Annotated in this window: 52 protein-coding genes and 2 tRNA genes (2 of these 54 running past the window's edge); 12 read left to right on the forward strand and 42 right to left on the reverse strand. The window is 69.8% G+C overall.

The genetic code is table 11. The features are described 5' to 3' along the window. Positions 1-1,215, reverse strand: the 5' portion of a protein-coding gene (gene leuC, locus DEU37_RS12715) for a 3-isopropylmalate dehydratase large subunit (protein WP_121191007.1). Its footprint begins 231 nt before the window's first position; only the first 1,215 of its 1,446 coding nucleotides appear in the window; its start codon is at positions 1,213-1,215; its stop codon lies beyond the left edge, outside the window. A 150-nt stretch (positions 1,216-1,365) separates the two neighbouring features. After that, complete coding sequence (locus DEU37_RS12720) at positions 1,366-2,364, reverse strand: TerC family protein (protein ID WP_121191008.1); 999 nt, start codon at positions 2,362-2,364, stop codon at positions 1,366-1,368. A 220-nt stretch (positions 2,365-2,584) separates the two neighbouring features. Between DEU37_RS12720 and DEU37_RS12725 the strand changes: the two genes are divergently transcribed. Both DEU37_RS12725 and DEU37_RS12730 read left to right on the forward strand, forming a co-directional pair. Continuing rightward, positions 2,585-3,148, forward strand: coding sequence for an RNA polymerase sigma factor (locus tag DEU37_RS12725; RefSeq protein WP_121191009.1), 564 nt, complete (start codon positions 2,585-2,587; stop codon positions 3,146-3,148). Continuing rightward, entirely contained in the window at positions 3,145-4,275 is a 1,131-nt protein-coding gene (locus DEU37_RS12730) for a DUF4349 domain-containing protein (RefSeq protein WP_121191010.1), read from the forward strand. Before DEU37_RS12725 ends, DEU37_RS12730 begins: the two co-directional genes overlap by 4 nt. A gap of 62 nt (positions 4,276-4,337) precedes the next feature. Here the strand turns inward: DEU37_RS12730 and DEU37_RS12735 are convergent. Further along, positions 4,338-4,413, reverse strand: a tRNA-Glu gene (locus DEU37_RS12735). A gap of 120 nt (positions 4,414-4,533) precedes the next feature. Between DEU37_RS12735 and DEU37_RS12740 the strand changes: the two genes are divergently transcribed. Then, complete coding sequence (locus tag DEU37_RS12740; RefSeq protein WP_183043687.1) at positions 4,534-5,172, forward strand: MBL fold metallo-hydrolase; 639 nt, start codon at positions 4,534-4,536, stop codon at positions 5,170-5,172. A gap of 68 nt (positions 5,173-5,240) precedes the next feature. Here DEU37_RS12740 and DEU37_RS12745 read toward each other — a convergent pair whose 3' ends face one another. From DEU37_RS12745 to DEU37_RS12765, 5 genes are all read right to left on the reverse strand, one after another. Then, positions 5,241-5,513, reverse strand: a complete 273-nt coding sequence (locus tag DEU37_RS12745; RefSeq protein WP_005050170.1) for an HPr family phosphocarrier protein — start codon at positions 5,511-5,513, stop codon at positions 5,241-5,243. Between the two features lie 41 nt (positions 5,514-5,554). After that, entirely contained in the window at positions 5,555-7,588 is a 2,034-nt protein-coding gene (locus DEU37_RS12750; protein ID WP_121191012.1) for a fructose-specific PTS transporter subunit EIIC, read from the reverse strand. Positions 7,589-7,626: 38 nt separating this feature from the next. Then, positions 7,627-8,574, reverse strand: coding sequence for a 1-phosphofructokinase family hexose kinase (locus tag DEU37_RS12755; RefSeq protein WP_121191013.1), 948 nt, complete (start codon positions 8,572-8,574; stop codon positions 7,627-7,629). Next, positions 8,571-9,353: a DeoR/GlpR family DNA-binding transcription regulator gene (locus DEU37_RS12760; protein WP_005050165.1), complete on the reverse strand. Its 783-nt coding sequence runs from the start codon at positions 9,351-9,353 to the stop codon at positions 8,571-8,573. The genes DEU37_RS12755 and DEU37_RS12760 overlap by 4 nt, the downstream gene beginning before the upstream one ends. A 146-nt stretch (positions 9,354-9,499) precedes the next feature. Then, a complete protein-coding gene (locus DEU37_RS12765) occupies positions 9,500-10,273 on the reverse strand; it encodes a hypothetical protein (protein WP_121191014.1) in 774 nt (257 codons plus the stop codon). Positions 10,274-10,408: 135 nt separating this feature from the next. On the opposite strand from DEU37_RS12765, the gene DEU37_RS12770 reads away from it, so the two are divergent. Together DEU37_RS12770 and DEU37_RS12775 are read left to right on the forward strand one after the other, a co-directional pair. Continuing rightward, a complete protein-coding gene (locus tag DEU37_RS12770; RefSeq protein ID WP_121191015.1) occupies positions 10,409-12,448 on the forward strand; it encodes a DUF262 domain-containing protein in 2,040 nt (679 codons plus the stop codon). An 11-nt stretch (positions 12,449-12,459) separates the two neighbouring features. After that, positions 12,460-13,995, forward strand: coding sequence for a bifunctional phosphatase PAP2/diacylglycerol kinase family protein (locus DEU37_RS12775; protein WP_121191064.1), 1,536 nt, complete (start codon positions 12,460-12,462; stop codon positions 13,993-13,995). A gap of 1 nt (position 13,996) precedes the next feature. On the opposite strand, the gene DEU37_RS12780 is transcribed toward DEU37_RS12775, so the two are convergent. Continuing rightward, positions 13,997-14,677, reverse strand: coding sequence for a response regulator transcription factor (locus DEU37_RS12780; protein WP_121191016.1), 681 nt, complete (start codon positions 14,675-14,677; stop codon positions 13,997-13,999). Beyond that, positions 14,668-16,395, reverse strand: a complete 1,728-nt coding sequence (locus DEU37_RS12785) for a sensor histidine kinase (protein WP_121191017.1) — start codon at positions 16,393-16,395, stop codon at positions 14,668-14,670. The genes DEU37_RS12780 and DEU37_RS12785 overlap by 10 nt, the downstream gene beginning before the upstream one ends. Positions 16,396-16,530: 135 nt before the next feature. On the opposite strand from DEU37_RS12785, the gene DEU37_RS12790 reads away from it, so the two are divergent. Further along, positions 16,531-18,192: a serine hydrolase gene (locus tag DEU37_RS12790; protein WP_121191018.1), complete on the forward strand. Its 1,662-nt coding sequence runs from the start codon at positions 16,531-16,533 to the stop codon at positions 18,190-18,192. Positions 18,193-18,266: 74 nt separating this feature from the next. Next, positions 18,267-18,980, forward strand: a complete 714-nt coding sequence (locus DEU37_RS12795) for a HEAT repeat domain-containing protein (protein ID WP_121191019.1) — start codon at positions 18,267-18,269, stop codon at positions 18,978-18,980. Here the strand turns inward: DEU37_RS12795 and DEU37_RS12800 are convergent. The 6 genes from DEU37_RS12800 to DEU37_RS12825 all read right to left on the reverse strand — a co-directional run bounded on the left by DEU37_RS12800 (position 18,965) and on the right by DEU37_RS12825 (position 23,753). Continuing rightward, positions 18,965-20,893 (reverse strand): glycosyltransferase family 39 protein, encoded by a 1,929-nt coding sequence (locus DEU37_RS12800; protein WP_121191020.1) that lies wholly within the window; start codon positions 20,891-20,893, stop codon positions 18,965-18,967. The genes DEU37_RS12795 and DEU37_RS12800 overlap by 16 nt on opposite strands. Before the next feature lie 74 nt (positions 20,894-20,967). Continuing rightward, positions 20,968-21,981, reverse strand: a complete 1,014-nt coding sequence (locus tag DEU37_RS12805; RefSeq protein ID WP_121191021.1) for an aldo/keto reductase — start codon at positions 21,979-21,981, stop codon at positions 20,968-20,970. A gap of 41 nt (positions 21,982-22,022) precedes the next feature. Continuing rightward, on the reverse strand, positions 22,023-22,250 hold the full coding sequence (locus DEU37_RS12810; protein ID WP_121191022.1) for a hypothetical protein: 228 nt from the start codon (positions 22,248-22,250) through the stop codon (positions 22,023-22,025). 39 nt (positions 22,251-22,289) lie between these two features. Continuing rightward, positions 22,290-22,931 carry a zinc ribbon domain-containing protein gene (locus DEU37_RS12815; RefSeq protein WP_121191023.1) on the reverse strand — a complete coding sequence of 214 codons (642 nt, stop codon included), beginning with the start codon at positions 22,929-22,931 and terminating at the stop codon, positions 22,290-22,292. Further along, positions 22,928-23,557 carry a TetR/AcrR family transcriptional regulator gene (locus DEU37_RS12820; protein WP_121191024.1) on the reverse strand — a complete coding sequence of 210 codons (630 nt, stop codon included), beginning with the start codon at positions 23,555-23,557 and terminating at the stop codon, positions 22,928-22,930. Before DEU37_RS12820 ends, DEU37_RS12815 begins: the two co-directional genes overlap by 4 nt. A gap of 124 nt (positions 23,558-23,681) precedes the next feature. After that, positions 23,682-23,753: transfer RNA gene (locus tag DEU37_RS12825), tRNA-Gln, on the reverse strand. Positions 23,754-23,887: 134 nt separating this feature from the next. Between DEU37_RS12825 and DEU37_RS15160 the strand changes: the two genes are divergently transcribed. Then, positions 23,888-25,981, forward strand: coding sequence for a glycosyltransferase family 39 protein (locus DEU37_RS15160; RefSeq protein WP_310790704.1), 2,094 nt, complete (start codon positions 23,888-23,890; stop codon positions 25,979-25,981). Between the two features lie 18 nt (positions 25,982-25,999). On the opposite strand, the gene gltX is transcribed toward DEU37_RS15160, so the two are convergent. Further along, complete coding sequence (gene gltX, locus DEU37_RS12835; RefSeq protein ID WP_121191026.1) at positions 26,000-27,514, reverse strand: glutamate--tRNA ligase; 1,515 nt, start codon at positions 27,512-27,514, stop codon at positions 26,000-26,002. Positions 27,515-27,610: 96 nt separating this feature from the next. Next, a complete protein-coding gene (locus DEU37_RS12840) occupies positions 27,611-28,573 on the reverse strand; it encodes a LysR family transcriptional regulator (RefSeq protein ID WP_121191027.1) in 963 nt (320 codons plus the stop codon). A 48-nt stretch (positions 28,574-28,621) separates the two neighbouring features. On the opposite strand from DEU37_RS12840, the gene DEU37_RS12845 reads away from it, so the two are divergent. Next, entirely contained in the window at positions 28,622-29,683 is a 1,062-nt protein-coding gene (locus DEU37_RS12845) for an aminotransferase class V-fold PLP-dependent enzyme (RefSeq protein ID WP_121191028.1), read from the forward strand. A gap of 357 nt (positions 29,684-30,040) precedes the next feature. Here the strand turns inward: DEU37_RS12845 and DEU37_RS12850 are convergent, their stop codons facing one another. The 5 genes from DEU37_RS12850 to DEU37_RS12870 form a co-directional block, all read right to left on the reverse strand. After that, entirely contained in the window at positions 30,041-31,255 is a 1,215-nt protein-coding gene (locus tag DEU37_RS12850) for an MFS transporter (protein WP_121191065.1), read from the reverse strand. Positions 31,256-31,272: 17 nt separating this feature from the next. Continuing rightward, complete coding sequence (locus DEU37_RS12855) at positions 31,273-32,040, reverse strand: fumarylacetoacetate hydrolase family protein (protein ID WP_121191029.1); 768 nt, start codon at positions 32,038-32,040, stop codon at positions 31,273-31,275. Next, positions 32,037-33,167 (reverse strand): branched-chain amino acid aminotransferase, encoded by a 1,131-nt coding sequence (locus DEU37_RS12860; protein ID WP_121191030.1) that lies wholly within the window; start codon positions 33,165-33,167, stop codon positions 32,037-32,039. Before DEU37_RS12860 ends, DEU37_RS12855 begins: the two co-directional genes overlap by 4 nt. A 49-nt stretch (positions 33,168-33,216) precedes the next feature. Continuing rightward, positions 33,217-34,269, reverse strand: a complete 1,053-nt coding sequence (locus DEU37_RS12865) for a 3-isopropylmalate dehydrogenase (RefSeq protein WP_121191031.1) — start codon at positions 34,267-34,269, stop codon at positions 33,217-33,219. A 68-nt stretch (positions 34,270-34,337) separates the two neighbouring features. Next, positions 34,338-35,888: an MFS transporter gene (locus tag DEU37_RS12870; RefSeq protein WP_121191032.1), complete on the reverse strand. Its 1,551-nt coding sequence runs from the start codon at positions 35,886-35,888 to the stop codon at positions 34,338-34,340. A 64-nt stretch (positions 35,889-35,952) separates the two neighbouring features. On the opposite strand from DEU37_RS12870, the gene DEU37_RS12875 reads away from it, so the two are divergent. After that, on the forward strand, positions 35,953-36,495 hold the full coding sequence (locus tag DEU37_RS12875) for a TetR/AcrR family transcriptional regulator (protein WP_005050126.1): 543 nt from the start codon (positions 35,953-35,955) through the stop codon (positions 36,493-36,495). Between the two features lie 116 nt (positions 36,496-36,611). On the opposite strand, the gene serA is transcribed toward DEU37_RS12875, so the two are convergent. From serA to DEU37_RS12925, 10 genes are all read right to left on the reverse strand, one after another. Beyond that, positions 36,612-38,216, reverse strand: coding sequence for a phosphoglycerate dehydrogenase (gene serA / locus DEU37_RS12880; protein WP_121191033.1), 1,605 nt, complete (start codon positions 38,214-38,216; stop codon positions 36,612-36,614). 104 nt (positions 38,217-38,320) lie between these two features. Then, on the reverse strand, positions 38,321-38,674 hold the full coding sequence (locus DEU37_RS12885; RefSeq protein WP_121191034.1) for a bacitracin resistance protein: 354 nt from the start codon (positions 38,672-38,674) through the stop codon (positions 38,321-38,323). Beyond that, positions 38,671-39,186, reverse strand: coding sequence for a DNA polymerase III subunit gamma/tau (locus DEU37_RS12890; RefSeq protein ID WP_121191035.1), 516 nt, complete (start codon positions 39,184-39,186; stop codon positions 38,671-38,673). The genes DEU37_RS12885 and DEU37_RS12890 overlap by 4 nt, the downstream gene beginning before the upstream one ends. Next, positions 39,183-39,908, reverse strand: coding sequence for a copper homeostasis protein CutC (locus tag DEU37_RS12895; RefSeq protein WP_121191036.1), 726 nt, complete (start codon positions 39,906-39,908; stop codon positions 39,183-39,185). The genes DEU37_RS12890 and DEU37_RS12895 overlap by 4 nt, the downstream gene beginning before the upstream one ends. A gap of 103 nt (positions 39,909-40,011) precedes the next feature. Further along, the gene (ilvC, locus tag DEU37_RS12900; RefSeq protein WP_121191037.1) at positions 40,012-41,037 is read right to left on the reverse strand and encodes a ketol-acid reductoisomerase; all 1,026 of its coding nucleotides are present in this window, start codon (positions 41,035-41,037) and stop codon (positions 40,012-40,014) included. Between the two features lie 71 nt (positions 41,038-41,108). Then, positions 41,109-41,618, reverse strand: a complete 510-nt coding sequence (gene ilvN / locus DEU37_RS12905; RefSeq protein ID WP_036290481.1) for an acetolactate synthase small subunit — start codon at positions 41,616-41,618, stop codon at positions 41,109-41,111. A 1-nt stretch (position 41,619) separates the two neighbouring features. Beyond that, positions 41,620-43,419, reverse strand: coding sequence for an acetolactate synthase large subunit (locus tag DEU37_RS12910; protein WP_121191038.1), 1,800 nt, complete (start codon positions 43,417-43,419; stop codon positions 41,620-41,622). Between the two features lie 60 nt (positions 43,420-43,479). Further along, on the reverse strand, positions 43,480-45,186 hold the full coding sequence (ilvD, locus tag DEU37_RS12915) for a dihydroxy-acid dehydratase (protein WP_121191039.1): 1,707 nt from the start codon (positions 45,184-45,186) through the stop codon (positions 43,480-43,482). Between the two features lie 9 nt (positions 45,187-45,195). Further along, positions 45,196-45,972, reverse strand: a complete 777-nt coding sequence (gene otsB / locus DEU37_RS12920; RefSeq protein WP_121191040.1) for a trehalose-phosphatase — start codon at positions 45,970-45,972, stop codon at positions 45,196-45,198. Then, positions 45,969-47,363 (reverse strand): trehalose-6-phosphate synthase, encoded by a 1,395-nt coding sequence (locus tag DEU37_RS12925; RefSeq protein ID WP_183043688.1) that lies wholly within the window; start codon positions 47,361-47,363, stop codon positions 45,969-45,971. Before DEU37_RS12925 ends, otsB begins: the two co-directional genes overlap by 4 nt. 70 nt (positions 47,364-47,433) lie before the next feature. Here DEU37_RS12925 and DEU37_RS12930 point away from each other — a divergent pair, with 70 nt between their 5' ends. Then, positions 47,434-47,688, forward strand: coding sequence for a hypothetical protein (locus tag DEU37_RS12930; RefSeq protein ID WP_005050100.1), 255 nt, complete (start codon positions 47,434-47,436; stop codon positions 47,686-47,688). Between the two features lie 21 nt (positions 47,689-47,709). Here the strand turns inward: DEU37_RS12930 and DEU37_RS12935 are convergent, their stop codons facing one another. From DEU37_RS12935 to DEU37_RS12950, 4 genes are all read right to left on the reverse strand, one after another. Further along, a complete protein-coding gene (locus tag DEU37_RS12935) occupies positions 47,710-48,150 on the reverse strand; it encodes a GNAT family N-acetyltransferase (RefSeq protein ID WP_121191042.1) in 441 nt (146 codons plus the stop codon). A gap of 67 nt (positions 48,151-48,217) precedes the next feature. Next, positions 48,218-49,402 carry an acetyl-CoA C-acyltransferase gene (locus DEU37_RS12940; protein ID WP_121191043.1) on the reverse strand — a complete coding sequence of 395 codons (1,185 nt, stop codon included), beginning with the start codon at positions 49,400-49,402 and terminating at the stop codon, positions 48,218-48,220. Further along, positions 49,399-50,052, reverse strand: a complete 654-nt coding sequence (locus DEU37_RS12945) for a 3-oxoacid CoA-transferase subunit B (protein WP_005050087.1) — start codon at positions 50,050-50,052, stop codon at positions 49,399-49,401. The genes DEU37_RS12940 and DEU37_RS12945 overlap by 4 nt, the downstream gene beginning before the upstream one ends. A gap of 1 nt (position 50,053) precedes the next feature. Beyond that, positions 50,054-50,854, reverse strand: coding sequence for a CoA transferase subunit A (locus tag DEU37_RS12950; protein ID WP_121191044.1), 801 nt, complete (start codon positions 50,852-50,854; stop codon positions 50,054-50,056). A 106-nt stretch (positions 50,855-50,960) separates the two neighbouring features. Here DEU37_RS12950 and DEU37_RS12955 point away from each other — a divergent pair, with 106 nt between their 5' ends. Next, positions 50,961-51,749: an IclR family transcriptional regulator gene (locus DEU37_RS12955; protein ID WP_121191045.1), complete on the forward strand. Its 789-nt coding sequence runs from the start codon at positions 50,961-50,963 to the stop codon at positions 51,747-51,749. 114 nt (positions 51,750-51,863) lie between these two features. Here DEU37_RS12955 and DEU37_RS12960 read toward each other — a convergent pair whose 3' ends face one another. The 5 genes in view from DEU37_RS12960 to DEU37_RS12980 are tightly spaced (at most 22 nt apart) and all read right to left on the reverse strand, a layout consistent with a single transcriptional unit that may run on beyond the window. Continuing rightward, positions 51,864-52,772 carry an alpha/beta fold hydrolase gene (locus tag DEU37_RS12960; RefSeq protein WP_121191066.1) on the reverse strand — a complete coding sequence of 303 codons (909 nt, stop codon included), beginning with the start codon at positions 52,770-52,772 and terminating at the stop codon, positions 51,864-51,866. Then, a complete protein-coding gene (locus DEU37_RS12965) occupies positions 52,769-53,521 on the reverse strand; it encodes a 3-hydroxybutyrate dehydrogenase (RefSeq protein WP_121191046.1) in 753 nt (250 codons plus the stop codon). The genes DEU37_RS12960 and DEU37_RS12965 overlap by 4 nt, the downstream gene beginning before the upstream one ends. Beyond that, positions 53,514-54,191 (reverse strand): TetR/AcrR family transcriptional regulator, encoded by a 678-nt coding sequence (locus DEU37_RS12970; protein ID WP_121191067.1) that lies wholly within the window; start codon positions 54,189-54,191, stop codon positions 53,514-53,516. The genes DEU37_RS12965 and DEU37_RS12970 overlap by 8 nt, the downstream gene beginning before the upstream one ends. Further along, positions 54,178-55,842 carry a class I adenylate-forming enzyme family protein gene (locus tag DEU37_RS12975; RefSeq protein WP_259457288.1) on the reverse strand — a complete coding sequence of 555 codons (1,665 nt, stop codon included), beginning with the start codon at positions 55,840-55,842 and terminating at the stop codon, positions 54,178-54,180. The genes DEU37_RS12970 and DEU37_RS12975 overlap by 14 nt, the downstream gene beginning before the upstream one ends. A 22-nt stretch (positions 55,843-55,864) precedes the next feature. Further along, on the reverse strand, positions 55,865-56,896 hold the 3' portion of the coding sequence (locus DEU37_RS12980) for a branched-chain amino acid ABC transporter permease (RefSeq protein WP_121191048.1). Its footprint extends 111 nt past the window's final position; only the last 1,032 of its 1,143 coding nucleotides appear in the window; the start codon falls outside the window, past its right edge; it ends in the stop codon at positions 55,865-55,867.

Raw genomic sequence — 56,896 nt, forward strand, 5'->3', positions numbered from 1 at the left:
CGCGGTGAAGACCTTGTCGAGCCCCTCCGCCTCCGCTTCCAGACGTACCCGCGCCGAGCCGGGGACGACCATGACGCGGACGCCGTCGGCCTTGTGGCGGCCCTCGATGACCGAGGCGAAGGCGCGCAGATCTTCGATGCGGCTGTTCGTGCAGGAGCCCATGAAGACGGCATCCACCGTCACGTCCTTCAGCGGTGTCCCGGCGGCGAGGTCCATGTACGCGAGGGCGCGCTCGGCGGCCGCGCGCTCGTTGGCGTCCGCGAAGGATGCCGGGTCGGGCACGACGTCACTCAGTGAGACGCCCTGGCCGGGGTTGGTGCCCCACGTGACGAAGGGCTCGAGCTCGTTGGCGTCGAGGAAGACCTCGGCGTCGTAGGCCGCGCCCTCGTCGCTCGGGAGAGTCCGCCAGTAGGCGACGGCGTCGTCCCAGTCCTGACCCTGCGGAGCGTGCGGCTTGTCCTTGACGTAGGCGAACGTGGTCTCGTCCGGGGCGATCATGCCGGCGCGGGCCCCGGCCTCGATCGACATGTTGCACATCGTCATCCGGCCCTCCATCGACAGCGACCGGATGGCGCTGCCGCGGAACTCGAGCACATAGCCCTGGCCACCGTTCGCGCCGATCTTGGCGATGATGGCGAGGATGATGTCCTTCGCGGTCACTCCCGGCTTCAGCTCTCCCTCGACCGTGATGGCCATCGTCTTGAAGGGCTTCAGCGGCAGCGTCTGCGTCGCCAGAACGTGCTCCACCTCGCTCGTACCGATACCGAACGCCATCGCTCCGAAGGCGCCGTGCGTCGAGGTGTGGCTGTCGCCGCAGACGACCGTGATGCCCGGCATCGTCAAACCCAGCTGAGGACCGACGACGTGGACGATGCCCTGCTCCTTGTCACCCAGCGAGTGCAGCCGCACCCCGAACTCGTCGGCGTTGCGTCGCAGCGTCTCGATCTGCGTACGACTGGTGAGATCGGCGATCGGCTTGTCGATGTCGAGCGTGGGCGTGTTGTGGTCCTCGGTCGCGATCGTCAGATCGAGCCGCCGCACCGGACGACCCTCGGCGCGCAGACCATCGAATGCCTGGGGGCTAGTCACCTCGTGGACGAGGTGCAGGTCGATGTAGATGAGGTCGGGCTCACCGTCTTCACCCTTGACGACGAGGTGGTCGTCCCAGACCTTCTCGGCGAGGGTCCGCGGACGGTCGGGAATCATGGTGCTCATGCTGTCTCGTTCTCCAGATAAGGGGATCAAGCCCGCGACGGACTCCGCGACGAGAGAGGGCTCAGAACGAGGTCTCGTCGCGGCGGCTAAGGAGAAGGCGAGCGATCCGCACGGGCTCAGACTACCACCGCACCGATCGGCGCCGGATCGTCACGACTCGTCGGTCGCTCCCAGGCGCCGGTCCCGCCGCGCGGCGACGAGGCTCGCACCGGTGGCCACGAGCATCGAGATGACGATCACGCCGAGCGACATCCATGTCGAGATGTCGGGCGCCCACGAGATGTTCTCGCCGCCGTTGATGAAGGGCAGCTCGTTCTCGTGCATCGCGTGCGCGATGAGCTTGACGCCGATGAAGGCGAGGATGAAGGCGATGCCGTAATGCAGGTACTTCAGGCGGTCGAGAAGATCGCCGAGAAGGAAGTAGAGCTGGCGGAGACCCATCAAAGCGAAGATGTTCGAGGTGAAGACGATGAAGGGGCTCTGCGTGATGCCGAAGATCGCCGGGATCGAGTCGAGTGCGAAGAGGAGATCGGTCATTCCGATCGCGACGAACACGATGATCATCGGCGTGAACATCCGCTTGCCGTCGACCACGGTGCGAACCTTCGGTCCGTCATAGTCGTCGGTGATGTCGACCGTGCGACGCAGCAGCCGCACCACGAAGGACTCCTTCTTGATCTCGTCGTCGTGGTCGCCGCCGGGAAACGCCTGCTTCCAAGCGGTGTAGATGAGGAACGCACCGAAGATGTAGAACACCCAGCTGAACTGCTCGATGATGGCGGCGCCGGCGAGGATGAACAGGCCTCGGAGGACCAGGGCGATGATGATGCCGACCATCAGCACCTTCTGCTGGTAGCGGCGCGGCACGGAGAACTGGCTCATGATCAGCACGAAGACGAACAGGTTGTCGATCGACAGGCTGTACTCGGTGAGCCAGCCGGCGACGAACTGACCCGCGTACTCCCCACCCGCGAAGAACCACATCAGCCCCGCGAAGACGAGCGCGAGTGCGACATAGAAGGCGACCCACAGACTCGACTCCTTGGGCGTCGGGATGTGCGGCCGCTTCGCGATGAGCGTCAAGTCGGCGACGAGGATCAGGACGAGGACGATCAGCGAACCGATCTCGAACCAGACGGGGAGGTCCATGCAGGCCTTTCGAGGGAGGACGAAACGTCGAAAGTCTCTCCCCCGCCAGCGGTGCTGCGGCGCGTGCCCGGGGTCCCGACGTCGGGCCCGTGATGACGGACACGCGAGAACGGGATACTCCCTCTCGCAGCGACCACGATACCGGCATCCATGACGCGCCGTGTTCTGAGACGATCCTCCTCTCGCCGACACTCCCCCAGTAAGAGACGATGAGGACACCATGACCGACCACTCCGGAGCGCGCACCGACGCGGAGCTGGTCGCGGCGGCGGCCGCGGGCAGCGACCTCGCCTTCCGCGCTCTCTACCGCTCGCACGTACGTGCGGTGTATGCGCTGGCGCGTGCGATGGTGGGCACGGCCACGGATGCCGAGGACGTCACACAGGAGACGTTCTTGGTGGCGTGGCGAAAGATGAGCGGGCTCGAGTTGGAGAGCGAGTCGCTCCTGCCCTGGCTCGTCACGATCTGCCGGTTCCAAGCTGCCAACCGAATACGGCGTCAAAAGCGCGACCGTGAGCATCTGGCTTCTGCGCTCGATGAGAGCCTGCCCGCGGGGGCCGATGTCGAGCAGGCGGTGATCTCCTCGGAACTCGTGGGGCGGATCAGCGGACAGCTGTCGACCCTCAGCACACTCGACCAGGAGATCTTCCGCCTGTGCGCCGCCGAAGGCTACGGGTACAGCGAGGCCGCCGCCCATCTCGGGGTCAGTCATGGCGTCGTCCGCAATCGCCTCTCCCGCATCCGCAGCGCGCTGCGCGCCACCATCACCTCGGAGGGGTCATGACGACCAACGACAGCACTGTCCACGAACTCACCGACGACCGCATCGACGCCATCGAACAGGGTCTGTTCGGCCGAATCGCCGAGGAGCGCGCCGTGCAGGTGCGGGACGCAGAGCGCCAGCGCGTGCGAGCGGTGCGCCGCGGACGCGTGTGGATGGGCGGCACTGCAGCCGCCGCGCTCTTGGCCCTCGCGGCTATCATCGGCCCGACCGTTCTCCAGGCGCTCGGCGGCGCCTCGACGGCATCGTCTTCATCCCTTCCCGCCGTGTCGCTCGAGGGCACCGGAGCCATGGTGCCCGCACCGGAAAGTCGTCTCGGCGCCACGAGTGGATCCGGCGCGGCGGGCGGCGCGGCCTCGGATGGCGCCACAGGCGCGGCGAGCGGGGCCGACCGCGAGATCGCGGTGAGCGCATCGGCCACCGTCGAGGTGAAGGACGCGGCATCCGCTGCCCAGGCGATCGCGGCAGTGGCAACCGCATCGGGAGGGTACGTGGAGTCGCAGAGCACGGGCACGACACCGGTGATGTCCGTCGTCCCGCCCACCGACACCTCGATGATGGCGCCGGCGCCCTCGAGCGCGTGGATCACGGTGCGCGTGCCCGCCGACGGACTGTCGAAGGTCGTGACCGGTCTGTCGGAGCTCGGCACGGTCACGGCGTCGGAGACGTCTCGACGGGATGTCACGACCGAGACGCTCGACCTGCAGGCTCGCGTCTCCGCCCTGGAGAGCTCCGTCGCACGGTTGACAGAGCTGATGACGCAGTCGTCCTCGACGGCGGATCTGATCGCCGCGGAAGCCGCGCTCGCCGCGCGCCAGTCGGAGCTGGACTCGCTGCGCCAACAGCTGGCGTGGACCCAGTCGCAGGTGGCGATGTCGACGCTGACGGTGTCGCTGGTCGAGCCCTCACCGGCCGTCAGCGCCGATCCCGCCGGGTTCGGCGACGGACTCGCGGCCGGATGGAGCGGACTCATCGTGACCCTCAACGGCCTCGTCGTCGCGATCGGGTTCCTGCTCCCGTGGCTCGGCGTCGCCGCGGTGATCGCGGCCCTTGTGGTGCTCATCGTGCGCGTGCGCCGGCGTCGCCACAGCCGACGGAACGCACCGGCCGGTTCCGTCGAGAATCCGTGACCGCGCACGCGAACGGTCGACGACGCACAGAAGCCCGGTCCGTGTGGACCGGGCTTCTGTTGTGGTGACCCCAGCGGGATTCGAACCCGCGTTACCGCCGTGAGAGGGCGGCGTACTAGGCCGCTATACGATGGGGCCGTACTTTTTCGCTGCGTAAGCAACCGTTCGATTATGCCATGACGATCGACGCCTCGCCAAATCGAGGCTCGCATGCGCGCTCGGCTTGCCCGGATCGCACGACAGGCGTTGACTGACGGCATGCGCGTCACCAAACACGAACACGCCTGCCTGCGCCTGGCGCGAGAGGGCAGCCAGCTCATCATCGACCCGGGCAGCTTCACTCTTCCGCTGCAGGATCTCGCCGGCACAGTGGGGGTCGTGCTGACCCACGAGCACCCCGACCACTGGACGCCCGAGCACCTGCGCCGGATTCGCGAGCACGCGCCCGCCGTGCCCATCTACGGGCCCCAGGGCGTCGCCGACGCGGCGGCGGAGTTCGACGTCACCGTCGTGACCCCCGGCGACAGCGTGAGCGTCGGGCCCTTCTCGCTCCGCTTCTTCGGTGGACGGCATGCCGTGATCCACGAGTCGATCCCCGTCATCGACAACGTCGGCGTCCTGGTCGACGACGCGTTCTACTACCCCGGCGATTCGTTCTCGGCGCCCGAGGGGGTAGACGTGCGGTTGCTCGCCGCTCCGGTCGGCGCTCCGTGGCTGAAGGTCGGTGAGGCGATGGACTTCGTCCTCGCCGTGCGCCCCGAGCACGCTTTCGCGACCCACGACATGACGCTGTCCCGCATCGGCCTCGACATGCACCGCGCACGGCTGCAGTGGGCCACGGAACAGGGCGGGGGACGGTTCCGTCCGCTCGAACCGGGCGACGCGATCGATCTCTGACCCCCGAAACGCCGGATGCCGCGACTCCTGGTCACTCCAGGGTCGCGGCATCCGTTCGTGTGAGCCGATCAGGCCTCGGCGTCGTGGTCGGTCTCCAGGAACGCGACGAGCGCGTCGAGCGCGGCATCCGCACCCTCGCCCTCGGCCTTGAGCGTGACGACGGTGCCCTGCGTGGCGCCGAGACCCATCAGCGTGAGGATGCTGCCGGCGTTGAGGTCAGGACCGCCCTCGACCGCGATCGTCACGGGGACGCCGGTCTGCTGAACGGCCTGCACGAAGAGCTTCGCGGGGCGCGCGTGCAGACCCGAGCTGCTGGCGACGGTGGCCTGGCGTTCTGCCATGGGATCCTCCTTGGATCGGTCGTTTTCTTCTGTCTTCGAGCCTAGGCGCTGACGGCTTCGGGAGAAACCGCGTTGGCGCCGGACATACCCTCGTTGGCGGCCGATCCGCGGCGCGCGAAGCGCTTGAGAGCGACGACCGAGAAGGCCGCGACGACCGTACCCGCGGCGATGGCGACGAGCCACAGCCAGAAGTTGTCGATCGCGAAGAAGACGAACACGCCGCCGTGAGGCGCCTTGCTCGTGACGGCGAACGCCATCGAGAGGGCACCGGTGACCGCGCCGCCGAGCATCATGGAGGGGATGACCCGGAAGATGTCGGCCGCGGCGAACGGGATCGCGCCCTCGGAGATGAACGCCGCGCCCAGCAGCCAGGCCGCCTTGCCGTTCTCGCGCTCCGGCTCGGTGAAGAGCTTGCGGTCGATGACGGTCGAGGCGAGGGCCATTGCGAGCGGCGGGACCATGCCGGCAGCCATGACGGCGGCCATGATCTGCAGGTAACGCTCGTCACCGGCGATGCCGGCGGCGAGGTTGCCCGTCGCGAACGCGTAGGCGACCTTGTTGACGGGGCCACCGAGGTCGAAGCACATCATGAGGCCGAGGATGATGCCGAGGATGATCACGCCGGCGCCGGACAGGCCCGACAGCCAGTCGTTCAGAGCCTTGGTCAGCCACGCGATCGGGCCACCGAGAACCAGGAGCATGAGCCCCGAGGCGAAGATCGAGCCGAGCAGCGGGATGATCACGACGGGCATGAGACCGCGCAGCCAGCGCGGCACGTCCAGACCGTTGAGCCAGCGTGCCGCCACACCGGCGAGCAGACCGCCGACGATGCCGCCGAGGAAGCCCGCGCCCATGAAGCCCGCGACCGCGCCCGCGACGAAACCGGGGGCGATACCCGGTCGGTCGGCCATGCCGTACGCGATGTAACCGGCGAGGGCAGGAACCAGGAAGCCGAACGAGAGCGCACCGATCTTGAACAGCACGGCACCGAGGTAGACGATCAGCGAGGTGTCACCGAGGTTCCACAGCGTCGAGGCGCCGAGGATCTTGTCCGCATTGAACGCGATCTCGTACCCGCCGAGCAGGAAGCCCAGCGCGATGAGCAGACCGCCGCCGGCGACGAAGGGGATCATGTAGCTGACGCCGGTGAGGAGCGCCCGCTTGATGCTCGCGCCGTACGACTCCCCCGCACCCGACGTCGCGGTGGATGCCGCGGCCGCCGAACCGCTCACGCGCGCGGCGTTCGGGTTCTTCGCGGCGGCGATCGCTTCGGCGACCAGCTGAGCCGGCGCTTCGATGCCGCGCTTGACACTCGCGCGCACGACGGGCTTGCCCGCGAAGCGCTGCGGCTCGCGCACGTCGACGTCGACGGCGAAGATGACGGCATCCGCCGCCTCGATGATCTTCGGGTCGAGCGCCTTGTATCCGCTCGAGCCCTGCGGCTCGACGATGAGGTCGACGCCGTCCTTGCCGCCCTGCGCGGTGAGCGCGTCGGCGGCCATGAAGGTGTGCGCGATGCCGGTGGCGCAGGCGGTGACCGCGACGATGCGCGCGGGGCGCCCGTCGATGAGGTGGGCGCTGTCCGCGGCTGCGGCTGCGGCGGGCGCCGCGGCCGGTGCCGCGGTGCCGGAGACGGCGGCCGTCACGAGGGCGACGACGTCTTCGGCCGTCGCGGCCGAACGAAGACCCGCGGTGAAGTCCTCGCGCATGAAGCTGCGGGCCAGCTGCGACAGCACGGCCAGGTGCTCCTCGGCGGCGGTGTCGGGGGCCGCGATGAGGAAGACGAGGTCGGCGGGGCCGTCGTCGGCGCCGAAGTCGATGCCGGGCTTCAGCCGCGCGAACGCCAGCGTCGCCTCGCGCACCGCTGCGCTCTTGGCGTGCGGGATCGCGATGCCGCCCGGAAGGCCGGTCTCGTCGGTCTGCTCGCGCTTCCAGGCGTCGGCGGCGAGGGCTGCGGCATCCGTCGCCCGTCCCGTCGCCGCCACGCGGGCGGCGAGGGCGTCGATGACGGCCCGCTTGTCGGTGCCGAGCGACTCGTCAAGGCTGACGAGCGCCGGCGTGATGATCTCTGACACGGTGACCTCCAGTGGTCGTTTGGGTACAGGGTGGGTTTTCAGAGGGCGAGAGGCCTCACCGGCACGTCGCCGGGGAGGAGATCGGTGGGGGTGGGGGCCTGTGTTCCCGGCAGGGCGGCCGCCGCCGACCCGTAGCGGATGCCGCTGCGCACCCGCTCGTCGGGAGCAGCGCCGGCGACGTCGGCGAGCAGGAACCCGGCCAGCGAGCTGTCCCCCGCACCCACGGTGCTGCGCACACGCGTGGGCGGAGGGGTACCGAACCAGGCGCCGTCGGGGTCGACGAGCACGGCGCCGTCGCCGCCGAGCGTGACGAAGGCGGCCCCGACGCGGGTCGGTACGAGCTGGCGCGCGACGGCGAGCACCGCCTCGGGCAGCGGCAGCTCCGCGTCGAGGGCGACGCCGGCCAGCTCCGCCAGTTCCTCATCGTTGGGCTTGATGAGGTCGGGGCGTCCGCGCTCGACGACCGCGCGCAACGCGGGCCCCGACGTGTCGACCGCGATACGGGGAGCGGATGCTCCCGCGGCACGAACGGCGGTGATCACGTCGACGTAGAAGTCCTCCGAAAGGCCCGGCGGGAGCGAGCCGGCCAGCACGAGCCAGTCGGCATCTGCCGAGGCGCGCACGGTCGCATCGATCAGCGTCGCCGCGTCCTGCGCGGTGCGCGTGACGCCCGGAAGGTTGATCTTGGTCGTCACGCCGTCGCTGTCGGTGAGCGTCAGGTTCGCGCGCGCGGCGCCCGGCAGCGGCACCGCGAGAACCGGCACGTGAGCGGAACGCAGCACGGCGGCGAACGGGTCGTCGGCGTCCAGCGGGAGAACGGCGCGCGTCGCGACGCCGGAGCCGGCGAGCACGCGGGTCACGTTGATGCCCTTGCCCCCGGCATCCTCGCGGACGGAGAGCGCGGACTGCACTTCGCCCACGCGCAGCGCGTCGGACAGCGTCACGGTGCGATCGAGAGACGGATTGGCGGTCAGGGTGACGATCATGCGATCCACACCTCCACATCGGCGTCGCCGAGGGCGGCGACGAGGTCGGCAGGGGGCTCGGCGTCGGTGACGAGGATGTCGAGGTCGGCCAGACGACCGAAGGAGACGAGCAGTTCGCCGTCGAACTTCTCCGCGTCGGCGAGGACCACGATCCGGCGGGCCGAGGCGATGACGGCGCGCTTGACGGCCGCCTCGTCGGGGTCGGGGGTGCTGAGCCCGAACGCGGCCGACAGTCCGTTCGTGCCGATGAAGGCGAGGTCGGGTCGAAGGCGCGAGATCGCATCGACGGTCTGCGCGCCCACCGCGGCGGCCGTCAGACCGCGAACGCGGCCGCCGATCGCCGTGAGGTTCAGCGCCGGTGCTCCGGCGAGCAGGTGCGCGACGGTCATCGAGTGCGTGACGACCTCGAGCGGGTGCGCCGTCGTGGCGCGCTGAGCCAAGAGTCCCGCCAGCGCGGCCGTGGTGGTGCCCGCGTCGATGTAGACCGAGCCGTCACCGTGGGTGCCGATGGCGTCCAGCGCGCGCGCCGCGATGGCGAGCTTCGCATCGGTGCGACGCTGAGTGCGCTCGACGAAGGAGGTCTCCGCGGTACTGACGCGGGTGCGGGCGACGGCTCCCCCGTGCACGCGACGCACGAGGCCCGCCGACTCGAGCTGATCGAGGTCGCGGCGAACCGTCTCGGTAGTGACGCCGAAGCGGCGGGCGAGATCGATGACGACGACCCGACCCTCAGTGGTGATCAGCTGCTCGATGAGCTGCTGTCGCTCCGTTGCGTACACGGTTCCTCCTTGAATAGCCACACATTACAACACAAACACAGCCGCATCAACACACCAGCCCGGGAAAAACCACATCACGCACAGAAGGGCCCCGATCCGAAGACCGGGGCCCTTCTGTCGCGCGGCGCGCGGAGAGATGCCGAGGCTCAGGCCTCGCTCATCACCGTGACTTCCTGCTGACCGCGTGCAGCCAGAGCGGCGGCGCGAGCGGCGATGCGACGCTCCTGTTCGACCTGACCGGCATCCAGCGTCTCCTGGTCGACGGGGTAGCTGTCCACCTTGTTCACACCGTTGTACTTCGCGATGTAGGCGTCCAGCTCCGGGCCGGACTCCCACGAAGTGATGAGGCAGTAGCGCGGCTCCGCGCCGTAATGGGCGGCGGCGTGCCACAGCCGCTGCGTATCGACGATCAGCTGCGCGCCCGCCGGCAGCGCGATCCGCGTCTCCTCGCTCGGATCGGTGCGGTTCTCACGCAGGACGAAGTAGCTCGTGGTGTCGTCCGTGAGGTTGAAGAACCCGCGCACCACCCACCCCGTGCCATCGGGGTTCAGACGGTTGTTGTCGTCCTGGTGCAGGTTGTAGAGGCAGTCCGCGTACGTGTTGGGCTGCAGCTCGATGATGCGGCAACGTCCGACGTTCGCACCCGGCTCCATCGCGCGCGCTGTGAGCGTCGGCGCGATGGCGGTCTGCGAGTCGATCCAGACGCCGTCCTTGTCGGTGCGCGGCGGCTTGTGGTTCCAGAAGCCGTTGCACTCGATCTCACCCTTGGCCGAGGCCAGCGGTGCGAAACGGGTGTCGCCCGAGGACTTCCAGTCGACGTATTCGACGTCGAGCCATTCCTTCGGATCGATCTCGTTGTTGTAGCGGTCGAGGACGACGTAACCGGTCTCCTCGAGAGCCGCGCTCTTGATGTAACCCATGACGGATTCAACCTTTCTGCCGGACAAGCGAAGTTTTTACAGGCCCGGCCGAGGCAAGCCTACAGAGCGCCCATGTGAACGCGATTAGACTCGACGGCGGTCATCGAGAGCGAGCGCGGAGGCGACACGGACAGTATGAACAGCGGTACGCATCTCGCCCCCTCGGTCGCGGCGGCACACGTCTCGGCCACCGCTGTCGCAACGATCCGCTGGCTCTCGGCATCCGACACGACCATCGTCGTCCCGGTGTATCAGCGCCAGTACCGATGGGACATCGGCGGGTGCGAACAACTGCTCGCCGACGTGCGCGCCGTCGCCGATGCCGGCGCCGGACAGACGCACTTCATCGGTTCGATCCTGTCGACGGCGTCGAGCTCCTCGGACGACGATGCGCACCTGGTGCTCATCGACGGACAGCAGCGCATCACCACTCTGATGCTGCTGGTCGCCGCCCTGCATCACACGCTGCGCGACGACGACCCCGCACTCGCCGCCGAGCTCGAGCGCGTCCTGGTGCGCAGCGACGATCCGACGCGCACCAAGCTGCGTCCGCACCGCGCGTGGGCCGATGTCTTCGAGAGCGTCGTGCTCGGTCGCCGAGAGGCGGACGAGCAGATGCGCGAGTCGCGCTTCGACGACAACTACGCGTTCTTCCGCAGTCAGATCCGCCCCGACGAGGCCGCCCACATCTGGCGGGGCCTGGAGCGCCTCGAACACGTGTCGATCACCCTGGGCGCCGACGCGAACGCCCAGCAAACCTTCGAGAGTCTCAACTCCACCGGCGAGCCGCTGCGTGACCACGAGCTGATCCACAACTACGTCCTCATGGGACTCTCGCACGCCGAGCAGGGCGAGATCGAAGACGAGTATTGGATGCCGATCGAGCACGACACCGGCGAGCAGATCGGCGACTTCTGGCGCCACTACCTGGTCATGCTCACCGGGCGCGAGGTCACGGTCGCCGGTGAGCGGGGCGTCTACGACACCTTCCGTTCCCAGTTCCCACGCCTCGACCTCGCGACGCTGCGGGAGCGCGCCGCGCAGTGGCGTCGCTACGCGGGCATCTACCGGATCCTCCTCGATCCTGCGCGCGCCGACGATCCTGTCATCGCACGACAGCTGGCCTACCTCAACACCTTCGGTCGCGGCATGTACCCCCTGGCGCTGCGGCTGCTTCACGAACACGGCGAAGGAGACCTCAGCGCTGCCGAGCTGCGTGTCTCGCTCGAGCACGTGCAGTCGCTGCTGCTGCGACGCACCGTCGTGGGCGTGACGACCGACCGGCTGGTCGCACGCCTGTGCCGTGCTGCTGCGGTGTCGAGCGACGCCCTGGTGCAGGCGATCGCGCGCATCACCCCGTCGGACGAACGGACCCGCGTGGGGCTCAAGTACACGGCACTTCCGCACCCCTCCTACGTGTTGAAGCGTCTGGCGGGCGACATCGATCTTCCCGGCATCGACCTGGAGCACGTTGCACCCGCCGCACCCTCCGACGACTGGTCGCCCGACGGCATCCGCCGATGGGCCGACCTCACCGACGACGAGCAGAACAGCTTCCGCGCGCTGGCACCCACACTCGGCAACCTCACGCTGCTGGAAGACCAGCTCTTCGAGCGGGCGTTCGACGCCTCGTTCCCGCAGAAGCGCGCGGTGTACGACGAGAGCGCCGTCGGGATCACGCGCGCGATCGCCCGCACCGAGACGTGGAGCACGGCAGCCATCGCCGCGCGCACGCAGGCACTGACCGAGCTGTTCCTCCAGGTGTGGCGTCGCCCCGCCGTCGTCAGCATCGACGACGACAATCTGACGCCCATCCTGGATGCCGTGAAGCGGCGCGGCTGGCCGCGCGGATGGCAGCGCGAGTTCGACTACGTCGAGTTCCGCGGCGAGCACTGGGAGGTGCCGGACATCCGCTACCTCTTCAACCGCATCTTCAAGCGTCTGTGGGCCGACTCCCGCCAGAGCGTCATCGATTTCAGCGCGCGGCGCGGCGGACCGGTCTATCCCGCGAAGGCGTGGAACGGCCAGTGGGATGAGCTGGCCGACGGGCGATACCTCTACATGGGCTGGGACTCGAAGTACATGCTCACTGCGGTTCAGGGCGTGCTCGACGAGGCGGGGTGGGCCTCGGAGGTGTTCGTCAAGTACTCCTACATCGGTAACGCGATGAAGTGATCGGAGCCGTCATGTCACGTCGATCGACCACGCCTCGCCGCTCCCGCACCGAGCGCGGCTCAGCGCGGCGCTGGCGCGACGTGCGGCGGCAGGTCGACGCCCTCGACGTCGCGACCTTCGCCGCGGTGGCGCGCACGCACAGCCCGTTGCTGGACGCGACGATGCCGGCGCTGACGCGTGCCGCCGACCGTTCGGTGCTGTGGATGGCGATCGCGGGTCTGCTCGCACTCACCGCCCGCCCACGCGGCCGGCGTGCCGCGGCGCGCGGGCTGGCGGCCATCGGGCTCACGAGTCTGCTCGCGAACCAGGTCTCCAAGCGCCTGCACCGCCGCCCCCGACCGTCCATCACACAGGTGCCGGCGCAGCGGCTGGCCCGGCGGATTCCCGACTCGACGTCGTTCCCGAGCGGTCACTCGGCCAGCGCCATGGCCTTCGCCGCCGCCGCATCCGCCGAGATGCCCGCGTTGACCGTTCCGCTGCGTGCCCTCGCCGGACTCGTCGGGTTCTCTCGCGTCGCCACGGGCGCCCACTACGCGTCCGATGTGGCGGCAGGCTTCGCCCTGGGCGAAGCGATCGCCTGGCTGACGACCCGCGTCGTCCCGGTCGAGCGCGTGGACCCGCTGCAGGATGCTCTCGCCGTGCACGCCGGCACGCCCCGGCCCGACGGCGCAGGAATCGCGCTGGTGATCAACCCGCGCTCCGGATCCGGGCGCGCGGCGCGCATCCTTCCGACCGTGCGGCGCGCCCTCCCCCGCCTGCGGGTCGTCGAGCTCGGCGCGGACGACGACTACGCGGCCAGCATCCGCGCGACGGCAGCCGACTGCGAGGTGCTCGCCGTCGCCGGCGGGGACGGCACCGTCCAGCAGGCCGCGGCCGCCGCCCGCGAACAGGGCATCCCGCTGGCCGTGCTGCCGGCGGGAACGTTCAACCACTTCGCCAAGGACCTCGGCATGTACCCGCTGTCGACGGCGATCGCGGCGATCCGCGCCGGGACGGTGGCCAAGGTCGACCTCGGTGAGGTCAACGACAAGATCTTCGTAAACACGGCCAGCGTCGGCGCGTACACGGACTTCGTGACGATCCGGGAACGCTACGAACACCGCATCGGCAAGCCGCTGGCCGCGCTCGTCGCCGCGGTAAAGACCCTGGGCACCGCCCGCGCGGTCCGCATCCGGGTGCGCGATCTCGACGGCGAGACGGTCGACGCCCGCTTCAGCCTCCTCTTCCTCGGCAACGGGCGGTATGAACCACGGGGATTCGCTCCGGTGCACCGCGCCACCCTCGACGACGCGCGACTGGATCTGCGTGTGCTGGGCGTCTCACGCCTGGGGTCCCGCGCGCGCGTCTTCGTCGACTTGTTCACCGGGCGGATCTCGCGCAACCGTCGGTATCAGGAGTTCTCGGATGCCGAGTTCGACCTGGAACTGCTCGACGGTCCGTATCGCATCGCCCGTGACGGCGAAGTGGGCGAAGAGGTCGATCATCTCCGCGCGCGCGTGCTTGCCCGCTCCCTCACCGTGATCGCGCCCGCCGCGTCCGCGCGCTGACTCAGGTTGCGGGAGGGCGCACAGCGCCGGCGGCCGCCGCATCCAGGTAGCGGACGACCGCGAGCACGCGGCGGTGGTCGTCGGCATCCACGGGAAGGCCCAGTGCGTCATAGATGTTCGAGGTGTGCTGGACGATCGCCTTCTCGGTCAGCACCAGGGCTGCCGCGATCCCGGCGTTGCTGCGCCCCTGTGCCATGAGAGCGAGCACCTCCAACTGCCTCGGGGTGAGCCCGCCCACCGCACCGCCGAAGCGACCGGCACGGGCGAGCATCAACTCGACGACCTCCGGGTCGAGCGCGGACCCGCCCGCCGCGACCCGGCGAAGGTCGGCGGTGAACGTGCGCACATCGGCGATGCGCTGCTTCAGCAGGTACCCGACTCCCCCGGCCTGGGCCCCCAGCAGCTCCGTGGCGTACCGGCGCTGCACGTGCTGCGAGAGAACGACCACACCGACCTGCGGGTGAGCGCGACGGACCCGCACGGCCGCCGCGAGGCCCTCGTCGGTGTGGCTCGGCGGCATCCGGATGTCGGTGATGGCCAGATCCGGCATGCGCGCGTCGACGGCCTGTTCCCAGTCCGCCGCGGTGCCGACCGCACCGATGACGCTGAACCCCTCCTTCTCGAGAACGTGCGTCAGCCCTTCGCGCAGCAGCACCTCGTCTTCGGCGATGATCACGCGCACGGCAGCTCGACTCCCACTCGGGTGCCACCGCCGCGCGGCGACACGATCTCGACGGCGCCTTCGAGAGCCGCGACCCGGTCGTGCAGACCGCGCAGACCCGCACCGACACCGATGCGTGCATCACCCACGCCGTCGTCCTCCACGACGACCGTCAGGCGGTCCTCGCGGAGAGCGACGCTCACCCGCAAGGCCGTGGCGCCCGCGTGTTTGACGGCGTTGGTGAGCAGCTCCGCGATCACGAAGTACGCCGTGTGCGCCGCCGCCGCCGACACACGGGACTCATCGACGTCGGCACTCAACAGCGCCGGTACCTCCGCGCGATCGACGAGTTCCTCGACCGCGGCCACCAGCCCCCTCTCGCGCAGCGGCGCCGGCATGACGTTGTACACGAGCCGGCGCAGCTCCGCCGCCGCCTCGTCGATGCCGGCCCGCAAGTGCTCCGCGGCCGCGGGGGTGTCCTCGCCGATGACGCCGGCCATCGACTGGGCCTCCAGCGCCAGCAGCACCAGCTGCACCTGGAGTCCGTCATGAAGATCGCGCGCGATGCGTGCCCGCTCGGCGTACGCCGCCTCCATCAACCGGCGCCGAGACTGGATGAGCTCCTCGTTCGAGAGGGTGAGCTCTGCGGTGAGACGCTCACGGTCGATCGCGATCGCCAAGATCTCCCCCGCCCGCCTCACCGTCAGAGGATCGTCGGTGACGCGGGTGTCGTAGTCGATGGCCCCGACCAGGCGACCGTCGACGCGCACCGGCACGTGCGCCCTCCCGCCGGCCGGCACGGCGGGGGCGAACGCGACACCATCGGCATCCACGAAGCTTCCACTCTGCGCCGACCAGTACACGACCCGAAGGCTGTCATCGCCCAGGCTGGCTCGCAGCGCCCGCTCGACGGCCGGCTTGTCGGGGCCTCCGACCGCGAGCCACGCGCTCAGCGACTCCAGCGCCGTGGTTCGAGCGAACGACCCGGCCACGACGCCGAGGAGGAAGGCCACCGGCAGCCCGGCCATGAGAGCGAGCTGGACGACTCCGACCACGGACGCCGCCGTGCCGGTCAGCAACCGGGGCGCCGCGACGATGCCGAGCACGGCGACGATGCCGTATGCCGACAGCGGCAGCAGGATGCGGCGATGCCGACGGTCGCTGATAACGAGGCGGATCGTGAGAATCGCCGCCGTCGCCGTCATCACCAGGGCGCCGAGAACGGGCTGCACCACGCTGATCAGCGCCCCGGCGCGCGGAGCGGCCACGCGCAGCGCGTCCAGTCCCGTCGCCGCTGCGTAGCCGGCTATGACGACGCCCACGGACAGGCGACCCCGCAGTCGGCCGGATGGAAAGGCGTGCAACAGGTGAACCGTCACGGAGAACACGGAGGTCGCGAACAACGCGGACACCACGTCGGACAGCGGCAGCTGAAGGTTGCCGAGCCCGCCGAGGCACAGGGCGACGGCTCCGAGCAGGATCAGGGGTCCGGTGCCGTTGGCGGGGCGGCGCCACCACGCGAGCACACCGGCGGTCACCCAGATCCACAACACGACGGTGAACGCGACGAGGGCATTAGCCATGTCGGGGTGCGCCGCGATCGCGGCCAGCTGCACCACCCCGACGATCACCGCGAACGCCACGATGACCCACAGCGCGAGCTCGAGAGGCAGGACCTGTCGCCGATGTCCTCGCCCGGCGCGTCGAGGCTCGACTCCACGCGTACGCGCTGTCACCATGCGTCGACCGTACCCCCGGCGACGTCTGCGCGAACGGGACCCAGGTCCATGGCCTCACGGCGGCGCTCTCCCCTAGGTTCGATCCAGCGGAACGCCTTCGCACACGGATCGTCGCCGCACGGCAGGGGGAAGCTCATGGGACAGATCGGCACGATGAGACGCCGCGTCGAGCGTGCGACAGCCATCGTCGTCGCCGCGGGGCTCGCCGCCTGCGCGCTGAGCAGTTGCAGCGCCGGGCCCGCGCCCTCGTCGACCGTCGCTGTGGACACGGGCACCCGCCCCAACCAGGATGTGGTGGCGCTGCCCACCGACCGGGCGTCGGCGATCACGGCGGCGCTCACTCTGCTGCCGTCACAGATCGACGAGGCCCTGCGCCGGTCGGAGGTTCCGGGGCTGGCGGTGGCGGTCGTGTCCCACGACGAGGTGCTGTACACGAACGGCTTCGGCGTTCGCGATGAGTCCACCGGCGCGAAGGTCGATGCCGACACGGTCTTCCAGATCGCGTCGCTGTCCAAACCGATCTCCGCCACCATCCTCGCCAAGGCGATGACCCAGGATCCGTCGCTGACCTGGTCGACACCGGCGCACACGCTCATGCCGGGTCTCGCACTCGCCGACCCCTACGTGACCCAGAACATCACCGTCGGCGACTTCTTCGCACACCGCAGCGGCATCCCGACGGGAGGCGGCGACGATCTGGAGGATCTCGGCTTCGACCGGAACTACATCCTCTCCCACCTCAGCGAGATCCCCCTGCAACCGTTTCGGACCACGTACCAGTACTCGAACTTCGGTTTGACGACGGGCGCGGAGGCGGTGGCCGCATCCCGGGGCCAGAGCTGGGAGCAGATGTCGAAGGAACTGCTCTTCGGCCCGTTGGGAATGACCTCGACGAGCACGAGCCACGCCGACTTCCTCGCCGCCCCGAATCACGCGGTGCTGCACGCCCGCATCGGGGAGGACGACTTCCAACCGCTGTTCGATCGCGACCCCGACGCGGAAGCTCCCGCGGGTGGCGTGTCCTCGAACGTGCGCGATCTCGCGACGTGGATGCAGCTGCTCCTCAGCGACGGCTCGCGAGACGGGTCGGCGTTCATCAACTCGGACCCGCTGAACCAGGCGCTCTCGGCCCAGATCGTCAGCTCCCATGCCGGCGACCTCGATCAGCGCCCGGGGCATTACGGGTTCGGCATCAACGTCGGATCCGCCGCGGGCGGCCGCGTCACGCTCAGCCATTCCGGCGCGTTCGGCCTCGGCGCGGCCACCGCCGCCACTCTCGTTCCCGACCTCGACCTCGGCATCGTCGTCCTGACGAACGGTGCACCGGTCGGCCTGCCCGAAGCCGTGGTGCAGATCTTCCTCGACGAGGTGATGTACGGGCACCAGTCCCGGGACTGGGTCGACACGATGCACGGCTTCTTCGCCGGTTTCAACGCGCCGTCGGGCGACCTCGCCGGCCAGAGCCCGCCGACGGATGCCGCGGCATCCGCTCCCGCATCGGACTATGTCGGCACCTATACCAGTGCATATTTCGGCACGCTCACGGTCACCGAGGCCGGCGGTCGACTACGAGGAGCGCTGGGGCCGACGGGGGCGACGACCTTCGACATCACGCCGTGGAACGGCGACACCATGGCGTACGTCCCCACGGGTGAGAACGCTCTGCCGGGATCGCTGTCCTCGGTGGTGTTCGCACGTTCCGGCGGTGCGGTGACGACCGCGACGCTCACCTACCTCAACCGCTACCCGCAGATCGCGGAGCCGTCGGGCCTGGGTGTGTTCACGCGTCAGCGCTGAGGGCGGCATCGCCCACGGGATTGACACGGTGGCGACCGGCGCGAGCGCGTCGTGTGGCGCGCTAGTCTCGCGCCATGGCGAACACGACCGACTGGTCGGCGAGACTGCGCCGTCTCGACGCCGACGACTGGGCCTCCACGCTGGAGGGCGCGTCGGGGCTGCCCGGACCTCGCGCCAACCTCGACCTCGTGGTCGCGGCCGCGCGGACCGCCGGAGCGGCGGAGATCGATGCGCTGGTGCGCGCGGGCGGTGAGTTCGCCACGATGTGCGCGGCCGCCGCGATCGGGCGCGATGCGGCCGCGCCCGACAGCGAGAAGCGAGCGCGTCGCCTCGCACAGGATCCGCGGTGGCGTGTGCGCGAAGGCGTCGTGATCGGCCTTCAGCTCTGGGGCGACGTCGACCCCGCGGCGATGGCGGATCTCGTCGCCGCGTGGGCGACGGCGGCGAGCCCGCTCGTCCGACGCGCAGCGGTCGCGGCGATCTGCGAGCCACGTCTGCTGCGATCGTCATCCGCCGCCGCGCGCGCCGTGGAGATCTGCAGGCAGGCCACCGACACACTCCGCGCGCTCCCCGCCCCACGGCGACGGGACCCCGACGTGCGGACTCTCCGCCAGTGTTTGGGCTATGCCTGGAGTGTCGCCGTGGCCGCGGACCCGACCCCCGGACTCCGCGCGTTTCACGCGCTGTCCAGCGATGACCCCGACGTCGCCTGGATCATTCGTGAGAACCGCCGCAAGAAGCGCCTGTTCTCTCTGGAGGCGGACATGCCGCATCAGGAGCAGGAGTAGAGCGTGAACCCGCCCGCTCCGCCGCCGGACGAGGTCGACTTCGTGTGGGAGCCGGCCGGTGCGGATGGCCAGGTGTGCAGCGTCCGACAAGACGCGGCGCGCACGGCGTTGGCGACCTGATCGCCTTTGGGGGCGTGATCCCTGACGACGATCAGGTGCACCCCGGCGCGGATCTTCGCGGTGATCTCGGCCGCGGTGAAGACGACCGCCTGACCGGAGTAGCCGCCATCGGTGAGCACCTCATCGCCGGTCGCGTCGATGACCGGGGCCGCGATGCTCCACGAGTCCGTCAGGAACAGCGGCGCGCCATCGCGCCCTCCTCCCGCCGCACGGGCGGCGGCAACGAGCTCCACCAGCGGCGGCGTGATCCCCGGCGCACCGCCCCAGACCTGCGGTGGTGACGGCCGGAACGAGGCCGCCACGGCGGCGCGCGGGTCGCCGTGCTTCACTCCGACGTACGCGTCTCCCCCGCTGCCGTCGCGCGCGGCATCCACCACCTGCACGGCGAAGAGCGCGGGTCCTGCCAGAATCGCGACCGCCGCGGCGAGGGCGATCGTGCGGCCGAGCCGTCGGCGCCACGGTGTCCGCAGAGCACTCGCGACAACGAGCGCGCACATTCCCGCAGTGACGGCGATCATCGCGATCCACAGGGGACGAGGCATCCCCGTCACGACGGCCAGCAGCACGCACCACGAGAGCTGGACCACGGTCAGCATCGGCAGGACGAGCCGTCCGGCCCGGCCCGGTGCACGGCGGAGCCGAACCGCCTCATCGACCGCGAAGGCCGCGAGCAACGCCAGCTGCACCCCGATCGCCGACAGATATGCCGTGTGGGGCATGCGTGCCGCCGAGAGGATCGCGGCACCCGTGACCAGCCACACGACCAGGACGACGAACATCGCCGTCGCCGGCGACACGGGCCGAGGTCTTCTCCGACCGCGCCACGTCCGCACCAGCGACCACACACCCAGCCCGACACCGAACAGCGCAGCCGGGTACAGCCACCCGATCTGCCCGAGATACAGCGGATCGATCAGTTTCGTCACCGCCGCTGCGGCGCCGGACGCCGTTTCCGTCCCGCCGCCGCTGCGGACGGCACCGTCGATCGCGTTCGGGAAGAGACGATCGATGCCGTTGTAGCCGAAGACCATCGCGAAGACGTTGTTGTCGGTCGAGCCGTCGACGAACGGACGCGACGCTGCGGGAACGAGCTGCATCATCAGCATCCATGACAGCGAGGCCAGCATCGCGCTCCCGAGCAGCGCACCGACTCGAGCCAGGCGCTGCGGCCAGCGGCCGCCGACGGCGATCAGCGTTCCGATGAGCAGGGCGGGGAGCACGAACCAGGCCTGCATCATCTTCGCCTGGAAGCCGACGCCGATGAACAGCCCTGCCCACAACAGCGGCCACCACCGCTTCGTCAGCACGGCGCGCTGCCACCACAGCACCGCCACGGCGAGCGACATCGTGAGGAGTCCGTCTTCCATGGGATGACCGAACATCGAGACGAAGATCGGCGTGGATGCCGCGGCCGCCGCCGCCATGAGCCCGACCGCACGACCGCGCCACCGCAAGCCGATCAGCGCGCAGGCGAACACCGTGACCAATCCCTCGATCACCTGCGGGAGCGCCAGCGCGGAGGTCGACATGCCGAACAGGCGAACGCTCAACGCCTGCGGGACGGCGAAGCCGCTCAGTTTGTCGAGGGTGACCGTGGCGGCGGGATCGAAAGCACCGAACAGCAGTGCCTGCCAGGACTGCGACATCGAACGCGCGGATGCTTCGTAGAAAGAGAAGTCGCCGCCGCGGGCCAGATTCCACGCCGTGAGGACGGTGAAAGCGACCAGGATTGCGGCAAGGGTGACGCGCGCCCACCAGGGCTCGCGCCACCACCGCGGGAGGGCGGGTGTCATCGGCACGGGCCGACGCTAGGCGCGGCGCTTCGGCGCCCGCTCGGCGGGGGCTGAGGGAAGCCTATGAGGGCCTCTCACCACTGAGGGTGGATGGCTGCGCGCAGGCGGCGATCGTAGACCTCGTGCACGGCCGCATCGAAAGCGGCGTACGCCTCTGGATCGTCCAAGGCCGACGCTGCGGCGGCGTTCGCCGTGGCCTGTGCCGGGGTGCGCGCTCCGGGGATCACCGCGGTCACACCGGGCTGCGCCACGATCCACGCGAGTGTGGCCGCCGGGAGGCTCACGCCGTCCGGAAGCACCGCGGACAGCTCCGTCGCGGCCGCCAAGCCGGTCTCGAAATCGACCCCCGAGAACGTCTCTCCCTTGTCGAACGCCTGGCCCTCGCGGTTGTATGAGCGGTGATCGGCGGCGGAGAAGGTCGTGGCGGTGGTGTAACGGCCCGACAGCAGACCGCTCGCCAGCGGCACGCGGGCGAAGACCGCCACGCCCGCGGCGGCCGCGGCGGGCAGGAACTCGTCCAGCGGCTTCAGGCGGAACGGGTTGATGATGATCTGCACGTTCGCCAGCCCGGGTCGACCGAGGACACGCAGGCCTTGGGCGACCGTCTCGACCGATGCCCCGTATGCCGCGATGGCTCCGGCATCGACGAGACCGTCGAGGGCATCGAAGGTGCGCTCGTCGTCGAGAACGGCCGTCGGCGGGCAGTGCAGCTGAACGAGGTCGAGTGTCTCGACGCCGAGGTTGCGGCGAGAGCGGTCCGTCCACACCTGGAAGTTGGCCGCCGTGTAGTTCTCGGCGCGCTGCTCCTGCCGACGGCCCATCTTCGTCGCGACCGTGATTCCGTGACCGGGGTGCGCCGCGAGGAAGCGGCCGATGATCTGCTCCGAGCGCCCGTCCCCGTAGACGTCTGCGGTGTCGAAGAGGGTGACGCCGGCGTCGACGGATGCCGCGAGCACCGCCGCCGCGTCTTCGTCGGAGACATCGCCCCAATCGGCGCCCAGCTGCCACGTGCCCAGACCGATCACGGACACGTCGCGGCCGGTGTGGCCGAGTGCGCGATGCGGGAGGGAGGAGCGTGCGGGAGGCATGCGTCGAGCCTATCTGCGAGGACGCGCCCGCCGAGGCGGCGTCAGACGATCCCGCCGATCATCGCATCGCGGCGCAGCTGCTCGTGCGTCGCGTGGAACTTCCCGTCCGCCGTCCACCAGGCCTCGTGCCCCGCGGCATCCGGGTGCTGCTCGACGACGGTCGGCCAATGCGCCGCGATGTCTTTGAGGTAGTACCGGATCTCGCCGCCGATCGTGCGCTTCTCGACCTTGTCGGAGGCGTCGAGTTGGTCCTGCGTGGGCTCAGTCATGTGGTCAGCCTAGAGAGCGGTCCGGCCGCGCGCGACGGGTCAGCCCGCGAGCGAGGTCCCGCATTCCGCGCAGAACTTGGCGCCGGCCGCGTTGTCGGTGCCGCAGCCGCGGCACGTGGTGACGACGGCCAGTGGTGACCCGCACTCGCCGCAGAACTTGCCTCCACGCGACTGCGCACCGCACGCGCCGCAGCGCGGCTGAGCCTGAGTCTTCAGATCCGTTGCTCCGACGAGGTCGACGGTCTCCAGTCGTTCCTGCACCTGCCGGCGGCGCGCCTCGGCCTGCAGTTGCGCCAGCTCTTCCGTGGCGATCGGCGAGCACCGCACGCATTGGCCGACGGAATCGTTCCAGCAGACGTCGCCGCACACCCAGTCGCTGCACGCCCGGCACTGGTGAAACCTCGGCGCGATCTCTGCCGTCGCGGCGCGCAGCGCCTCGTCTTTCGCGGGCGAGTTCGTGCCGCGGTCGAGCAGGCGGTCGGCCATTGAGCTGATCTCGTACAGGGACCCTCCGAACAGGTTGCCCAGTCCCCTTGCAAGCTTCTGGCCGGCCGCACGCGGATCACGGCGGAAGGCCGAGCGGTAGCCATTGCCGCAGCGTTCACAGCGGAACTCGAACTGATAGCCGTCGGCGTTGGACAGATCGTTGAAGTTGTCGGTGAAGGGGACGAGCTCGGTCACGTGTGGGTTCCTGTTCGTGTCGGACGCGTCTCGGCGTCGGAGGGGACGGGAGCGGATGCCGAGCTGAAGACCAGATCGACGAGAGGGGCGAAGTCGTAGTCAGCGGCGAACCGAGGGGCCTGCATGAGCAGGAGCGTGTTGATGAGCATGCCGCGCGCCATGAACGCCCACATCTCCGCGTCGGAGGCCCCCAGCTCGCGCAGCACGCGGTAGACCTCCTGGAACATCCGGCGGGACTCGTCACCGATGGCGGGCTCCGCGGTGGCAGCGGAGAAGGCGTGAGCCCACACCAACACCGCTTCAGGCTGAGCGCGCACGAGATCGCGATAGGCGGCGCCGACGCGCTCGGAGTCGAACCCCTCCTCGGCGTCGAACCCCTCCTCGCCGGCGCGTCCGCGCGACGCGGATCGGAATGCCGTGACGATCGCTGCCGCAGCATGCGCGTGCGTGCGGAGGAACAGCTCTCGTTTTGATCCGAAAGTGCGGATGACGTAGGGCTGCGAAACGCCCATGGCCTTTGCTACCTCTGCCGTCGATGTGCCGAAGTAGCCACGCGGCGCGAACGCCCGAACGGAGGCATCGAGGAGTTCCTCGTTGCGCGCGGGCGGGCGTCGGCCGGTCGACATCCAGGATTCCTCTCGGAGCGGGCGTGTTATCGCACGATAACATGAACGCCGAGCGGTCTCCGACTGAAAAAGCAAGAGCCCCGGTGATCCGCCGTGATGCGGATTTCCGGGGCAATCTGTCTTGCTGGGGTACCTGGACTCGAACCAAGAACAACTGAACCAGAATCAGCCGTGTTGCCAATTACACCATACCCCAGGGGGTGACGACCGAAGTCGTACCGAGGGTCTAGCTTAGCCCACGCCGCGACCGAGTCCAAACCGAGCGCCATCCGAGCAGTCTCATAGCTGGCACAACAACGCCGCAGGTGAAGCGGTCCTACCGTGACCGTTGTGACCGCACTCCCCGCTTCGTCCGCCGCTCCGTTCCCGTCCGCCCGCGCCCAGGCGACAGCCCGGCGACGGTTCGGCACGCCCTGGCACTGGTCGCTCCTCACCCTGGGCGTGTTCGCGGCCGTGCTGACGACCTGGGGCGTCGGCGGCTCGATGTCGGATTACTACGCGTCCATCGCGCTGTCGATGAGCCGTAGCTGGCCGAACTTCTTCTTCGGCTCTTTCGACCCCGCCGGCACCGTCACTCTCGACAAGATCCCCGGATCGTTCTGGATCCCCGCGCTCGTCGTCCGCATCTTCGGCTTCTCTCCTGCCGCGGTCATCATCCCCAACGCGCTGGCTGCCGCCACTGCCGCCGTGGTCACTGCGATCACCGCTCGGCGCTGGGCGGGGGTGACCGCCGGGCTGGTCGCCGGCGCGGTCGTCGCCACGACTCCCATCCTGGTCGCGGTGGCGCGCTCCAACCAGCCGGAGACGTTCTTCGTGCTCGCGCTCGCTCTGACGGCGTGGGCGGCGACACATGCGCTACGCCGGGCCAGCTTCGGATGGCTGATGCTTGCGGGCGTGTTCATCGCGGCAGGATTCCAGACCTACATGCTCGAGGCATGGGCCGTCTGGCCCGCGCTCGCCGCTGCCTACCTGTGCACGCGGCAGCGGTGGTGGCGCCGCGTGTGGCACCTCGCCGTGTCCGGAACGCTCAGTCTGGTGCTCTCACTGAGCTGGATCATCGCCGTCTCGCTCGTGCCGGCATCCGACCGTCCTTACGTCGGCAGCACGCTGACGAACAACCCGTGGGAGATGGTCTTCGGCTACAACGGACTCGGCAGGTTCGGCGACACGACCGCCGACACGACGGCGTACCGCTCGTTCACTCCCCCGTTCTCGGGGAACCCGTCGGCCGTCCGACTGCTGAACAGCTCACTCGCCGATCAGATCGGCTGGATGATCCCAACCGCGGTCCTCGCGATCGTGATCCTCGTCGCACTGCGCTTGCGCCTGCCACTGCTGGTGTTCGCAGCCGTGTGGTTCGTCACGTTCGCCGCGATGTTCTCGCTTGTCGCCGGCATGCACCAGTTCTACACGGCGTCGATGGCCATCCCCATGGCGCTGCTGATCGGCGCCGCGTTCGCCAAGGCCCGGCGACGTCGCGTCTTGTGGGCGCAGATCGCGCTGCCGGCAGTGGCGGCGACGACGGCGCTGATCATCAGCCTGAGCGTCGCATCGAATCCAGGAGCCGCGTTCTCGCTGCCGGTCGCGGTGGTACAGGCTCTCATCGCGGTCGCCGCCGTCATCGCCGTCGTCATGGAGCACCGCCGCGCACACGCACGGCGACTGACCGCCGTGATCGGCGTGATCGCCCTGCTGCTGACGCCGACGAGCTGGGCCGTCGTGACGATGTGGTCACCCAACTCGACGAACCCGACGGCCGCGGGAGTGGCCAGCGTGTCCGGTATCGGCGGCGCCGGGGGCTTCGGAGCCGGTGCGCATAGCGGCGCCCCGGGATCGTCGGGCAGCGGCGCGCCCGGCGCGTCCGGCACCGGCGGCGGCTCGGCGCCGTTCGGCGCGGGCCATCGCGGCGACGGGTTCTCTCGATCTACCGGCGAGAGCGGACCCTCCGACGCCGGCACGCGCGGGCGTGCGAACGGCGGCGGTGCGCTCACCCGGGGCTCCGGCGGCTTCACGGGTTCGCCGAGCGGGGTGCAAACGCCTGCCGTCGGCACCGTCGCCTGGTTGAAGGAGCACCAGCAGGGCACCGCGTACCTGGCGGCGACCTTCGGCGCGCAGAGCGCGGCGTCGCTGATCCTCGCCTCGGACGGCGGCTCGTTCCTCCCCATCGGCGGCTTCGACGAGCGCGATCCGGCCCCCACGCTCGCGACGTTCCAGACGCTCGTAGCCGACGGGGCACTGCGATACGTGATCGCAGGCAACGGCGGTGGCTTTGGCGGATTCGGAGGCAGCGGAGGGCCGTCGGGCGGGCTCGGCGGCACCGACAGCGCGAGCACCGCGGCCGGTCAGATCCGCACGTGGGTCGTGGCGAACTGCACCGAAGTCATCGACGCACCGATTTCGGGCCTCTACTCCTGCGGCGCCTGATGCGCCGCGGCTCCCGGCTCAGCCGAGGTGCTGAACCAGCGCGCCGAGGCGACGCACCGACTCTGCCTTGCCCAGCAGCTCCATCGACTCGAACAGGGGCGGGGACACGCGTCGTCCACTGACAGCGACCCGGAGGGGGCCGTAGGCGATCCGCGGCTTCAGCCCGAGACCGTCGATCAGTGCCTCCGACAGCGCGTCCTGCACCGCCGCGGCGGTGAAGTCGTGCTCGGGCACCAGCTCGAGTGCTCCCACGGATGCCACGAGCACCTCCCCCGCATTGGCCGGCAGACCCTTCAGCGCATCGTCCTCGTAGGCGATGTCATCACGGAACAGGAAGCCCAGCAGCCCCGGAGCCTCGCCGAGCAGCTGCATACGCTCCTGCACGAGAGGTGCGGAGACGTCAAGGGTGGTCTGCTGAGCCGCCGTCGGGGGGTTCTCGATCAGGCCGGCGGCGTGCAGATACGGCACGAGGCGGTCGGCGAAGTCCTCGGCATCCAGCATGCGGATATGGTCGCCGTTGATCGACTCGGCCTTCTTCTGGTCGAAGCGGGCGGGATTGGGGTTCACGTCGACGATGTCGAACGCGGCGACGAACTCGTCGAGGGAGAACACATCGCGATCCGCCGCGATCGACCAGCCGAGCAGCGCGAGGTAGTTCAGCAGGCCCTCGTGGATGAAGCCACGCTCACGGTGCAGGAACAGGTCGGCCTGCGGGTCGCGCTTGGAGAGCTTCTTGTTGCCCGTCTCGCCGAGGACCAGGGGCATGTGACCGAATCGGGGCATGAAGTCGGTGACGCCGGCGTCGATGAGCGCTCCGTAGAGCGCGAGCTGACGCGCGGTGGAGGGCATGAGGTCTTCGCCGCGGATCACGTGGGTGATGCCCATGAGTGCGTCGTCGACCGGGTTCGTGAAGGTGTAGAGCGCCTGTCCCCCGGCGCGGACGACGACGAAGTCGGGGAAGGAGCCGGCCGGAAAGGTGACCTCGCCGCGGATCAGGTCGACGTAGGTGAGGTCTTCGTCGGGCACGCGCAGACGCCACGCGGGCTCGCGCCCCTCGGCGCGGAAGGCGGCCTTCTGCTCCTCGGTGAGCTCACGGTCGAAGTTGTCGTAACCGAGCTGCTTGGCACGACCGGCGGACTCGTTGCGGGCGTCGATCTCCTCCGCCGTCGAGTACGACTCGTAGACGGCGCCTGAGGCGATCAGCGTCTCGAGAACTCCGGCGTAGATCTCGCGGCGCTGCGACTGGCGGTACGGCTCGTGCGGGCCGCCCTTCTCGACACCCTCGTCCCAGTCGATCTTCAACCAGGTGAGCGCGTCGACCAGCTGCCGGTAGCTCTCTTCGCTGTCACGTGCGGCGTCGGTGTCTTCGACACGGAAGATCAGCTTGCCGCCGGTGTGCCGCGCGTAGGCCCAGTTGTAGAGCGCGGTGCGGACCATGCCGACGTGCGGCAGACCCGTCGGCGAAGGGCAGAACCGCACACGGACGTCGGTTCCGGTGGCGGTGGTGGTTCGGGGATGGATCGCGGCAGACATCCATCCCAGTCTAGGCCGCGGGCGACGTGACCCTGTGGTCACCGTCGGGTGACGACGACCGCGCGGTGCCACAAGACGTCACCTCCCGGGCCCGCATTACGAGCGTGCGCCCGCGACCGTTGCCAGTTCGCGACCCAGCACAGCGAGAACCGTGCTGACCGACGGCACGCGCTCGGCGTCGCGCGCCGTGACGATGTGCAGGCCGCGCGCCTCCGCCGACGGGAGCGGCGACGTCTGCACACCGGGCAGGGTCGGGAAAGAGTCCACCGCCATACGCGGAAGCGTCGCCACACCGAGGCCCTGCGCGACGAGGCCTTCGACGGCGACGGCGTTGTCGGTCTCGAACCCGATGCGCGGATCGAACCCCGCTCGATCGCACAGTTCCAAGAGGTGCCCGCGGCAGCGCGGACACCCCGCGATCCACGTCTGCTCAGCCAGCTCGGAGACGCTCTCGACGCCGGCGTGACCTGCCGGCAGCACGAGCAGCAGATCGTCACGCCCGGCACTGCGCACCGTCAGTCCGCGCGCGCTCGACCCGTGCGGATCGTCGCGGTCCCCGGGGTAGCTGAACGTCAGCGCGATGTCGGCACGATCCTCGCGAATCGCCTCCACCGCCTCCGGGGGCTCCGCCTCGACATAGGTGAGCGTGAGACCAGGGTGGGATGCCGCAAGCGACGCGAGCAACCGCGGCACCAGCACGGGCGATGCCGAAGGGAAGGCGACCAGACGAACGACGCCGGTGCGCAATCCCCTCAGCTCGGCGAGTTCTTCCGCGACCGCGTCGAACGCATGCGTGACGGCCGGCGCGTGGCGGGCGAGCACCCGCCCTGCCTCGGTCAGCCGCACGCCCCGCCCGACCCTCTCGACGATCGCGACACCCAGACGAGCCTCCAACCGGCGCAGATGCTGACTGATCGCGGGCTGGCTGTATCCCAGGGAGGCCGCAGCGGCTGTGATGGAGCCGGTGTCGGCGATGGCCCGCACGGTCCGCAGGCTCTGCACGTCGAACTCCGGGGTCCTGTCATTCATCCATTCATCATCCCACGGCATGTTTTTCATCCAATACCTGCCGTAGATCTATGCATGGCTCGGCGGCAGGCTGGAGACATGGTCACTGCCCTCGCCGCACCCGCCGACACCCTCACCGCGCTTCGTGCCGAGTTCGGCACGGCGGCGGGCTACCTCGCCGCGTGCACGGCGGGGCTGCCGATGCGCGCCACCCGTCGCGCCGTCACCGCCGATCTCGCGGGGCACCCCGATATCGCCGGGTACAGCCGCGCGGTCGAGGCATCGCGAGCATCATTCGCATCATTGGTGGGCGTCGACGCCGCGAGCGTCGCGATCGGCTCGCAGACGTCGGTGCAGCTGTCTCTGCTGATCGCAGCATTGCCTGCCGAGGCGACGGTGCTCGTGCCCGAGCACGAGTTCTCGTCGTTGGTCCTCCCCTTCGTGCACGCCGGTCGCGGCATCCGGATTCGCACCGCGCCGCTGTCGCAATTGGCCGACGCGATCTCGGACGACATCGACCTCGTCGCCTTCTCGCTCGTGCAGTCGGCGTGCGGCCACGTCGCCGATCTCGATGCCGTCTGTGACGCCGCCGGCGCGGTCGGTGCGCGCGTCGTGTGCGATGCGACGCAGGCCGTCGGATGGATGCCGGTCGACGCCGCGCGCGTCGACGCCCTGCTCTGCCACGCCTACAAGTGGCTGTGCTGCCCGCGCGGCGTGGCCTTCATGGCGCTCAGCGCGGACTATGCCCGTTCCCTCACGCCCGTTCAGGCAGGGTGGTACGCCGGGGAGGACCCGTGGTCGTCGTGCTACGGCGCCGATGCCGAACTCGCCGCATCCGCTCGCCGCTTCGATGTCTCCCCCGCGTGGCAGGCCTTCGTCGGCGCCGAGCCCGCGCTGCGCGCATTCGCACGGGTCGACATGCAACAGGTGCACGCGCATGTCACGGGTCTCGCCGCGTCGTTCCGTTCGCAAACCGGACTCGACGACCCCGAGACAGCCACGGCGATCGTCACCTGGGTCGACCCCGACGGCGCCGACCTCGCTCGCCTTCAGGCCGCCGGCATCACGGCATCCGGACGCAACGGACGCGCCCGCGTCGCGTTCCACGTGTTCAACGACGACGACGACGTCGAGCGAGCCGTCACCGCCCTCGGCCGCTGACCCCCGAGCGACGGCTCTCTCCCCCGCCGCACGGCGTAGACGTGCCGTATTCAGTCTGCGCGCGAGGACCGATCGGCTGGACCCGCGGAATCACGCGGATGCCGAGACCCGCCGCCACCGCGCAGACTGAGTACGGCACGCAAGCGGGACCAGCCGGCACGGGAGTCGGCGCCGGCATCGGCTGGACGCGCTGGGCGTGCGCGCTGCGCTGGGCGTGCACAGGACGCCGATTCCGCGGAGATGTCGGGATCAGAGGACCGCTCCGTGTCAGATCGTCCTCGGCATCCGCCATCTCCTCGGCATGCCCCGCGTCGCAAGCCGCCCCAACGACGCCGCAACCGCGGCACCCCGGGCGGGTCAGCCGCGGCGCGCGTAAGGGGAGAGCACCGTGACCGCGACGACCAGCACCAGGGCGACCATCGCCAGCCCGCCGTAGCCGATCTGGCTCAGGACGACGCCGGCGAGCACGGCGCCGACGGCTGCGCTGAAGGTCATGATCGTGTCGCTCAGGCCCTGTCGCCGCGGCCGGAGACGCGTCGGGGAACTCTCGGTGAGCAAAGCGGCACCCGACACCGTCGCGGCGCTCCACCCCGCGCCGAGGAGGAACAGCGCGACCAGCACCGCCCACTGCGAATCGGGCATGGTCGCCGCCACGATCAGGGATGCCGCCAGCACCGCCTGACCCAGCAGGATCGTCGTGATGCGGCCCCATCGGTCAGCTAGCACGCCGAACAACGGTGACAATCCGTACATGCCGAACACATGCAGCGCGATCGTGGTGCCGACCACGAGGGTGACGTGCTCGGGCGCCAGGTGCGCCAGATGGATCGGCGTCATCGCCATCACCGACGCCATCACCACGTGCGATCCCGCCACCGCGAAGATCGCGTAGCGCGCGGCCACCGGCCGGTCGAGATCGTCGATGTGCTCCCGCTGCGCATCGCCGCTGCGCGCCAGACGCTGTGCCAGCAGCAGCGGGTCGGGCCGCAGTGCCGCGAGGTAGAGCGCGAAAGCGATCAGCTGCGCCACGATCGAGAACGCATAGGAGCCGGTGAGCGGCGGCATCCGCAGCGCGGCGCCGACGACCTCTCCGGGCGTCAGGAGCAGCGGGCCCAGTACACCGCCGACGGTCGTCGCCCAGACGACGGTGCCGAGGGCGCGCCCGCGGCGCGCAGCCGGCGCCAGGTCCGTCGCAGCGAAGCGCGACTGCAAGTTTCCCGCGTTGCCGGCGCCGATGAGCACCACGCCCACGATCAGCAGTGGAAAGCTGCGCGAGGCCGCGGCGCCGATCACGACCGCGATGCCGATCAGCGCCAAGAGGTTGCCGAGCGTCAGGGCCACCCGCCGCCCCCGCCGCCCCGCCAGGCGCGCGAGCGGGATGGCGCACAGGGCAGCACCCAAGGTCACGGATGCCGTCGCCAACCCCGACAGCGCCTCGTTGCCCGACAGATCCGCCGCCAGCAGCGCGCCGAGCGAGACCGTCGCGCCGAACGCGATGCCGCCCAGCACCTGTCCGGCGGCGAGGACGGTGACGGTGCGCCGCTGGATCCTCGCGACCGCGGCAGCATCCATCGCCGGCGCCGCGTCGGTCACGCGTTTCGCGCGGTGTTGCGGAGCGTTCCGAGTCCCGTGATCTCGACCTCGACGGTCTGGCCCGCTTCGAACGGGCCGATGCCGGCAGGTGTCCCGGTGAGGATCACATCCCCCGGCAGCAGCGTGAAGGCCGCCGAGGCGTACGCGATGATGTCCGGCACGGAATGCACCATGTCGGAGATCGGACCGTCCTGGCGCACCTCCCCGTCGACCCGCGTCACGATGCGCGCACCGGCGTCCAGATCGAAATCGGTCTCGATCGCGGGTCCGAGCGGGCAGAACGTGTCGAACCCCTTGGCCCGCGCCCACTGGCCGTCCGACTTCTGCAGGTCGCGTGCCGTCACGTCGTTGCCGATGGTGTAGCCGAACACGTAGTCCAGCGCCGCGGATGCCGGGACGTTCTTGGCCACACGACCGATGACGACCGCAAGCTCGCCCTCGAAGTCCGTGCGCTCGGACTGCGGCGGCCGCACGATCGCGTCGCCGGGACCGATGACGGCCGTGTTCGGCTTGAGGAACAGCAGCGGCGCGGCGGGGGCCTCGCCGCCCATCTCGGCGGCGTGGTCGCGGTAGTTCTTGCCGACGCACACGATCTTCGAGCGCGGGATGACCGGTGCGAGCAGCGCGACCTCGCCGAGGGGCACACGCTCCCCCGTCGTCTCGAAACCCGCGAACAGCGGGTCTCCGGCCAAGACGACCAGCTCGGTCTCGTCGACGATTCCGAAGCGGATCGCGTCGTTGTGGCTGAAGCGGACGACCCTCACGCCGCCGGCTCCGCGTCGCTCTTCGGCGCGTCGAGGCGCACGAGCCAGCCGTGCGTGTCTTCGCGGCGCCCGTACTGGATGTCGGTGAGCTCGTCGCGCAGCGACTGTGCGAGCGGGCCGAGAGGCTGCTCGTCGACGAAGTCGCGCCCCTTCAGCACACCGATCGGAGCGACCACAGCGGCGGTGCCGCACGCGAACACCTCGACGATGTCGCCGGAGGCCACGCCCGAACGCCACTCGTCGATCGACACCGCGCGACCCTCGATCTTGTGACCGCGGTCGGCGGCCAGCTGCAGGATCGAGTCACGGGTGATGCCCTCGAGGATCGAGTCCGACTGCGGCGTGACGATCGTGCCGTCCTTGTAGACGAACACGACGTTCATGCCGCCGAGCTCTTCCACGTTGCGGTCCTGGTCGAGGAAGACGACCTGGTCGCAGCCCTGCTCGTAGGCCTCCGCCTGCGGCAGCAGACTCGCGGCGTAGTTCCCACCCGTCTTCGCCGCACCCGTGCCCCCCTTGCCCGCGCGTGCGTAGTCCTCGCTGAGCCAGATCGACACCGGCTTCGCGCCGCCCTTGAAGTACGCGCCCACCGGCGAGGCGATCACGTAGTAGCCGACCTTGTTCGCCGGACGCACGCCCAGGAACGCCTCCTTGGCGAACATGAACGGGCGCAGGTACAGGCTCTGGTCGGCGCCGGAGGGCACCCACAGGCCGTCGACGGCGATGAGAGCCTTGAGTGACTCGACGAAGTACTCCACCGGCAGCTCGGGAAGCGCCAGACGCCGTGCGCTGCGCTGCAGGCGACGGCCGTTCTGATCGGGTCGGAAGGTCCAGACCGAGCCGTCGGCGTGACGGTAGGCCTTGATGCCCTCGAAGATCTCCTGCCCGTAGTGCAACACCGCCGCGGCGGGGTCGAGCGAGAGCGGGCCGTAGGGCTGCACGCGCGGGCGGTGCCATCCGCCGCGCACCGACCAGCAGATGTCGACCATGTGGTCGGTGAAGGTCGTGCCGAAGGCGGGGTCGGCGAGCAGCTGCTCGCGTTCCGCCGCCGACTTCGCGGCGAGGTTGCGGGTGACCGCGAACTCCAGAGGGGCAAGTCCGGCGTCGGGTTCGTAGATGAGGCTCATGTCGTGTCCTGAGGGTGTGAGCGGTCGGCGTACGTGCGGCGGTTCCAGGCTACGCCTGGACCGCGGCCGCGATGGCGTCGCCGACCTGAGCGGTGGTGCGGGGCGCGGAGCCCCTGTGGGCGATGTCCTCCTCGACGGCGCGGGTGACGCGTGCGGCTTCGTCGGCGAGCCCGAGATGGTCGAGCATGAGGGCGACGGAGAGGATCGCGGCCGTGGGATCGGCCTTCTGCTGTCCTGCGATGTCCGGCGCCGAGCCGTGCACGGGCTCGAACATCGAGGGGAACGCGCCGTCGGGGTTGATGTTCCCCGAAGCGGCGAGGCCGATGCCTCCGGTGACGGCGCCGGCCAAGTCGGTGAGGATGTCTCCGAAGAGGTTGTCGGTGACGATCACATCGAAGCGGCCCGGGTTCGTGACCAGATAGATGGTGGCCGCGTCGATGTGCACATAGTCTACGGTCACCTCGGGGTGCTCCGACGCCACGGCATCCACGATCCGTTTCCACATGCCGCCGGCGTGAACGAGGACGTTCGTCTTGTGCACGAGCGTCACCTTCTTGCGTCGGCGCTCCGCCTGGGCGAAGGCGTAGCGGACGACGCGCTCGATGCCGAAGGCCGTGTTGACCGAGGTCTCGTTGGCCACCTCGTGCGGCGTACCGGTGCGGATCGATCCGCCGTTGCCGACGTAGGGGCCCTCCGTGCCTTCCCGAACGACCACGAAGTCGATCTGCCCGGGATCGGCGAGCGGTCCGGGCGCACCCGGATACAGCTTGGACGGGCGGAGGTTGACGTAGTGGTCGAGCGAGAAGCGCAGCTTCAGAAGCAGTCCGCGCTCGATGTTCGCGTCCTTCAGACGTGGATCGCCCGGCACACCTCCGACGGCGCCGAGGAGGATTGCGTCGTGCGCCGCGATGGCGGCCAGATCATCGTCGGTGAGCGTGTCACCCGTGTCGAGGTAGCGCGCGGCGCCGAGCGAGAAGCGTGTCTCGTCGAAGGTGACCTCGGATGCCGCGGTCACGGCATCGAGCACCTTCTCCGCCTCTGCGACGACCTCGGGACCGATGCCGTCACCCGGAATGACGGCCAGCTTGATGACACGCGACATGGAACTCCTCGACACTGCTCGTACTCGGGCACGCGCGGCGCCGTCGATGTCGACGTCCGTCGGGACGATCAGTGATCGACGTGGGCGCTGCGGGACCCTTTCAGCGTAGTGGCCGCGATGACCGCGGCGATGGCGACGAGCACGGCTCCGATCACCGCGGTGATGCCGACGCCCGCGTCGAAGGCGTGTGCGGCCGCCGCGCGCAGCGCATCGGCAGTGGCGCCGTCGAGCGAGCCCGCGACCGTCATCGCCCCCGCCAGAGTCTCGCGCGCGGCATCCGCCGCCGCCCCTTCGACCCCCGCCGGAAGCACGATGCCGGTTCGATAGGCCGCCGTCAGGATGCCGCCGAGCACCGCCGTGCCCAGGACGGCGCCCAGCTCGTACGCCGTCTCCGACACGGCGCTGGCCGCGCCGGCCTTGGCGGGAGGCGCACTGGCGAGAATGAGCTCGTTCGACACCGTCTCGGCGGCACCGATGCCGATGCCGAGCAGGACGAAGGCGGCGATCAGCAGGCCCAGGGCGCCGTCGCCGACCGCGCCGGGGACGAGCAGGTAGGCCACGACCGAGAACGTCAGCGCGACCGGCACGACCACGCGCGCCGAGACGCGCCGCGCGATCGGGACGACGAGGAGGCCGGCGACGATCATCGCAGCCATGCCGGGCACCAAAGCGAATCCTGCCTCCATCGGCGACAGGCCGACGATCAGCTGCAGATGCTGCGCGACGAAGTACAGGAAGCCGACGAGGGACACGACGCTGAGGAGGTTCACCAGCAGCGCGCCACTGAAGGTGCCGCGCGCGAACAGCCGCATGTCGAGCATGGGCTGCTCCGAGGCGAGCTGGCGGCGTACGAACGCGACCCCGAAGCCGAGTCCGGCCGCCGTGAGCACCACCGGCAGCACCCCGAAGCCGTGCACCGCGACCTCCTTGATCGCGTAGACGATCGGCACCATCGTCAGCATCGACAGGGCGATGCTGACCGGGTCGATGCGGCCCGGGTGCGGATCGCGACTCTCGGGAACCAGCAGCGGCGCGAGGATCAGCAGCGGGACGAGCACCGGAACCGACATGAGGAACACCGAGCCCCAGGCGAAGTGCTCGAGCAGGATGCCGCCGACGATCGGTCCCAGGGCCGCTCCGGCGGAGAACATCGACGCCCACACCGCGATCGCCATGCGGCGTTGGTCGCGGTCGGTGAAGATGCTGCGCAGCAGAGACAGCGTGGACGGCATGAGCATCGCGCCGAACACGCCCATTCCCGCGCGAGCCGCGATCAGCCAGGCTGCGCTGGGAGCGAAGGCGGCCAGCACGGACACGGCGGCGAAGCCCGACGCACCGATCAGCAGCATCCGTCGACGTCCGAACCGGTCGCCGAGCGTGCCCATCGTCACCAGCAGCCCCGCCAGCACAAGCGGGTAGGCGTCGATGATCCACAGCTGCTGGGCACTGGAGGGCTTCAGGCTCAGAGCGATATCGGGCAGGGCGAAGCTCAGCACCGTGTTGTCCACGGAAACGAGCAGAACCGGCAGCATCAGCACGATCAGTGCGAGCCAGCCGCGCCATCCGACCCGCTTGCCGTTCGACTCGGCCAGGGTGATCTCTTCAGTCAGTGTCATCATTTATAAACCGTCCAGCCGGTATAGTAACAGACATGGACACCGAGCGCTCGATACGATCGACACCATGAGTCGCCCTCCCCTGGCCCGCGAGAAGGTGCTCGACGCCTTCGAGGCGATCCTCGTGGACGAGGGTGAACGCGCGGCGACGATGGATGCCACGGCGCGCGCAGCCGGGGTCTCCAAAGGTGGCCTGCTCTACCACTTCGCCTCGAAGGAGATGCTCGAGGCGGGCCTGATCGAACGCCTCCAGACCCTCGTCGACGAGGACGTCGCGGCGATGTCGAGCTACCCGGGCGGCCCCATCGCCCACTATCTGCATTCATCCGTCATGTCGAACGATCCGATCGACCGCGTCATCCTCGCCACCTCGCGCCTCGCGCAGGGCGGCAACGGCCACGCCGCCGAGGCATTGCGGGAGGTGCGGGAGAAGTGGGCTGACGCGCTGCGTCCCTACGCCCCCGAGGGCGCGGCGCTCGATCTCGTGATGCTCGTCGGCGACGGCCTGTACTTCAACAACGCCCTGTCGGGCGGATCGATCCCCGGACCGGTCCCCCGTGGCGACGCGCTGAAGGCGCTGGTCGCCCTGGTCGAGCGCGCCGTCCGCTGACCCCCCGTTTCGACTCGTCGCCGCGCTCCTCGCTCAACGACCGGGGGTGGAGGCGGAAAGAACGCACACCGGTCGTTGAGCGAGCGCAGCGAGTCGAAACGTCCCGCGCCGCGGGATCAGGCCTCGACGATCTCCAGCTGACGGAAGAGGTCTGCGCCGATCGCCTGTCGCGTGTCGTCGAGGATCGCGTCCGGCACGGGCTGGTCGACCGTGAGAACCGAGAGCGCACGGCCCGAGGCGTCGGGCTGAGCGACGAACAGACCGGCGATGTTGATGCCCGCCTCCCCCAGCTTCTGGCCGTAGATCGCGACGATGCCGGGGCGGTCTGCGTAGCGCATGAGGATGTGGTGCTTCTCGATCGGAACCTCGATCTCGTAGCCGTTGATGCCGACGATCTTGGGGACCATGCGGGTTCCGGCCAGGGTTCCCGCAACCTCGAGCACCGTTCCGTCCGACAGCGTGCCGCGCAGAATCGTGATGTTGCGATAGAGCGGGCTGTCGGCCTCGACGATGAGACGGGTCTCGATGCCGCGCTGCTCGGCGAACAACGGCGCGTTCACGTAGGACACGTTCTCGCTGACGATCTTCGTGAAGATGCCCTTCAGCGCCGCGAGGCGGTAGACGCTGACGTCGTAGGCGGCGAGCTCGCCGCGCACCTCGATGTCCAGGCTCGTGAGGGCGCTGGTCGCAAGGCCGGAGAAGACCTGACCGAGCTGCTCGACGAGAGCGATGCCGGGACGCACGAACGGGTCGATGACTCCTCCGGCGACGTTGACCGCATCGGGCACGAGGTCGCCTTCGAGGGCGAGTTTGACCGATCGGGCGACGGAGATGCCGGCCTTCTCCTGCGCCTCGTCGGTGGAGGCGCCGAGGTGCGGGGTCACCACGACGTTCGGAAGCGAGAGGAGCGGGAACGCGGTGCCGTCGGGCTTCGGGGGCTCGCTCGTGAACACGTCGAGTCCGGCGCCGGCGATCTCCCCCGTGGTCAACGCCGTGTAGAGCGCCTCCTCATCGATGAGTCCACCGCGCGCGACGTTGACGACGTACGCGGTCGGCTTCATGCGCGCGAACTGCGCCGCGCCGATCATGCCGGTCGTCTCGGGCGTCTTGGGCATGTGGATCGTGATGAAGTCACTCTGCGCGAGCAGGTCATCGAGACCGAGAAGCGTCACGCCGAGCTGCTGGGCGCGCGTCGGCGTGACATACGGGTCGTACGCCACGACGCTCACGCCGAATGCCTGCAGACGTGCGGCGATGAGGGCGCCGATGCGGCCGAGACCGATGATGCCCACGGTCTTCTCGAAGAGCTCTGTGCCCGTGAACGAGCTGCGCTTCCAGGCGCCGGCGGCCAGCGACGCGTGAGCGGCGGGGATGTGACGGGCAAGGCTCAGGATGTGCCCGATCGTCAGCTCGGCTGCCGAGATGATGTTGGAGGTCGGCGCGTTGACGACCATGACGCCCGCGGCCGTGGCGGCCTTGATGTCGACGTTGTCGAGTCCGACGCCGGCACGCGCGACGACCTTGAGTACTGGAGCCGCTGCGATCGCCTCGGCATCCACCTTCGTCGCCGATCGGATCAGGATGGCGTGGGCGTCGGCCAGAGCCGACAGGAGCGCGGGACGGTCGGTGCCGTCGACCTGACGGACATCGAAGTCCGGCCCCAGGGCATCGATCGTGGCGGGTGAGAGTTCTTCGGCGATGAGGACGACAGGCTTGGACACAGCGGCAGGACCTTTGCGCAGGATCGGAGCGGGTGGAAGGATGCCAGCCTACCGGTCGCACCACCCTGCCCCCGACCGTGTGACGGCCGGGCAAAAGCGTGGGATCAGCCGAGCATCGACGAGCCGGACGGCCCCACGGTGTACGTCAGGATGTTCAGCCAGAACACCGCCACGACACACAGACCGGTGATGAGGACGAGGGCGAACTCCCACCACGTCCGCCGCCAGCCGACGGCGAAGGCGACGCCGAACGCGATCAGCGGGAAGACGACCGACAGCAGCAGCACGAACCAGCCGTAGGCGTTCAGCGGCTGAGCGCCCGATGCGGCCTGCGAGAGGAAGCCGACGGCGTTCCACACGAAGTACGCGTAGAACAGCCCGAACACGACGGAGATGGCGACGATCAGCCAGGTGGGCAGGGCACGCGTGCGGGAGGGCGTGGGGGCGTTCGTGGTCATCGTCCCACCGCCCCGACGAGGATGAACGGCCACGGTACGAGCAGCGCGAGACCGCCGACCAGCAGCAGCACGCGCACCCAGGCCTTCGCGGCGCGGGTGAGGACGAACACCGTGAGGAACCACACCGGCGCCGCCGCAACGGCGAGCCACAGGGCGGCCGCGTACCCGACCGGGCTGACGAGGAACTCTGCCGTGCCCTGCAGACGCAACCCGCCGATGATCCAGCCGATGGTGAACAGGAGGTAAGCGCCGGCGAGGATGCCGAGGGTCACGAGCATCGCGTTCGACATCTGCGTCGGCGCGTCGGGCATCGTGACGGTGCCGTCGGCATCGATGTGGCCGACGGTGGTGCTGCCCTTGCCGACGGCCGTGAATCCGTCGGGAAGCGCGGCCGGCTCGGGCGCGGCCGTCGGGGCGGTCACCGGCTCGGCGGCGGGTCGGTGGCCCACCTCGAGAGTGGGGTCATCGTCGCCGTCCCAGCTCAGGGCGTCGTCATCACGTGGCGTGCTCACTCCGAAAGCGTACTGCGGACAGCGGCCGCTGCCGCCGCCACCACGACCGGGTCGGTGACGTCGTGGCCGCCCGCTCCTCCCCCGGGCCCCGACGGCACGTCGAGACCGGTGACGGCGCGGGCGGACAGATGCACGGCGTCGACGCCCACGGCGACGATGCGCGCGATGTCGCCGACGCGGATGCCGCCGCCGGGCATGATCTCGATACCGGTGTCCGCCGCGACCAGGCGTCGCAGCACCTCCGTGCCGTCGACGGAGCGGGCGGCGCCGCCCGAGGTCAGCACACGGTCGACGCCGATCGCCGCGAGCTCGTCGAGGACGGCGAGCGGTGAGGGGGCCGCGTCGATCGCGCGGTGGAACACGAGCGTGCCGTTGCCGGCGGCATCCCTCCACCTGCGCAGCGCCTGCGCGTCGACGTGCCCGTCGTCGGTCAGCGCACCGACGACGACACCGGCTGCGCCCGCGGCCATCGCTGCTCGGATGTCCGCCGCGACAAGGGTGATCTCGTCGCCGTCGTAGACGAAGCCCCCTGCGCGAGGGCGCACGAGCACGTTGACGCGTCCCCCGCCCACGGCGGCGACGGCCGTCTCCACCAACGCGATCGACGGCGTGAGCCCGCCGACGGCGAGGGCCTGACACAGCTCCAGGCGGTCCGCTCCGGCGGCGATGGCGGCGCGGGCTCCCGCGGCATCCTGAACGGCGATCTCCAACGCGACAGTCATGCCGTCACGCTAGCAAGCGAAAGGCCCGGCCCCCTTGTGTGGGGACCGGGCCGGTATGGCTTTCGCAAGCCTGCTCGGCGGGTGTGCCGAGGTCTGGACGAGGTCAGCGCGCGGCGGAGCCCTCGGTGTAGTCGGCGTCCTGCTGCTTCCACGCGAACAGGGCGCGCAGGTCCTTGCCGACGGCCTCGATCGGGTGGGCGGCGGCCTTCGCACGCAGCTCCTGGAACTCGGGAGCTCCGGCATCCTGGTCGCCGATGAAGCGCTCCGCGAATGCGCCGGACTGGATGTCGGCGAGAACGCCCTGCATGTTCTCCTTGACGCGCGGGTCGATGACGCGCGGGCCCGAGACGTAGTCGCCGTACTCCGCGGTGTCGGAGACCGACCAGCGCTGCTTGGCGATGCCGCCCTCCCACATGAGGTCGACGATGAGCTTGAGCTCGTGCAGCACCTCGAAGTAGGCGATCTGCGGCTGATAACCGGCCTCGGTCAGCGTCTCGAAACCGTACTGGACGAGCTGGGACACGCCGCCACAGAGCACGGCCTGCTCACCGAACAGGTCGGTCTCGGTCTCTTCGGTGAACGTGGTCTTGATGACGCCGGCGCGCGTGCCGCCGATCGCCTTCGCGTACGACAGCGCGCTCTGCCAGGCGTGGCCCGAGGCGTCGCGCTCGACGGCGATGATGTCGGGGATGCCGCGACCGGCGACGAACTCGCGACGCACGGTGTGCCCCGGCGCCTTCGGGGCGACGAGGATCACGTCGACACCCTCGGGGGCGTCGATGTAGCCGAAGCGGATGTTGAAGCCGTGGGCGAAGGCCAGGGTCTTGCCGGCCGACAGGTTCGGCAGGATGCTCTCGCTGTAGATGCCGCGCTGGTGCTGGTCGGGCGCGAGGATCATGATCAGGTCGGCCCATGCGGTGGCATCGGCGACGTTCTTCACCTCGAAGCCGTCCTCCTGGGCCTTCGCGATCGACTTCGAGCCGTCCTTGAGCGCGATGACGACCTCGACGCCCGAGTCGCGGAGGTTCTGCGCGTGCGCGTGTCCCTGCGAGCCGTAGCCGACGATCGCGACCTTCTTGTTCTGGATGACGGACAGGTCGGCGTCGGAGTCGTAGAAGATCTCAGCCATGGTGTGTGTTTCTCCTTGATTTCTTTCCGGTCATTGAGCGGGCGCAGCGAGTCGAGGCGCCCGTGAGGGAATCAGCCGCGCAGGACGCGTTCGGTGATGGACTTGCCGCCGCGGCCGATGGCCAACAGGCCCGACTGGGCGAGCTCCTTGATGCCGAACGGCTCGAGGGCGCGAAGGATGGCGTCGATCTTGCCGCGATCACCCGTGACCTCGACGACGAGGGCGTCCGTCGCATAGTCGACCACGGACGCACGGAAGAGGTTCACGACCTCGATCACGTTGGAGCGCGTCTGGTTGTCGGCGCGCACCTTGATCAGCATGTGTTCGCGCTGTACGGACGCCGCCGGCTCCAGTTCGACGATCTTGATGACGTTGATCAGCTTGTTCAGCTGCTTGGTCACCTGCTCCAGCGGGAGCTCCTCGACGTCGACGACGACCGTGATGCGCGACAGGCCGGGCACCTCGGTGACGCCCACCGCGAGCGACTCGATGTTGAAGCCGCGGCGGGCGAACAGGCCGGCCACCCGGGTCAGCAGACCCGGCTTGTTCTCGACCAGAAGACTCAGGACATGACGGCTCATCTCAGTCCTCCCCGTCGAAGCTGGGCGCATGATCGCGGGCGTACTGGACGAAGCTGTTGCTGACGCCCTGCGGGACCATCGGCCACACCATCGCGTCGGCCGACACGACGAAGTCGATCACGACCGGTCGATCGTTCGTCTCGAGTGCCAGCGTGATGGCGGCATCCACCTCTTCGAGCTTCTCCACACGGATGCCGAGGCAGCCATAGGCCTCCGCGAGCTTCACGAAATCGGGCACGCGCACCGTCCCGTGACCCGTGTTGAGATCGGTGTTGGAGTGACGTCCCGCGAAGAACAGCGTCTGCCACTGGCGCACCATGCCGAGGCTCGAGTTGTTGATGATCGCGACCTTGATCGGGATGTCGTTCAGCACGCACGTGGCCAGTTCCTGATTCGTCATCTGGAAGCAGCCGTCGCCGTCGATCGCCCACACGACGCGGTCGGGCTCGGCGACCTTGGCGCCCATCGCGGCCGGCACCGAATAGCCCATCGTTCCGGCGCCGCCGGAGTTGAGCCACGCGTTGGGACGCTCGTAGCTGATGAACTGCGCAGCCCACATCTGATGCTGTCCGACGCCGGCGGCGTAAACGGCCTCGGGGCCGGTGAGCTCACCGATGCGCTTGATGACGTACTGCGGAGCGAGCAGACCGTCTTCGGGTTCGGCGTAGCCCAGCGGGAACTCGGTGACCAAGCCGTCGAGGTACGCCCACCACTCCGCGATGTCGGGCGTGTGGTCGGCCCGAGCGCTCTGGAACGCGGCATCCAGGTCGACGAGGACCTCCTTCAGATCCCCCACGATCGGCACGTCGGCCGTGCGGATCTTCGAGATCTCCGCGGGATCGATGTCGACGTGGACGACCTGCGCGTTCGGCGCGAATTCATCGGCCTTCCCGGTGACGCGGTCGTCGAAGCGCGCGCCCAGGGCGACGATGAGGTCGGATTCCTGCAGCGCGAGCACCGCCGGCACCGTGCCATGCATACCGGGCATGCCGAGGTTCTGCGGGTGCGAATCGGGGAACGCTCCCCGCGCCATCAGCGTCGTCACGACCGGGGCGCCGGTCGCTTCGGCGAACACGCGCAGCTCCGCCGCGGCCCGCGCGCGGATGACACCGCCGCCGACGTACAGCACGGGCTTCTTGGCGTGGGCGATCAGCTGCGCCGCCGCCTGGATCTGCTTGCCGTGGGCCTTCGTCACGGGACGGTATCCGGGCAGCTCGACCTTCGGGGGCCACACGAACGGTGCCGAGGCCTGCTGCGCATCCTTTGTGATGTCGACGAGGACGGGTCCGGGCCGGCCCGTCGAGGCGATCTCGAACGCCGCCGCGATCGCGGCGGGAATCTCTTCGGCGGTCTTGACCAGGAAGGAGTGCTTCGTGATCGGCATGGTGATGCCGACGATGTCCGCCTCCTGGAAGGCGTCGGTGCCCATGAGGTGGCTGAACACCTGGCCGGTGATGCACACGAGCGGAACCGAATCCATGTAGGCGTCGGCGATCGCGGTGACGAGGTTGGTCGCGCCGGGACCGGACGTCGCGATCGCGACGCCGGTGCGTCCGGATACCGCGGCGTATCCTTCGGCGGCGTGGCCGGCGCCCTGCTCGTGACGGACGAGGATGTGGCGGACCGCCTCATCGTCCATGAGCGGGTCGTACACGGGCATGATGGCGCCGCCGGGCAGCCCGAACACGTCGGTGACCCCGAGCATGTCGAGGGAGCGGACGACGGCCTGGGCTCCGGTCATCACCGGAGCGGCGGCTCCACGGGCGGGTGGTCGCGGCACGGCCGCGGTGTCGAGAGACATAGTGGTACCTCGGGTGTCAGATGCGTGTGAGGGCGACTTCCCGCCCTGGGTGTCACGGCCTCAGCCGGTCGTCGCGCCCTCCGCTGCGGAGCGCACGAGTTTCGAGTACTTGGCCAGAACGCCACGGGTGTAGCGCGGGGGAAGCGGCTCCCAGCCGTCACGGCGGGAGTTCAGCTCTGCGTCGTCGACGAGTAGGTCGAGAGTGCGAGCCGCGATATCGACCCGTATCAGATCACCATCGCGCACGAAGGCGATGGGACCTGCGTCCACCGCTTCGGGTGCTATGTGGCCGATGCACAGGCCGGTTGTGCCGCCTGAGAATCTGCCGTCCGTCAAGAGTAGTACATCTTTTCCGAGCCCCGCGCCCTTGATGGCCGCCGTGATGGCGAGCATCTCGCGCATGCCGGGGCCGCCCTTCGGGCCCTCGTAGCGGATGACGATCACGCTGCCCGCGGCGATCTCGCCCGCCTCCAGGGCGTTCATCGCCGCGCGCTCCCGCTCGAACACCCGCGCGGGCCCCTCGAACACCGACGCATCGAAGCCCGCGGTCTTGACGACGGCGCCCTCGGGAGCCAGTGAGCCGTGGAGGATCGTGATGCCGCCCGTCGCGTGGATCGGGTCGTCGAAGGTGTGGATGACGGTGCCGTCGATCGGGTCGGGATCGAGCTCGGCGAGGTTTTCGGCGAGGGTCTTGCCCGTCACCGTGAGGGCGTCGCCGTGCAGCAGTCCCTCGTCGAGCATGGCCTTCATGATGACGGGGATGCCGCCGTGTCGGTCGACGTCGTTCATCACGTACTTACCGAACGGCTTCATATCCGCCACGTGCGGCACCTTGTCACCGATGCGGTTGAAGTCGTGCAGGCTCAGCTCGACATCGGCTTCGCGGGCGATGGCGAGCAGGTGCAGCACGACGTTGGTCGAGCCGCCGAGCGCCATGGCCAGGGCGATGGCGTTCTCGAACGCCTCTTTCGTGAGGATGTCGCGCGTCGTGATGCCCTGGCGCAGCAGATTGACGACGGCCTCGCCCGATCGGTGCGCGTAGTAGTCGCGGCGGCGGTCGGCCGAGGGCGGCGCGGCCGAGCCCGGAAGGCTCAACCCCAGGGCTTCGGCGACGGACGCCATCGTGTTCGCGGTGTACATGCCACCGCACGCCCCCTCGCCGGGGGCGATCGCGCACTCGATGCGCTTGAGGTCGGCCTCGCTCATCTTCCCCGCAAGGCACGCGCCGACCGCTTCGAACGAGTCGATGATCGTGACGTCCTTCTCGGTGCCGTCCGACAGCTTCACCCAGCCCGGCGCGATGGATCCCGCGTAAAGGAACACGCTCGACAGGTCGAGGCGGGCAGAGGCCATGAGCATGCCGGGGATCGACTTGTCGCAGCCGGCGAGCAGCACGGTGCCGTCGAGCCGCTCGGCCATGACCACGGTCTCCACCGAGTCGGCGATGACTTCACGGGACACGAGCGAGAAGTGCATGCCCTCGTGACCCATCGAGATGCCGTCGGAGACGGAGATCGTTCCGAACTGCAGGGGGTACCCGCCGCCGGCGTGCACGCCCTCCTTCGCACCCTGCGCGAGCCTGTCCAGGCTCAGGTTGCACGGCGTGATCTCGTTCCAGCTGGACGCGATGCCGATCTGGGGCTTGTCCCAGTCCTCGTCGCCCATGCCGACGGCGCGCAGCATGCCGCGGGAGGTCGTCGCCTCGATGCCGTCCGTGACGACACGACTGCGGGGCTTGATGTCGATGGAGGGATCGCTGTCCGGCATCCTCGAAGTCTATTCCCGCAGGGTGTCCCGTTCGCGCGCCAGACGTGTCAACAGCGCCGCCAGTTCGGGGATGCCGGTGACACGAACAGTCGCCGCGGTCTCACCCGGGCCGACCCGCACACCCACGTCACCCGGCTGGAGACTGCGCAAGGCGTCCTCATCGGTCACGTCGTCGCCGGCGAACAGCACCGCGCTCGCACCCTTCTGCGCGCGCAGCCGCGCGACCGCGCCGTCCTTGCCCTCGGCGCGGAAGGCGTACTCGAGGATGTCGTGGCCGTCGCGACGACGCCAGTCGGAAGCCTCCGCGGCCATGAGCGCCGCGATCTTCTCCTGCACGCCGCGCGCGACGGCGGCATCCGAAACGAGGCGCGTGTGCAGCGCGAAGCCGAACTCCTTCGGCTCGACCCAGGCACGGTCGGCGTCGGCAGCGATGGCCTCGGCACGCGCGCGCAGGTCGTCGCGCTGCGTGAGCAGCAGAGGGTCCACGGGGGCCGGTGCCTCCCCCGGAGGCGGCCACTGCTCCGCGCCGTGCGAGCCGGCCAGAAGCAGCGGCGAGTCGTCGTCGTACTCGGCGATCACACGCAAATCGCGCAGCGTCCGTCCCGAGACCAAGGCGACCGTCGTCCCCGGCGCCTGTGCGAGGGCTTCGACCGCTGCCCGCGCATCCTGGCTCATGCGCGCCGCCATCGGCTCGTCGACCAGGGGCGCGAGCGTGCCGTCGAAATCGAGTGCGACGAGTAACCGCGGGACACGCGCCAGGGCGGCGATGGGCTCCCAGCCGCTCACGCGTCCTGCTTCCGGACGGCGTCGAGGTCGGCCAGGAAGCGTCGTGACCAGTCGGCGACGTCGTGGTCGCGCACGCGCCGGCGCAGGCCCCGCATCCGGCGGGCCTGCTCGGCGGGCTGCATCTCGACCGCCGCCATGATCGCGTCCTTGAGTCCGTCGATGTCGTGGGGGTTGACCTTCACGGCTTGCGAGAGCTCGTCGGCGGCGCCGGTGAACTCGCTGAGCACGAGCACCCCGCGACTGTCGATGCGACTGGCGACATACTCCTTCGCGACGAGGTTCATGCCGTCGCGAAGCGCCGTGACGAGCATCACGTCGGCCGCGAGATACAGGGCGACCATCTCCTCGCGCGGGTACGAGTGATGCAGATACCGGATCGCGGTGTGGCCGACGGTGTCGTGGTCGCCGTTGATGCGTCCCACGGTGAGCTCGATCTCGTCGCGCAGCTGCATGTATGCGGCGACGCGCTCGCGACTGGGGCTCGCGACCTGGACGAGCGTGACGTCCTCGACGTCCAAGCGGCCCTCCTCGAGGAGCTCGCCGTAGGCCTTGAGCCGATGGCCGATGCCCTTCGTGTAGTCGAGGCGATCGACGCCGAAGATCACGGTCTGCGGGTCGCCGAGGCTCGCACGGATCTCCTTCGCTCGCGCCTGGACCTCGGGGCGCCGGGCGACCTCGTCGTAGAGCTGCGTGTCGATCGAGATCGGGTACGCCTTCGCCACGGCCGTGCGCACGGAACCATCATCCGCGACCACGCGGATCGCGCCCGACTTCGTCTCGAACCCCAACTGGCGCCGCACGGCGTTCGTGAAGTTGCCGGCATCCTGCACCCGCTGGAAGCCGATGACGTCGGCTCCGACGAGGCCGGCCAGCACGTGCTTGCGCCACGGCAGCTGAGCGAACAGACCGTATGCCGGGAAGGGAATGTGGTGGAAGTAGCCGATGACCACGTCTGGGCGCAGCGCCCGCAGCAGCCGCGGGACGAGCTGGAGCTGGTAGTCCTGAACCCACACCACCGCGCCGGGAGCGGCAACGGATGCCGCGGCGGCGGCGAACCGCTCGTTGACGCGGACATAGGCTTCCCACCACTCGCGGTGGTAGGCGGGCGGCGAGATGACGTCGTGATACAGCGGCCAGATGGTGTCGTTGGAGAAGCCCTCGTAGTAGAGCTCGACGTCCTCGTCGGTGAGCGTCACCGGGACGAGCTCCATGCCGTCGAGCTCGAACGGCTCGAGCTCCAACCCCGCGGTCCCGGGCCAGCCGACCCACGCTCCCCCGGTCTGCTGGAGCACCGGCTCGAGCGCGGCGACGAGACCTCCGGGCGAGCGACGCCACCCGCCCTCGACGCTGGGGTCGTGGTCGACGGGCAAACGGTTGGACACGACGATCATGTCGGCCTTTGACTTCGGGTCGCTCACGCGGCTCCTCTCGGCAGGCGTTCTTCCAGGCTAACGTGGTCCCATGCGCAAGTACCTGTTCGGGACCGGGATCATCTCCGCCGTGACCAGCGGCCTCGCGCTGCTGCGCGGACTGCGCGGCGACGTGCCGTTCACCTGGCGTCAGGCGCTCGCCTGGCTGAGCTGGGGCATCACGCTCGCGCTGTCGATCGGCACGATCGTCGACACGTACCGCGCCTCACGCGGGCGCGTCGTCTCGACAGACTCCCCCATCCGTGGGAGGGAACAGAAGCTGCTGGCCACGCGCCTCCAGCGCTGAGCACCGATACCCACGACGAGATCAGAGCCCGATCTCGTAGTGCACGAAGCCGGTGTCGGTCGCGACCCGGTCATAGAGCGCGCGTGCCGTCGCGTTGCCCTGCTGCGTGAGCCAGTAGACCTTGGCGGCCCCGGCATCCACCGCCTGCTCTCGGACGTGGGCGATGAGCGCGCGCCCCACCCCGCCGCCGCGCACGTCCGGGGAGACGAACAGGTCCTCGAGATAGCAGTACGGGCCGCTGCTCCACGTCGACGGGTGGAAGAGCCAGTGCACGAAGCCGACCGTCCGGCCGTCGTCGTCGCGTGCGATCGCCCCGTGCAGCCCGTCCTGCGCCGCGAGCCGCGCGAACACCAGCGCCGTCACCTCGTCGGTCAGCTCGGACTCGTAGAAGGTCAGGTAGTCGTTCCACAGCGGCAGCCACGCGTCGCGGTCGGATGCGGTCAGGGAGGTGATGATCGGCATACGCCGACACTATCCGCGGTCCGTGCCAGCGCCGCCCTCCGCGGCCGTCACGCTCCGCTCATGACGATCAGCGCGTGAGCAGGAGCGCCTCCCCCTGGCCTCCCCCGCCGCAGAGGCCGACCGCGGCCGTGCCCGAACCGCGGCGGACGAGCTCGTGCACGGCGTGGACGATGAGCCGCGCGCCGGAGGCACCGATCGGGTGCCCGAGGGCGATGCCGCCGCCGTGGATGTTCACGACGTCCTCCCCCACACCGAGCTCGCGCTGCGAGCAGGCGACGACCGCGCCGAACGCCTCGTTGATCTCGACGAGATCCAGGTCGGATGCCGCGAGCTGCTGCCGCTGCAGGGCCTGCGCGATCGCGCGCGCGGGCTGCGCGTGCAACGAGTTGTCGGGGCCGGCGACCTGCCCGGCAGCGCCCACCACGGCAAGCACCGGCCATCCGCTCGCGTCGGCGTGCGCGCGCGTGGTCAGCACCACGGCGGCGGCGCCGTCGGAGATCTGCGACGCGTTGCCGGCCGTGATCGAGCCGTCGGGCGCGAATGCGGGGCGAAGACCGGCGAGCGTCTCGGCGGTGGTCTCGTCGCGGATGCCCTCATCGGTGGTGATCGTCACCGCGGGACCGCGGCGTTGCGCCACCTCGACGCCGACGATCTCGGCATCGAAGATCCCGGCATCCCGCGCCGCCGCGGCGCGCTGGTGCGACAGGGCGGCGACGCGGTCCTGCTGCTCGCGCGTGACCTCGAAGCGCGGGTTCAGCCGCTCCGTGGACGCGCCCATGCTCTCGCGGTCGTACGCGTCGGTCAGACCGTCGTGGGCCATGTGGTCGAGCACCTCGACGGATCCGTAGCTCCAGCCCTCGCGCGAGCCCATGAGCAGGTGCGGCGCACGCGTCATCGACTCCATGCCGCCCGCGACGACGACCCTCGCGTCGCCGGAGGCGATCATCCGCTTGGCGTCGATGATCGCGGTGAGGCCCGACAGGCACACCTTGTTGACGGCGGATGCCGGGACGTCCCAGCCGAGTCCGCCGGCGAGGGCCGCCTGGCGCGCCGGGTTCTGTCCGGAACCGGCCGGCAGCACCTGCCCCATGATCGCGGCATCCACGGCCTCGGCGGCAATGGCGCCCTGCGCGAGCGCGCCGGCGATGGCGAACCCGCCGAGCTGCGCCGCGGTGAAGGAGCCGAGCTGCCCCTTGAGCCGCCCCTGCGGCGTGCGGGCGGCGGCCACGATGACGATGTCGTCGGTGCTCATGCGATCTCCTTGAGTGCGTCGGCGATGATCAGATCGGGTTCGGTGGCGGCGATGACCTCGTCGACGCTCACGCCGGGGGCCGTCTCGATGAGGACGAGGCCGCCGTCCGTGACGTCGATGACGGCCAGGTCGGTGATGATGCGGTCGACCACGCCGCGTCCGGTCAGCGGCAGCGAGCAGGCGTTCACGATCTTGGCCGAGCCGTCGCGGGCGACATGCTCCATCAGCACGATCACCCGCTCCGCACCGTGGACGAGGTCCATGGCGCCGCCCGGACCCTTGACCATCTTCCCGGGGATCATCCAGTTCGCCAGGTCTCCGGAGGCCGACACCTGCATCGCGCCGAGGATGGCCGCGTCGATCTTGCCGCCGCGGATCATGCCGAAACTCAGCGCCGAGTCGAAGAACGCGGCGCCCGGAAGGACGGTGACGGTCTCCTTGCCGGCGTTGATGAGGTCGGGGTCGACGTGCGCCTCGGTCGGGTACGGACCGACGCCGAGGATGCCGTTCTCCGACTGCAGCACGACGGTCACGTCGTCGGGCACGAAGTTCGGCACGAGCGTCGGCAGGCCGATGCCGAGGTTCACGTACGACCCGTCGGCCAGCTCGGCGGCCGCACGTGCAGCCATCTCGTTGCGGGTGAGCGCCATCTCAGGCTCCTTCCGGGATGTCGCGATCGGCGCTGTCGTCGATCGTGACGGTGCGGCGCTCGATGCGCTTCTCGATGTCGGTGCCGACCTCCACGATGCGGTGCACGTAGATGCCGGGCAGATGGATGCCGTCGGGGTCGAGTTCGCCGGGGGCGACGAGCTCCTCGACCTGCGCGATGCAGACCCTCCCGGCCATGGCGGCGAGCGGATTGAAGTTGCGGGCGGCCTTGTGGAAGACGAGGTTGCCGTGGGTGTCGCCCTTCGCGGCGTGCACGAGCGCGAAGTCCGTGACGATCGCCTCCTCGAGCACGTAGTCCCGTTCCTCTCCGGTGACGGCGAAGGTGCGGACGTCCTTCGGCGGCGAGGCGACCGCGATGCCCCCGGCGCCGTCGTACATGCGCGGCAGTCCGCCCTCCGCGACCTGGGTGCCGACGCCGGTCTGGGTGAAGAAGGCGGCAATCCCCGCGCCGCCGGCCCGGAGCTTTTCGGCGAGCGTGCCCTGCGGTGTCAGCTCCAATTCGAGCTCGCCGGAGAGGAACTGCCGCTCGAACTCCTTGTTCTCGCCGACGTAGGAGGAGGTCATCTTGCGGATGCGTTTCGCGTTCAGCAGCACGCCGAGGCCCCAGTCGTCGACGCCGCAGTTGTTCGAGACGACCGACAGATCGCGCGTGCCCTGAGCCAGCAGCGCCTCGATGAGCGCGATGGGATTTCCCGAGAGGCCGAATCCGCCGACGGCCAGCGAGGCGCCGTCCGGGATGTCGGCCACCGCATCGGCCGCCGACGGGTAGGTCTTGTCGATCACGAATCACTCCTTTGTCACCGCGTATCGCCTCCATCCTCCGCCGTCGCAGACGGCCGCGCACGTCGGCGCTTGCCATGTGGATGCCGCGGCGCGTACTGTCCACATCGTGGAGTCCTCTCGACGAACCATCCCCGGTGCACAGTCGGTGGCACGCGCGGCGGCACTCCTGCGGCTCGTCACGTCGGCGGGCGAGCAGGGCCTCTCGGTCGCGGAGATCGCGCGCCGCGCTGAGCTGACCCGCCCGACCACGCACCGCCTGCTCACCGCGCTGAGGCACGAGGGCCTCGTCGACCAGGACGAGCACTCCGGTGCTTGGATGCCGGGACCGGAGCTCTATCTGATGGGCACGGTCGCGGCATCCCGCTACGACATCACCGCCATCGCGCGCGACATCGTCCGCTCGCTGGCGGTGCGCACCGAGGAGAGCGCGTTCCTGTCGGTGCGCCGTGGCGACGAGACGGTGTGCCTCATCCGCGAGGACGGCGCGTTCCCCATCCGGTCGTTCGTCCTGTCGGAGGGCATCCGCTTCCCGCTGGGCGTCGCGTCGGCCGGGCTCGCCATCCTCGCGTTCCTGCCGCCCCACGATGTGGACGCGTACTTCGAGCGGCATCCCGAGCTCGCCGAGCGTCACGGCACGGCGCACGCCGAGCCGCGCCTGCGCGCGCGTCTCCGCGAGACGCAGGCCCGCGGCTACGCCCTCAACCCGGGGCTCATCGTGGAAGGCAGCTACGGCATCGGGGCGGCCGTGTTCACGCGCGCGGGGCACCCGCAGTGGGCGCTCAGTCTCACGGGTGTCGACTTCCGCTTCTCCCCCGAGCGCATTCCCGACCTCGGACGCACGCTCCTCGCCCACGCGCACCAGCTGACCACCCGCATCGCCGCCGGCGGGCGCTAACCGCCTCCGCCGCGGCATCCCCCGCCGAGAAACCACCGCGATCCCGAGAAACCACCGCAGCGGTGATGTGTCGAGACGCCGATGGTTTCTCGGGATGCCGCGGGCGCGGCGGAGCTACGGCGCGTGCGGGACGGAGGCGGCGAGCTGCTCCTCCACCAGCGCGGCCAGGCGGTCGGCACCGGCGTGGGAGAGCACCACCGTGTAGTGGTTGAACTCCGGCCAGGCAACATGCGCGACCGACGGATAAGCCGCCAGCTGGGCGGCGAGGTGGACCGGCGGATACAGCCCGGGGGTCTCGTCCTGTAGTCCCCGCGGCACGGTGACGAGGGTGGTCGGCGTGGTGAGCGCTTCGAGAGCGTTGCGCACCGTGTCACGCGTGTTCATGTCGACGGTGTCCTCGACCGTGGTGGCGTAGCTCGTCGCCGGTCGGTACGAGCCGTCGGGCTCGCGTTCAAGGTCGTACGCGAGGTAATGCTCGAGCGCCGGCGACCAATCGTCCGCGAACGCGGGGTGCGCGCGCCAGAACGCCAGATAGTCGTCCACGTCGGCGAAGCGGCGCGAGAGCCGCGCCGCCGTCGGCCCGAGGATCGCCGCGACGAGCTCGTCCGGCGTCAGGTCGGCCGGAGCCGCCAGCGGCAGTCCCCCGTCGACGAGGAGCAGACGCGCAACCAGGTCCGGATGCCGGTGTGCGAACACGACCGACACGAACGCGCCCATGGAGTGCGCCACCACGAGGTCGGGCACGGCGTGCAGCGCCGCGCAGACAGCGGCCAGATCGTCGGCGTGGGCCGCCATGCCCGCCGCTCCCTGCACGCCGTTGCTGCGACCGCGTCCGCGCAGATCCGGCGCGATGATCCTCACGTGCGGAAGCGTCTCGGCGAGCAGCTCCCACGCGAGGTGCGACGAGGTGACCCCGTGGACGGCGAGGATCGTCGGCGCGTCGGGGCCGGCCTCCCACACACCGACCCGCAGCGAACCGCCGGGGACGGCGACATCGACCGCACGCACCACGCGGGTGCTCATCGCGCCGTCCACCCGCCGTCCATCGTGTAGCTGGCGCCGGTGACCATCCCGGCGTGGTCGCTCGCGAGCCATCCGGCGAGCGAGGCGACCTCCGTCGGCTCGATCAGGCGCTTGATGACCGACTCGGTGAGCATGATCTTCTCGACGACCTCGTCCTCGGCGATGCCGTGGACGCTCGCCTGGTCGGCGATCTGCTTCTCGACCAGGGGCGTGCGCACATACGCGGGGTTGATGCAGTTGCTGGTCACCCCGTGCGGCCCGCCCTCCAGCGCCGTCACCTTCGACAGCCCCTCCAGGGCGTGTTTGGCCGTCACGTAGGCCGACTTGTACGCGCTTGCGCGGAGGCCATGCGCACTGGAGATGTTGATGATGCGGCCCCAACCGCGCTCGTACATCCCGGGCAGCACAGCCCGGATGAGAAGGAAGGGCGATTCGACCATGAGCCGCTGCATGAAACGGAACCGCTCCGGCGAGAACTCCGTGATCGGCGCGACGGTCTGCACGCCCGCGTTGTTGACGAGGATGTCGGCATCCATCGACAGGTCGTCCAGCGCCTCCGTCGCGGAGAGGTCTACGACCCACGCCTCACCGCCGAGGCGCTGCGCCACCTCGTGTGCGGCGTCGCCGTTGAAGTCGGCGATGACCAGGTGCGCGCCGCGCGCGGCGAACTCCTCGGCGCACGCGAGGCCGATGCCGCTCGCGCCGCCGGTCACAACGGCGCGACGCCCGGCGAGATCCTGCTCAGTCATGGTCCTGTCCCCTCTCGCCGCGTGCCGCGAGCGCGTTGCGGATGAAGCGCATCATGCCGTCGATGACCGCATCGGGGATCGCCGCCGGGGGCTGCCCCTCATCGTCGCGCTCCCACAGCAGGAAGCGCATGCCGATCAGCTCACCGGCGCCCATGAGGGCCCAGGCGGTCACCTCCGGGTCGAGACCGGCGTCGACGTCGCCGGATGCCTGGGCGGCGCGCAGACCGGCCTCGTAGCCTTCGACGATGCGGGTGTAGTGCAGCCGCAGCATCTCGGGCGAGACGAACTCCGCCTCACGCACCACGCGGTACAGGGCCGGGTGCGCGGCGGTGAAGCGGAAGAACCCCTCGAAGCCCGCACGTTCGGCGTCGATGCGGTTGTCGGTGCCCGCCATGGCCTCGGCCATCGCGTGTCGCACACGCCGGTTGAGATCGACGACGAGCTCCTCGAAGATCTGCTGCTTGCTGTCGAAGTAGAGGTAGAAGGTGCCGAGGCCGATGCCGGCGCTCTCGGTGATCTTGACGATCGAGGCCTCGTGGTAGCCGAGCCGCGCGAAGACGTCCTCGGCGGCTTCGAGGAGTTTGCGGCGGGTCGCCTCTCCGCGCTTGGTCAGCGGTTTGCCGGCCGCGGAGAAAGCCACTTCGGGCTCGAACTGCTCAACTGTGCTCACGAGCACTTCCTCTCACCAGGTCGGCGGCCCGTGCGCGCAGTCGAGAACGGGCCAACTTCTCGATCGTGGACCGTGGAAGCTCGTCCACGAAGGCGACGCGCACGGGGACTTTGAAACCCGCGAGCTCGACGCGGGCGTGCGCGAGCACCTCGTCGGCGCCGAGAGCGGCCCCCTCGGCGGGCACGACGAACGCGACGCCGCGCTCGCCCCACACATCGTCCGGCACGCCGACGACGGCGGCGTCCGCGATCGCGGGGTGCAGCAGAAGTGCGCGCTCGACCTCCGCGGGAGCGACGTTCTCACCGCCGGAGATGAAGATGTCCTTGCGCCGGTCGACGATGCGGAACACGCCGTCGCGGTCGCGGTGCACGATGTCGCCGGTGCGAAGCCACGGCCCGGCCATCGCCCGCGCCGTCGCCCGCGCATCGTGGAGGTACCCGGCGAAGACGCTCGGACCGCGCACCCACAGCTCGCCGGTCGCCTCACCGGCGAGCTCGAGACCGGAGTCGGGATCGACGACCCGCACGTCCACGTGCGGGTAGGGCCGCCCCACGGCGCCGGGGTGCGCGCGGCTCTCGGATGCCGGCAGGCACAGCACGTTGGGAGCGGCCTCGGTCAGGCCGTAACCCTGGGTGAGCGGCACACCGGCATCCGCCCACCGCGCCGCGAGTGCCGGTGGGATCGTCGCGCCGCCGACGAGCGCCTGGCGCAGCCGTCCGCGCGCGAGGGCGGCGAAGCCGGGGTCGTCGATCAGCAGCCGGTACTGCGTCGGCACGCCCATCATCGCCGTCACGCCCCGCTCGGCGAGCAGCTGCAGCACCCGCCGAGGCTGGAAGGAGCGTTCGAGGACGACCGTCGCGCCGGCCCACCATGCCAGCAGCGGCTGACAGTTCCACGCGGCGACATGGAACTGCGGCAGCACCGCGAGCACGATGTCCTCGGCGGTCAGCTGGGCGACACCGGCCAGCGCGAGGTTGTTCCAGAAGCAGTTCGCGTGGGTGAGGACGACGCCCTTGGGCGCGGCCTCGCTGCCGGAGGTGTAGATGACGAGAAGCGGATCGTCGTCACGGACGGCCCGGGCGGGCGCGGCACCCCTCCCGTCCCCGCGTCGCGGAACCGCGGACTCGATACCGGTCGTTCCGAGCAGGGTCGTGGGCGGGGGTGCGTCCAGCCGCCCGAGCGCGTCGTCGGCCACCCCCAGGTACTCGTCCTCGATCGCCACGAGCGCGGGGGCCGCGTGCACGAGCGCCTCGCTCAGTTCGCGTGACGACAGCCGCCCGAGCGCGTCGTCGGCCACCCCCAGGTACTCGTCCTCGATCGCCACGAGCGCGGGGGCCGCGTGCACGAGCGCCTCGCTCAGTTCGCGTGACGACAGCCGCCACGACAGCGGCACCATCGCGATGCCGGCCTTCGCGCACGCGAAGAACACCACGACGTGGTCGATCGAGTTGCCGGTGATCGTCGCGAGCCGGTCGCCCGGGCCGTAGCCCGCGCGCCGGAGGGATGCCGCGAGCTCGCGGGCCCGTGCTTCGAGGTCGCCGTAGCCGATGCGCACACCGCGGTCGTCGATGGCGGTGCGGTCGGGTGTGCCGCCGGCGCGATCGGTGAGCCAGCGGCCGATCGTGTGCGCGCCGTCGAGGTCGCCGTTCACGATCTCCACCTCGTTCGGACGCTCACGCGCGCACCCCCGCGGGCTCCGCGACGGTCTCGTCCGCGTCATCGATCTGGCGCAGCTGCGAGCGTGTGCGCTCGCCCCGACGACGACGCACCGCCGCATCGATCGTGCCGGCGATGCCGCCGGGCAGGAACATCACCACGAGGATGAACAGTACGCCCAGCAGGAACAGCGGCTCCGACAACGGGATGCGCAGCACGTCGGGAAGGTCGCGGATCCACTCCGCGCGCGCCAGCACCGTGAGCCGCTGGTCGAGGATCGTGTACAGCACACCGCCCACGATGGCACCCCACCGGAACCCGACGCCGCCGAGCACCACCATCACGAGCACGGTGATCGTGAGATCGGCGCCGACGGTGCCGGGCTGCGTTCCCGACTGCAGCAGCATGTACGCGATGCCGGCGAGCGAGGCGCAGAGGGCGGCGAGGATGAAGACGAGCAGCTTCGCGGTGTAGGGGCGCAGTCCGAGCACCTGCACGCGCAGTTCGTTCTCACGCACCGCCTGCGCGAGATGTCCGAGCCGCGAGCGGTCCACCCAGAGCACGACGAGGTAGACGACCACCAGCACGCAGAGCGTCACCCAGTACAGGTTGCGGGTGTTCGACACGCCCACGAGCCAGGAGGGCACCTGGTCGACGGGAAGACGCAGGCCCTCCTCGCCACCCGTGACGTCCTGGTTGCGGCGGACGAGCACCGATCCCGCCTGGGCGAACGCGAGGGTGACCATCGCGAACGGGATGCCGGACACCCGCATCGAGATCGCGCCGGTGAACGCGGCGATGGCGAGACCGCCGACGAGCGCGATGAGCGCTCCGGGCCACAGCGGGACGCCGAAGAACTTCAGCGCGAGTCCGAGACCGTACGCCCCGACGCCGAAGTACAGCGCGTGACCGAACGACAGCATCCCGGACGTCCCCAGAAGCAGGTTGTAGGAGAGGGCGAGAGCCGCGAACACCATGCACAGCGAGAGGAGGGCGAGCGAGCCCGGCGTGTAGGTCGCTCCCGGCAGGATGCCGGGGATCGAGATGTT

The organism is Microbacterium sp. AG790, assembly GCF_003634765.1.
Taxonomy (GTDB): domain Bacteria; phylum Actinomycetota; class Actinomycetes; order Actinomycetales; family Microbacteriaceae; genus Microbacterium.

Bases quoted from the DNA above. Each gene is read 5' to 3' on its own strand.
- DEU37_RS12785 (WP_121191017.1), bottom strand. From the start codon at position 16,395: ATGGTGACAGCGCGTACGCGTGGAGTCGAGCCTCGACGCGCCGGGCGA.
- DEU37_RS12965 (WP_121191046.1), bottom strand. From the start codon at position 53,521: ATGACTGAGCAGGATCTCGCCGGGCGTCGCGCCGTTGTGACCGGCGGC.
- DEU37_RS12845 (WP_121191028.1), top strand. From the start codon at position 28,622: ATGGTCACTGCCCTCGCCGCACCCGCCGACACCCTCACCGCGCTTCGT.
- DEU37_RS12740 (WP_183043687.1), top strand. From the start codon at position 4,534: ATGCGCGTCACCAAACACGAACACGCCTGCCTGCGCCTGGCGCGAGAG.
- DEU37_RS12770 (WP_121191015.1), top strand. From the start codon at position 10,409: ATGAACAGCGGTACGCATCTCGCCCCCTCGGTCGCGGCGGCACACGTC.
- DEU37_RS12810 (WP_121191022.1), bottom strand. From the start codon at position 22,250: ATGACTGAGCCCACGCAGGACCAACTCGACGCCTCCGACAAGGTCGAG.
- DEU37_RS12910 (WP_121191038.1), bottom strand. From the start codon at position 43,419: ATGTCTCTCGACACCGCGGCCGTGCCGCGACCACCCGCCCGTGGAGCC.
- DEU37_RS12800 (WP_121191020.1), bottom strand. From the start codon at position 20,893: ATGACACCCGCCCTCCCGCGGTGGTGGCGCGAGCCCTGGTGGGCGCGC.
- DEU37_RS12940 (WP_121191043.1), bottom strand. From the start codon at position 49,402: ATGAGCACCGACGACATCGTCATCGTGGCCGCCGCCCGCACGCCGCAG.
- DEU37_RS12945 (WP_005050087.1), bottom strand. From the start codon at position 50,052: ATGGCGCTCACCCGCAACGAGATGGCTGCACGTGCGGCCGCCGAGCTG.
- gltX (WP_121191026.1), bottom strand. From the start codon at position 27,514: ATGTCTGCCGCGATCCATCCCCGAACCACCACCGCCACCGGAACCGAC.
- DEU37_RS12935 (WP_121191042.1), bottom strand. From the start codon at position 48,150: ATGCCGATCATCACCTCCCTGACCGCATCCGACCGCGACGCGTGGCTG.
- DEU37_RS12875 (WP_005050126.1), top strand. From the start codon at position 35,953: ATGAGTCGCCCTCCCCTGGCCCGCGAGAAGGTGCTCGACGCCTTCGAG.
- DEU37_RS12725 (WP_121191009.1), top strand. From the start codon at position 2,585: ATGACCGACCACTCCGGAGCGCGCACCGACGCGGAGCTGGTCGCGGCG.
- DEU37_RS12860 (WP_121191030.1), bottom strand. From the start codon at position 33,167: ATGAGCCTCATCTACGAACCCGACGCCGGACTTGCCCCTCTGGAGTTC.
- DEU37_RS12720 (WP_121191008.1), bottom strand. From the start codon at position 2,364: ATGGACCTCCCCGTCTGGTTCGAGATCGGTTCGCTGATCGTCCTCGTC.
- DEU37_RS12730 (WP_121191010.1), top strand. From the start codon at position 3,145: ATGACGACCAACGACAGCACTGTCCACGAACTCACCGACGACCGCATC.
- DEU37_RS12795 (WP_121191019.1), top strand. From the start codon at position 18,267: ATGGCGAACACGACCGACTGGTCGGCGAGACTGCGCCGTCTCGACGCC.
- DEU37_RS12850 (WP_121191065.1), bottom strand. From the start codon at position 31,255: ATGGATGCTGCCGCGGTCGCGAGGATCCAGCGGCGCACCGTCACCGTC.
- DEU37_RS12765 (WP_121191014.1), bottom strand. From the start codon at position 10,273: ATGGGTTACATCAAGAGCGCGGCTCTCGAGGAGACCGGTTACGTCGTC.
- DEU37_RS12895 (WP_121191036.1), bottom strand. From the start codon at position 39,908: ATGACTGTCGCGTTGGAGATCGCCGTTCAGGATGCCGCGGGAGCCCGC.
- DEU37_RS12840 (WP_121191027.1), bottom strand. From the start codon at position 28,573: ATGAAAAACATGCCGTGGGATGATGAATGGATGAATGACAGGACCCCG.
- DEU37_RS12925 (WP_183043688.1), bottom strand. From the start codon at position 47,363: ATGATCGTCGTGTCCAACCGTTTGCCCGTCGACCACGACCCCAGCGTC.
- DEU37_RS12805 (WP_121191021.1), bottom strand. From the start codon at position 21,981: ATGCCTCCCGCACGCTCCTCCCTCCCGCATCGCGCACTCGGCCACACC.
- DEU37_RS12755 (WP_121191013.1), bottom strand. From the start codon at position 8,574: ATGATCGTCACCCTGACCGCCAATCCGTCTCTCGATCGCACCGTGACG.
- DEU37_RS12885 (WP_121191034.1), bottom strand. From the start codon at position 38,674: ATGACCACGAACGCCCCCACGCCCTCCCGCACGCGTGCCCTGCCCACC.
- DEU37_RS12930 (WP_005050100.1), top strand. From the start codon at position 47,434: ATGCGCAAGTACCTGTTCGGGACCGGGATCATCTCCGCCGTGACCAGC.
- DEU37_RS12745 (WP_005050170.1), bottom strand. From the start codon at position 5,513: ATGGCAGAACGCCAGGCCACCGTCGCCAGCAGCTCGGGTCTGCACGCG.
- ilvD (WP_121191039.1), bottom strand. From the start codon at position 45,186: ATGCCGGACAGCGATCCCTCCATCGACATCAAGCCCCGCAGTCGTGTC.
- ilvN (WP_036290481.1), bottom strand. From the start codon at position 41,618: ATGAGCCGTCATGTCCTGAGTCTTCTGGTCGAGAACAAGCCGGGTCTG.
- DEU37_RS12790 (WP_121191018.1), top strand. From the start codon at position 16,531: ATGGGACAGATCGGCACGATGAGACGCCGCGTCGAGCGTGCGACAGCC.
- DEU37_RS12775 (WP_121191064.1), top strand. From the start codon at position 12,460: ATGTCACGTCGATCGACCACGCCTCGCCGCTCCCGCACCGAGCGCGGC.
- DEU37_RS12870 (WP_121191032.1), bottom strand. From the start codon at position 35,888: ATGATGACACTGACTGAAGAGATCACCCTGGCCGAGTCGAACGGCAAG.
- DEU37_RS12865 (WP_121191031.1), bottom strand. From the start codon at position 34,269: ATGTCGCGTGTCATCAAGCTGGCCGTCATTCCGGGTGACGGCATCGGT.
- DEU37_RS12960 (WP_121191066.1), bottom strand. From the start codon at position 52,772: ATGAGCACCCGCGTGGTGCGTGCGGTCGATGTCGCCGTCCCCGGCGGT.
- DEU37_RS12820 (WP_121191024.1), bottom strand. From the start codon at position 23,557: ATGTCGACCGGCCGACGCCCGCCCGCGCGCAACGAGGAACTCCTCGAT.
- ilvC (WP_121191037.1), bottom strand. From the start codon at position 41,037: ATGGCTGAGATCTTCTACGACTCCGACGCCGACCTGTCCGTCATCCAG.